A 57671-nucleotide genomic window follows, 5' to 3' on the forward strand; every position below is an offset into this window, starting at 1 on the left:
GTTCAGGCGATTCGGGCAGCATGCCATTATATGAACGACTTCCAACTGACCGAATGTGAGCTATATACAAGCTGCGAGCCTTGCCCAATGTGCTTGGGAGCCATCTTTTGGGCTAGACTCCAAAAGGTGTACTATGCCTGCACCAAGGAAGATGCCGCCAAAATAGGCTTCGACGACCAATTCATCTACAGCCAATTAGATCTGCCCCCGGACAAAAGAAACATCCCCATGTTCCGAATTCTTCCAGACAACACCTACCTCCCATTCAACGCATGGATTCAGAAGCCGCACAAAAATTATTAATAATGGTGTCAGGCACCACTCGTGGACATTTGTCCACCGTGGAAGGACAGTGCTCAAAAACAAAACAAGCACGACCCGTTTGCTAAATATGGTTGTGCCTGTTTGTCTGTGTGGCCGCCGCTCTTCCTAGATAGTTGGGTAGACTTTGTCTGGGTCTGGCCCAGTCCGGTGGTCTTTATTTAATGCATCAATTTTCGCCATTTCTGCGGCGGAAAGCTCGAAATCGTAAATATCGGCATTTTCTTCAATTCGGCTTGGCGTGCTCGATTTCGGGATGAAAATGGAGCCATGCTGCAAGTGCCAGCGGAGAACAATTTGCGCCGGAGTTTTTTGATAAAACCTTGCCAATTCCTCCAGTACCGCTTCTTTTAAAACCTTTCCTCTTGCAAGGGGCCCCCAAGCTTCAACGGCGATCTTCTGCTCTTTTAAATATTCTCTTAATGGAAACTGTGTCATGTATGGGTGAATCTCAATTTGATTCACCATCGGCATCACATTGGCCTTCGTTTTTAATTTTTCCAAATGGTGCATTTGATAATTACAAACACCAATTGCCAGTACCATTTTTTCCTCATACAATCGCTCAAAAGCACGCCAGGTTTCAAAAAAATGCTTTTCACTTGGCCAGTGGACAAGCAGCAGGTCCAGATGACTAAGCTGCAGGTCAGCCAGCGATTCCTCAAACGTAAACAGCGATTGATCATATCCTTGGTGGCCGTTATTTATTTTTGTAGTTATAAACAAGTCCTTTCGTGAAATTGGGCAATTGTATAAAATCTCTCCAAGCATGGCTTCGTTTTGGTACATCTGCGCCGTATCAAAAGAGCGATATCCCACCTCCAGCGCTTTATGGACAGCTGTTTCCAATTCAGCATGATCTGTAAGTTTATACACCCCAAAGCCATGCTGCGGCATAGTGACACCATTATGTAAAGTAATCTGGTCCGCAAAAGTGCTCTTCAAACTCGCTCCTCCTTAAAAAAGTTTCTTGCCATTAAGTATAGCGATAGTAAAGATCTAATGAAAGTGATTTAGCTGCAGGATTCCATATGGGAAAGTAATCAAACGTACGATTAAAAAGATCTCATGCCTTGATAAAAAGGGATTTAATAAAAATAAAAATACTACTCAAACGTTTGTTTAAATAAAAATTTTCAAACACCTATTGCATTTATTTTCCATATATTATATAGTACATTACATCAGTAATGCACTATACCAGAGAGAAAGGAGACACGAAATGGCTCTTAATCTGGACGGAACGAAGCCTATTTATATACAGATTTCGGAATGGCTGGAGAATGAGATTCTCGATGGGAATTTCGAAAGTGATCAGAAGATTTATTCTCAATATCAGCTGGCGGAAATTTTTAATATCAACCCGGCAACTGCGGCAAAGGGGCTGAACATTTTGGCGGAGGAACAAATTCTTTATAAAAAGCGCGGGCTCGGCATGTTCGTAGCCAATAATGCAAAGGACATGATTTTAAGCAAGCGGAAAAATCAAACCTTAAAACGACTGGTTCAGGAAATCGTCATGGAAGCACAGCGATTGAATGTAAGTAAGCAGGAGCTGATTGAAATGATCAACACAATAAATTTGGGGGAGGAAAGGGAATGACCATTATTGAGTGCAGCGGTGTGACAAAGGTTTTTGGGAGCGCAAAGGCGCTAAACAACTTCTCGTGCGAAATCAAAGAAAACACCATTACCGGTTTGATTGGCCGCAATGGAGCAGGAAAAACCACCTTATTAAAAATCATCGCGGGGTACCATGAGCAAACGTCCGGTGAAATAAAAGTCTTTTCCGAAGAACCATTTAATAATCTAACCGTTTCAGCAAACACCATTTTTGTTCATGACCAACTGAACCTTCCTACAGCTTTAACACTTCAAGAAATACTAGATGTAATGGGGAATTTTTATAAAAATTGGGACCGTGAACTTGGCCAGCGGCTGTTTGATTATTTTTCCTTTCACCCATTGCAGTATCATAACGGGCTTTCAAAAGGGATGAAAAGTACCTTCAATATGATATTGGGGCTGGCCGCCCGAACACCGTTAACTATTTTTGACGAGCCGACAACTGGCATGGATGCTGCGGTCAGGAAAGATTTTTACCGTGCCTTGCTTAAAGACTATATTGCCTATCCACGGACGATTATTCTTTCAAGTCATCACTTAGATGAAATTGAGGATTTACTTGAAGATATATTGGTTGTCAAGCAGGGACGGGAGCTTCTTCATATGCCGATGGCGGATTTGCGGGAATATGCTATAGGATTCGAGGGGAAGGCCGCATTGATGAAGGAATGGATGAAGGATCGGGAAATTATTTTTTCAAAAACTGGTGCATTCGATCAAATCTATGCGGTGGTTAGCAATGATTTTACCGAAACGGAGCTGCAGCAGGTAAAGTTAGCTGGCATCAATATATTGCCAGTGAGTTCTAGTGATCTCTGCGTCTATTTAACTAGCAAAATGAAGGGCGGGATTGATGATGTCTTTAACAAAGGTTAGTTTGCGGGAAATTATAAAGCAGCAATATGCATACAAACTTAAGGCATATAGTCAGGTGTTTATGTCACTTGTGATTATACAGGTTTTCGCCATTTTGTTTTCGCAAGGCGGGTCCGCTATGATGGGGAGCAGCGGCGGATTGATTGATTTGGAACTGCGCTACTATTCATCAGATGTAGTCATCGCGTTCACACTGCTTTGGGGATTTATCACGGCCATTTTAATTACGACAAAGGCGTATCGAAATGACGATTTTATATTTGTTACGAATCGTTTAACCAGTAATCTATCAAATATGCTGTTTCTTTTGACGGCAAGTGTGATTGGCGCAATAACTGCGCTGATGTCCTCCTTTATAGTGAAAATCATCATTGTTTTGTTTAAAAGTGAAGTTTTTATAAACGGTACGGCGTCTGCGGCCGGTGGGTTTGATTTGATTATTGGTTTCTTTGCTACGCTCCTCTATATCTTCCTTGTTTCTGCGTTAGGATATTTCGTGGGAACGCTGATCCAATTGAGTCGGGTGTTCGCATTTGTGCTGCCGGTACTGTTTGTTGGCGGATTAATTCTTGACGGGATGATAGGGCAGGCAGGAATTGTTGCGGGGATGTTTACATTTTTCTTTTTGGAAGAGGTATTTATTTTCTTTATCGTGAAGTCCTTAATAACTGCCGGTCTGTTATTTACTGGGGCGTTTATCTTATCTAACAGAATGGAGGTAAAATCGTGACGCTGATCTTGCCTATTCTTATCCTGCTATTAATATTAGGAAGTTTTGTTGGTTTGACCTCTAGAATGGGGAAAAAGGTTCACAGAAGGGGGAACATTTCTTATAGCTCTCGAGTACGGTTGATTTTCAGCGGGTACTTAGCCGTTCTCATCATTTGTATGGTAATAAGCATTGTGCTGCCGATTAAAGGGATGACTACTTTGCAAAAGGTCAACAGCGATGAGCTGGTTCAGGAGGGCACGAGCTTTCATGATGCAGCAAAGGCTGGAGATACTGCCAAGTTTGAAAGTAAATATTTATCAAAAGAATGGAAATTTGATTTTCAAGGGCGGCAGCTTAAAATGACGTCATACGGTGATAATTTTTATAATATTACAGTTATCGTTGAAAGAAAGGATCAAAAAGACGGCGTAATCGAGGCTAGCTTCTATAAGACTGGGGCCGATCTGAATGGATTAGATATATCAAAGTTCGTCCACCCGCCACAACTGAGATTAATGGATGGAGAACTGATCATTTCAAATTCACCCAAAAACAAGTTGAAATTTGCCCAATTTGAAAATCCATTTCCATCAAAACAATTCACAGGAGGTAGCGTCTTTGGACACAAATCCAATTCCAGCGAAGGCACAAGCATCCTCTATATGAAAATCCCCAAAAACCTTACATTAAATGAAACCGACAACATTAACTTGGAATACGTCGGTGAGGGGATAGGGGATTAGTGGTGTGCCTTTTAGTGGTCATTCGAGTGGTGCCTGACACCACTCGTGGACATTTGTACGCCTGGGGTGGACACTCGCTCGGCAAAGGAACCTAAAAAAGAAGTTAACCGCATGCATGATAAGGCGAGCTAACTTCTTTTTTTAAGTAACAGTAAAATCCTAGATTTTGCTGCCGAGCTTGTTGGAAATCCGCAAGCCGTATTCGATTACCTTTTCGATTAAGTAGTTTTGTCTGTCTTCTGTGATATTGAAGTTGACATAGCCGATGCTGATGGCGCCAAGCAGTTCATTGGCGTGATTGAAAATAGGGGCAGCGACGGACGAGGTTCCTAGCGTTTTTTCGCCGTGGCTTGCTCCGTACCCTTGGCGTCTGATCCTGCTCAATAATTGTAAAAATGAATCCTTTTCCTCAGCTTGGACTAAGGAGTTAACCATTTTAATAGTTTCAGAGGAAGGTATATTCGCGAGCATTACTTTATTGGCCGCCCCAATATGCAAAGGAATGCGAATCCCCAGCTGGTCATAGATGCGAATAGGATTGTTGAGACAGTCAATTCTCTCGACTACCATTGATTCTAAGCCTATTGGCTTGCTGAAATACACACTTTCCTCCACCTCATACATTAATTTCTCCATTTCAGGACGGATCAGTCCGACAAAATCAAAAGTATCATACATTTGCAGACCATACTCCAGCCAGGTGTTACCCATGGAATATAACTTCAAATCGGGGTCCTGCTGGATTAGTCCGTGTTCCTTCATAGATTGCAAAAGACGATGAAGTGTACTCACAGGTAAATCACATTCCTTAGACAATTCAGTAATGGAAATCCATTTTTTTGTATCATTTTTCGCCAAAACCTTGATTACTTGCATGGCACGATCTATTGTTTGCATCTCCTATTCCTTCCATTTCCTTTAGACTCTTATAATTGGTAGAAAAAAACATTATTCAGTCAATTCAAAAAATATTGACATGTAAGCACTGTCACTATAATATCATATTATAAATTTTCCTGTCAGGGGAAAAGTATTCCACTATGCGGAAAATAGGAGGTTGTTTTAGTTGCTGACATCTATGTATAAAAAGCTAAACACTGTAATAGTAAAACATCCAAAAGATGCCTTTATCAGCCAAGATCATCTAAGGAGTGAGTGGAAAAAATTTAACTATATCAACGAGCCGGATTATATGAAGGCCGAGCAAGAATATGAACAGTTTCTTTCCATTATAAGGGAGCATGTCGGCCAGATTGAATTTTTACCGGTTTCGGAAAAGGTGGGGCTTGATTCGCTTTACGCCCATGACCCTGTTAAATTTACAAAAAAAGGCGCCATTATTTTAAAATCAGGGAAAAAATTACGTCAGCCTGAGGCCGAAATTTATAAGGAATTTTTACAAGAAAAAAATATTCCGATAATAGGAGAATTAACCGGAGATGCTGTGGCCGATGGGGGAGACCTTGTTTGGCTGGATGATCGTACATTGTTAGTAGGCCGCGGTTATCGAACAAACGATGAGGCGATCCGCCAAATCAAGGAGATGACAAAGGACTTAGTTGATGAATGTATTGTTGTTCAATTGCCGCATGACCAAGGGGAAGCAGAATGTCTGCACCTTATGTCTTTTATAAGCATCGTCGATGAGGATCTTGCTGTCGTCCATTCACGTCTTATGCCAGTATTTCTTAGACAAATGCTTCTTGCGCGCGGCTTTCAATTAATTGAGGTACCGGATGATGAGTATCATCGGCTCGGCTGCAATGTGCTGGCCTTGGAACCGCGCGTTTGTGTCATCGTTTCCGGAAATCCGCAAACCAAACAGGGACTGCTGGATGCAGGGGCGACCGTCTATGAATATGAAGGAAATGAAATTTCTTATTTGGGGACGGGCGGACCGACATGCCTGACATGCCCGGTAGAACGAATTTAAACAAAACAAAACGGGATAATCCCGATAAATTTGAGGAGGAAAAAATCATGTTAAAAGAATCTGCTGTAAAATCCGCTCAAGGAACAAAAATGTTTCAGAACACAATTGTAAAAAGACCAGGAGCAACCTATGTTAATGGCTTAACAACATCGGATCTTGGAACACCTATTTTAGAAAAAACATTAGAGCAGCACGATGCCTATATTGAAGCACTTAAAACATGTGGTACAGAAGTGACAGTTCTTCCAAGCAATGATCAATTTCCGGATTCTACCTTCGTTGAGGATACAGCTGTTTTAACACCCGAGTTTGCTGTAATTTCAAACCCTGGTGCGGAAACAAGAAATGGCGAGATCCACGAAATGGAACCGGCAATCAAATCTTTTTACGATAAAATCTACTATATTAAAGCACCTGGCACACTTGACGGCGGAGATATTTTACAAATCGAAGATCATTTTTACATCGGTATCTCTGCTCGTACGAACCAGGAAGGCGCTGAGCAGCTTCAACAAATTTTAGAATCTGAAAACTATAAAGCAACAATCGTTCCGCTGCAAAAATTCTTCCACCTGAAAACAGGAATCGCTTATCTGGGTAATCAAACGATTGTCGTTGCCGGAGAATTTGTTGACCATCCAGATTTTAATTCTTATCAAAAAATTGTGGTGCCGCCGGAAGAGGAATATGCAGCAAACTGTATTCGCGTAAATGACTATGTCATTATTCCATCAGGCTATCCGCAAACAAAGCAAAAACTAAATGAGGCTGGCTACCAAACAATTGAACTGGATACATCAGAGTTTCGCAAACTTGATGGCGGCTTAAGCTGTTTGTCGCTGCGTTTTTAAAAAGGTCCAACAAAATCAGATATGTGAGGATGCGATTAGTTATGACACAGCTAAGGTGGGGATCCCCTGAAGCATTGCGCAGGTTATTATGCGAAGTAGTAAGCTGGAAAAGTATGACCCTTACAGACGGAGAGCGTGAGTTTTCTTCTAAAGTGGCAGGGAAGCTCAAGGAATTGGCATATTTTCAAGAGCATCCTGATCACTTGGGTCTTCATGATGCCGATTTAGGCCGCCAGTTTGTAACCGCTTTATATAAACACTCTGAGGCTAAGGAAACCATTGTGCTAATCAGCCATTTTGATACGGTGAATACAGAAGAATATGGCGATCTTCAGGAATATGCGTACCTGCCAGAGGAATTGACCAAGCTGCTTCATTCTAGAGTGGATGAACTGCCGGAAGAAGCCAGGCAGGATCTTCTCTCCGGGGAGTACCTATTTGGCCGGGGCACGATGGATATGAAAATGGGACTGGTTATGCATATGGGATTGATTGAAAAAGCAACGGTCGAACACTGGCCAATAAATCTCATCCTTTTGACGGTTCCGGACGAGGAAGTAAATTCTTCCGGCATGCGGGCAGCTGTTCCGAAGCTATTAGAATTGAAGGAACAACATCAGCTGGAGTTTAAGCTATTTCTAAACGGCGAACCGGTATTTACGCAGGCACCGGGCGATCGGAACTATTATGTGTATTCAGGTTCAATTGGGAAAATCATGCCTTCCGCCCTTTTTTACGGAAAAGAGACGCATGTGGGTGAACCGCTTAGCGGCATAACAGCACCTTATATCGCTTCATTTTTAACACAGCGGATGGAATGGAATTTAACCCTGCAGGAAACGGAGATGGGAGAGGAAACGCCGCTTCCGGTGACACTGCAGCAAAAGGACCTCCGACTAGAGTACTCCGTGCAAACGCCGTACCGTTCATCAGCTTTGTACAATGTGTTTTTAATGAAACGGAATGCGGAAGAAATCATGGATATATTCGAAAAGGTAGCACTGAATGCAGCTCACGCATGCAACGAGGCTTATCAGGAAATTTGCAAGGAGCGGAATGCATCTCCCGTTGGCGAAGTGCGGGTACTGCGGTATGAAGAGCTAGAAAAGTATGCAGTACGGAAATTTGGGGCAGATTTTGTTGCCGGAGTCAAAGCTACGGTTCAGAAAAGGGCGAATTGGGATGACCGAGAGAAATCGATTCGCATTGCTGATACGCTGATTATTGAGTGTCAGGAACTGGCACCGGCCATCGTCCTGATGTATGCGCCGCCTTATTATCCGGCTGTCAATTCTTCTAATAATGAGCTGGTTGTGGAATGTATCGAGTACGTGAAGCAGCAGGGCTTTGAAAAGTTCAGTCTGCCTGTTAACCAAGTGCACTATTTTAATGGAATCAGTGACCTCAGCTATGTAAATTACCAGGATGCTGGCGAAGGATGGACGGTATTCAAAGAAAACACACCGGTCTGGGGCAGCAGCTACAGCATCCCATTCGATGAAATGACCCAGCTCCAAGCACCGGTACTCAACGTAGGCCCGTTCGGTAAAGACGCTCACAAACGAACCGAACGCCTCCACATCAAAAACGCCTTCGAAGAAGTACCAGCCCTCGTCGAAGGGATGGTCAAAATGCTGGCAAAAAAGAACCGTAACGGTGTCAGCCACCACTCATGGACAAATTAGTCATTGTGTCCACGTCAGGTGGACAGTTCGTGCGAATTCCAGTTGGGGGGCAGCTACACGGTGATTAGTGTGGGTGCCTCGCAGCGTGGTACCTGACACCAAAAATATTAAGGGATGTGATTAAGTTGGTCGAACAAGAGGGTCAGAAGAATCAATTAAATCGGTCGATGAAACGGCGTCATTTGTTTATGCTTTCCTTAGGGGGAGTAATTGGAACTGGATTGTTTTTAAATGCGGGCTACACAATTAATCAGGCAGGGGCAGGCGGGGCATTAATCGGTTATTTATTTGGCGGGCTGATTTTGTACCTTGTTATGGTTTGCTTAGGAGAGCTTGCAGTGTACATGCCTGTTACTGGATCATTCCAGACTTACGCTAGCAAATTCATAAGTCCTTCGGCTGGTTTTTCGCTGGGCTGGATGTATTTTATAGGATCAGCTGCAACAGCAGGAGTAGAATTTACGGCTGCAGGAATTTTGATGCAACGCTGGTTTCCGGATATCTCCGTTTGGATTTGGTGTGCTATTTTTATTCTTCTATTGTTTCTGCTAAATGCGTTAACAACTAGGGGCTTTGCTGAGGCGGAATATTGGTTTTCCGGGATTAAAGTATTGGCTGTTATCTTCTTTATTATTATTGGTTTCGGGGCCATCTTTGGCATCATTCCATTGGCTGACAGGCCGGCGCCGTTTATGGAACATTTAGCTCCTAAAGGACTTTTTCCTGCCGGAATTGCTATTGTATTTGTGACAATGATGAATGTTATCTTTTCCTATCAGGGATCAGAACTAATCGGGATTGCGGCTGGTGAAAGCGAGGATCCTCAAAAGAATATCCCACGTGCCATTCGAAATGTGCTTTTTAGAATCATCATTTTTTATATTGCTTCTATTATTATATTGTCCGCCATTTTCCCAACAAAAGAACTTGGGTTATTAGAAAGCCCATTTGTGACCTTGATGGACATGGCAGGAATTCCATTTGCACCTGACATTATGAACTTTGTTATCCTAACCGCAATTTTATCTGTAGGAAACTCTTGTATTTATGCTTCGACCCGTTTGCTTTGGGCGATGGCTCATGATGGAATGGCGCCAAAAGTTTTTGGAAAACTCTCAAAACGGAAGGTGCCGTTTACTGCTCTTGTATTCACCATGATTTTTTCACTCTTATCGTTACTTACAAGCGTTGTTGCTGCTGATACTGTATTCGTGTTGTTAATGTCAATCGCGGGTATTTCCGTCACCATCTCTTGGATGGGAATAGCCCTTTCCCAATTCATGTTCCGACGTAAATATATCCAAGCCGGAGGAAAGGTAGAGGACCTAAAGTACAAAGTACCATTCTATCCTCTTATTCCACTGATTTGTATCATATTCTGTGTCTCGATTCTAGTATTCCTAGCCTTTGACCCAACCCAGCTCACAGGACTGCTCATCGGACTAGGATTCTTGCTTACTACCTATATCTTCTATTACTTCAAAAATAGAAAATCAGATAAAGCTAGTACAAATAATGAAATTGGTGCCTGACACCACTCGTGGACATTTGTACGCCTGGGGTAGACACTAGGGCGTGTCCATATGCCTTTGCTATGCCGGATAACCGTGATGGTTGTCCGGTTCTTTAGTGGTTTAAATGTTTGATGGATTAAAATATTTATAAACTCATAATTCCTACTTGATTTATTGGAATTGATGTATTAAAATCATTTCATAAATATAGAGGGGAAGGAATATCATGAATTCCATTTTTATTATCATAAATATAGCCGTGTTGCTTTTGTTAATGGCTGGTCTGTTTTTCATGCAAAAGAAACACGTTTCTTTTTCAAAGCGAGTATTTACCGCGTTAGGTTTAGGTCTTGTCTTTGGTTTTGTCCTGCATCTGATTTACGGTACAACATCTGAGATTACAGCGGGTACCATTGATTGGTTTAACATTGTCGGGAACGGCTATGTGAAACTATTACAAATGGTTGTTATGCCGTTAGTATTCATTTCTATTGTTGGTGCTTTTACAAAATTAAAGCTGACCAAAAATATCGGAAAAATTAGTTTCCTAGTTATTGGTATCCTGCTTGGAACAACAGCAATCTCAGCAGCGATCGGTATCGGTTCTGCTTTAGGCTTTGGCCTTGACGGCATTCACCTTACCGCTGGCGATGCTGAAAACGCCCGTAATGCTTTGCTTGAAGAAAAAGTAACTGGCGTTAAAGATATGACGATTCCACAGCAAATTCTTGAATTATTGCCAAGCAATCCGTTTCAAGATTTAACCGGAGCCCGTCCAACTTCAACGATTGCAGTAGTAATTTTTGCAGCATTTATTGGGATGGCTTATCTTGGGGTGAAACGTAAGGACCCTGAGCATGCAGACTTTTTTGCAAAAATAATCGACACCTTGTACTCCATCATCATGCGTGTTGTTACCTTGATTCTTCGTTTAACTCCATACGGGATTTTAGCGATTATCACAAGGGTTACAGCAACAAGTGATTATGAGGCGATCCTCAAGTTAGGAAAGTTTGTCGTTGCATCTTATGTAGCCTTGATTCTTATGTTTATTGTCCATTTACTGCTGTTAACATTTGCAAAACTAAGCCCTGTAAACTACGTGAAAAAGGCGCTTCCAACGCTGACATTTGCCTTTACTTCACGTACTAGCGCAGGTACATTACCATTAAATATTAAAACGCAGACAAAGGATTTTGGGGTATCTGAAGGGATTGCGAACTTCGCTGCCTCCTTTGGACTTTCAATCGGCCAAAATGGATGTGCGGGGATTTACCCAGCGATGTTAGCCGTAATGGTGGCACCGGCTGCAGGTATTAATCCTACAAGCCCATCATTCATTGTATCTCTTATTCTAGTTGTCGCAATCAGTTCATTCGGTGTCGCAGGTGTCGGCGGCGGTGCAACATTTGCAGCCCTGATCGTCTTATCCGTGATGAACCTGCCAATCGCAATTGTCGGACTGCTCATTTCCGTTGAGCCGCTTATCGATATGGGCCGTACAGCCCTCAACGTCAGCGGAAGCATGACAGCCGGAGTCCTAACAGGCAAAGTCACAGGCGAACTCGAAAAAGACGTATACCAACGACCAAATGTAGTAGAAGCTTAAAGATATCATTGGGTGTCAGGCACCATGTGAATTTTTCACATGGTGCCTGACACCTTTTTCTAAATTTTTGAAGTTAATTGTTTTATAGTTTGGAATTATATTATAAAATTAGTGGTAGACTTTGATAATTTTGACAGGAGGGTTACGATGCACCAGGTTCGGTTAATAGAGGGGACATTTCAGCCGTCTGCACATTTTATAGGGCTTAAGGAAACAGAGCAGGTAAAAGGGATATCTTTGAAGATAGCTGTTATCATCGGTTCAAGCATGTTGGTTTCCGCAGTGGGTGCTTATTTAGGTGCCGGAACAGAAGAAATCATGAAATTAATGGATACGGTTGGTAGAGAGAAGCTGGAATTTGCCAAATTAATTTTTGGAATCGGAGAAGTTTTGTCAGGCCTACTTTCACCGTTATTTATCATGTTTTTTTTCGCTCTCTTTTTCTGGCCATTTTTTAGCCAAATGAATTTCGGTAAAATCTTATCCATTCAACTATTCCCGGCTTTCTTATATACAGTTGAAAAATTGCTAAATGTTCCACTTTTTCTCCTGCTTGGAATTAGTAAAGAATCGTCTCCATTTGGGTTGGGAGTTCTTACGCAGCTTATTACCAATCAAACCTATCTGGTGAATCTTTTCAGTCAGATAACAATTTTTCAAATATGGTCTGCATGCTTACAGGTTATAGCTTTTCGGAAAATGTCAGATAAACCAATGAGTTTAATCGTTCTGATCGTTATTTTTACACACATTATTTACATGTTGCTCGTTACCACCTCTATTACTTTGATACAGGACCTAGTAATTTCACTATAGGAGTATATGATGAAAAAGCCAGCGTTTATATGTTCAATAATCACAAGTCTAGCTCTAGTTATATCAAGTGTAATCATTATCGTGAAAACAGATTACATAAAGCGTTCCAAAGCAATGCCGGTATATATGGTAACTGAATTAGGGGATTTAAGAGAAACACTGCCGACTAAGGGCGTTGTCATTCCGGCGGGCCATTATTCTATTCATTATGATAGAACACTTGGGTCGGTAAAAGAAGTTAAAGTAGAAGAAGGAGCCGCTGTATCAAGCGGTGATGCCCTTATTGAGTATAATACTACCCACATTGACAATGAAATTTCGTCACTCGAACAGCAGCTTGGCAGGTTATCAAGTCTGTCCAGTAAGCTGGAAAGCGATATTGCGGATTTAGAACAAGAACAATTAGACCAGTCTGTCGATTTAGATGACCAAACTATTGCTCAAAATGACAAAATCATTAACAGCCAAATAAGTGATAAAGAGTATCAGGTTCAAGATATAGAAATGCAGAGTGACCAGATCAATGAAAAGATTAAACAGCTTAAGTCAGATAAAGAAAATTATGTGATTAAAAGCAAGATGGATGGAATCGTGACTAAGGTCAATTCATTTTCACAAAGTGAGAAGGATCCAATTGTCTCAATTGAATCAAATCAGCCTTTTCTAATCGAAGGGAAACTATCCGAAAATGAAATCATAAAAGTACAAGAGGGGCAAAAAGCTATCGTATCCGCAGCGGTTTTACCGAAACAAAAAAATGAGGGAACTGTCAAAGAGCTGAAAATGACCCCCATTGGAAAGCCATCTGTTGAAGAAAAGGAAAGTTTTTATCCATTTATATTAGAAATGGCTAAAGCAGTAGACAATTGGCATCACGGTTACCATGTAAATGTTGATATTGTTCTTAAAGAACGAAATGGGGTTGTCGTCGTCCCTGACAAAGTCATTCAGAAAAAAGACGCTAAATCCTATGCATATGTCCTTCAAAATGGAATGTTGGAAAAAAGAAAAATCCAACTAGGAATGGAAATAAATCACCGACAGGAAGTGGTAGAAGGATTAAAAGAAGGCGAGAGAATTATTAGCAAACCTTCTGAAGAATTGCGGGATAAAATGGGCATCACCATGCCGATTAACGAGCTTTATCTAAAAAAACAAACAATGAAGACATTTACAAATGAGCAAACCATTCGTTTGGTGTTAAAAGGGTTATTTAACTAAAATCATTATAAGATATAATAAATAAAATCCTCGGTTGAATCAGTGAATCCGGGGATTTTTTGTTTTTTAAGAGAAACTATATTTTCTGTTTGGTCATTTTATTGTAAAATAAATAGGAACAAATGTTCCTATCGGGGTTGTGTCTTGTGCCCTTTGATCCCTTCTTATATATAAAAGCGAAAGAAAGGGGTGGTTAAATGGATAAATTCCCCTTCCCATATGAAAGGACACATCCTCACCTAAAAAAGAAATTTGAGCGCACAATTTTGGCTTATCAGTCTGAGTTATTAAATCCGATGATCCAAGATTTTTTAAGTAACAAAACAAATTACGATCTATTTGTAAAGTCAATTTGCTTTCCTACAAACGAAAACCATATAAAGCTGGATCGGGCATTCCAACAATTTTATGGAGAAATTAGGCTAATTCATTACATTTCAAAGCATCTTACCCATTATTCGTGGCATTTTTATCAAAAAGAGAAAAAAGAGTATGAGTACCATTTATATACGTTCGATCAACCAATTAAAGAGGAATCAAATATGTATTCACTTGGTAGTCTTATAAGTGATGGTAATAGTGAAATGATTGATTCTATCTTAATCCAATCAAAATCTTTAATGGATCACGTTCAAGACCCTAAATTATATCTTGCCCTGCAACGACTAACGATAAAGCAAAAAAAGGTTTTAGAACTTTATTATTTGTACAACCTATCCCATACCGAAATCGGTAAGATATTACAAGTGTCGCAGCAAGCTGTTTCAAAAACGATTAAAAATGCACTAAGGAAACTTAGAATTTATTACATGGGTGGGAACAGTTAATGGAACAGATGGAATGGGTAAATAGCATTGGAAATGTAGGTTTTCCTATTGTATTGGTATTTTACCTGTTAGCCCGTTTAGAAAAGGGATTTACACGATTAGAGCTAGTAATAAAGGAACTAGTTGATGAAGTTAAAAGGGGGAAAAAAATATGGTAAATTTATACGACTTAACTCAAAAAGCAAAAGCTGGAAGTAAAGAAGCTGTTGCTAAAATTGTAGAAATGTTTGAACCAAAGGTAAAAAAATCTAGTCGTTTCATTGCTGCTGATAATAGGGAAGATTTAGAACAAGAACTGAGGATGGAGATTGTGAAAGCTGTTAATCGTTTTGAAACATCTTCCACACCCACTTTCTGGGGGTTCATTAAAACACTCAAATAATTGTTAGTATCATTTCAAGTGACTGGGATGTCTTCCTGGTCGCTTTTCAAAAAATGATTTCCCTTCTTCTTTTATAACCTTATTCCTGGTACGGAATAAAATCTATTACTTTTATCCTGCGAATTATTTGGTAGTTAATACCCGTTCTTTCCAAGACTGCCAATTGTATAATAAATTTGTAAAATTTTATTGAAATATAAGGAAATAGGGGGAATTTTATGGTGAAAGGGTTAATTTTGTCGATAACCAGTATCATAGTTTTCATTTCTAGCTTCTTAGATTGGGGGTTGTTCAGTCAGACTGTCCGGGCAGCGAATGCTGCTTCTTACACCCAAGTTAGTACTCCAGGAGCACTAGAAGACACGTTCATAAGTAGTCAAAGCCCATCAACCACTTATTCTAAAAGTCAGTATTTAGTAACAGGAAATCATAGTACGTTTGGTACTACTCGTAGTTTTTTGAAGTTTCAGTTACCTAACATTCCTAAAAATGCTGTTATTAGTTCGGCAAAACTAAGTTTATACCAATATTACAACACTACGAACCAAGCAATCATTGATATAAGACCAGTAAACAGTCCATGGAATGCTGCAACCCTTACATGGAGCAATAAACCTCTGGTAGGCAGCAGTGTTTCCAATCAAACGGTTCAAAAGCCCGGATGGTATGACTTTTATATTACGAAACTAGTAAAAAGCTGGTATAACGGTTCAGAAAATAATGGAGTGGCCATTCAATTTCGGGATGAGACACAGGCAACGAAGATCTTTTATTCGAATGATCATCTTACATATGAAGATTTGAAACCAAGTTTAACGGTTACCTATGATGTTCCGGAAGAAGCGTCGAAAGAATACCGAGCATACTGGGTTGATATGTTTCATGATGGCGCGAAGTCACCGGCTCAAGTCGATCAGTTGATCAAAGATGTTCAAACCAGTAACGCGAACACCATTTTTCTTCAGGTAAGGAGGCGAGGAGATGCATTTTATTCTAATTCTATTGAACCGAAATCAGAGGACCCATACCTTCAAAGTGGATACGATCCACTTAAAGATTTAATTCAAAAAGCACATGTGGCTAATCCAAAAATTCAAGTTCATGCCTGGTTTGCGATGATGCCAATCTGGAATAAAACAACGCCGCCCAAAGATCCTAATCACATTTTTAATGCACACGGTATGACACAGCCGAGTGAAGCTAACTGGTTAAGTAAGACCTATACAGGAAGTTATGTGAGTGGTTCGGATTATGTTATTGATCCTGGCCATCCAGATGCTGTGAATTATACAAGGGATATCATTATGCATGTTGTCCGTAATTATGATGTGGACGGTGTCCATATGGATCTTGTTCGTTATATGGGAGAGGATTGGGGCTATAACGATGTCAGTGTACAACGTTATAACCGAGCTTATGACAAAACTGGATTACCTCAACCTTCGGATCCAAATTGGAAACAGTGGAGAAGAGACCAAGTCAGTAACATGGTCCGGAAAATCTATACAGCGGTTCAAACCGTTAGCCCGTCCATTACGGTTTCTGCCGCAACAATTGCCTGGGGAGATGGTCCGATAACGGAGGACGATTGGAATCAATCTTCAACAATGAACAGTGCCTTACAGGATTGGAAGAGCTGGTTAGAAGAAGGTTCAATCGATTTGGCTGTCCCCATGAATTATTTCAGAGAATATGAAGTTAATCAAAAAAGCTTTTATGAAAATTGGCTTGAATGGCAGAAAAATAACCAAGGAAAAAGAATGACGCTTTCTGGGGTAGGTGTTTATTTAAACTCTATCCAAGATAGTATGTCTCAAATTCGAAAGGCCCAGGAAATTTCATCGACTGGAAAGAAGCTGGGCGGTATCAGCATTTACAGCTACGCAATGACCAACAAGGATAATGCGTCCAACAACGAGTTTTATCAAGCTTTAAGTTCTGCTTCTTCACACAGTCAAACCCCTGTCTTTCCATCATATGTACCGGTGTCGGAACTACCGTGGAAAACAGCACCGGCTAAGGGGCATTTATCTGTAACTTCAAATGCAGGGGATCATCAACTTGTTGAAGTCAGCGGACCGGAAGCTCGGACGGTTTATACGGATGGCAGAGGGGATTTTCAATTAATTGATCTCACACCAGGAAGCTATAACGTCAAGATCCATAACAAATCTTATAGCTTCACTATTGAAGCCGGAAAAGTCAGTACCATCATTCTTGATTAATCGGGGGAAAATTGGAAATGAAGAAAAAACGAAAAGGCCTGTTTGTTAAAACAATTACCTGGTCCATAATTTTTACGTTAATTTTGACGCTGATTCCACCTTTACAGGGAAACACAGCCTTTGCCGAGAAAAAACAGGAACCGAAAAATGTAAAAGAACTAAAAGAATTGACGGACTTAAGGACGGAAAAGTCAAAAACGTATCTTGATACGAAGACACGTGAATATGTATTAGAGGAATACACAGAACCGATTCACTTTAAGAAAAACAAAAAGTGGGAAAACATTGACAATACGATTGTAAACGGAAAGGCAGGAAGCGATGATCCGGATCTTTCGCTCGAGAATAAAGCAAATAAATTCAAGGTGAAATTTTCAAAGAAAAGTAAGAACAACCGGACCATCCGGTTCAAGTGGAAGGAAAAGCAGCTTGATTTAGGACTAGTTGGAGCAAACAAGGTAGCTGGTACTATTGAAAAGAATCGTGTTGCCTATCCAGGGGTCTTCCCGAATACCGACTTGGTTTTTTATGCCGACAATAATGCTGTAAAAGAAGAACTTATTTTCCATGAACAGCCGGAACAAAGCCAGTTTTCATATCAAATAGAGACAAAAGGACTTAAGGCAAAGGAAACAAAAAACAGTGAAATCATCTTTGAGGACGAAAAAGGAAAACCATTTTTCATTCTGTCAAAACCCTTCTTGTATGATGCGTCTGAAGCTGTATCTCATGATGTAACAATGAAGCTTCGCGAAGAAAAAGGGAAAACGTTCGTGGATGTTGAAGTAGATGAAGAATGGCTGAAGTCAGCTGACCGTAAATATCCGGTTGTCCTGGACCCTAGCGTTGTTATTCATGATGCCACCACCGAAGACAATATGATTTCTTCTGCTTATCCAACTTCAAATTATTGGCTGGATCCTTCCCTATACACAGGGAAACAGGTGTACTATGGAACGACTCGTACACTCATGAAGTTTAATTTGAAGAATCTGTTAAGCGGAGCCAAAATTACCTCTGCCAATTTTAGATTAAGTTCACATTCCAATACAAATGGGTATGATCATTCTGCCGGTGTCGGAGTTTACCCAATATCAAAGGTTTGGAATACCAAAACGGTGAATTGGAGCAATCAGCCGGCCATCGAATCGCAGATTTCAAGTCTAAATGTAACAAATGACGGTGACTATACGTTCTTTATTACCAATCTCGTTAAAGATTGGTACAGCGGCAAAAAGGCCAATTATGGTTTCATGCTAAAACATACGGACGAAACCGTGAACCGGAAAATGTTCTGGTCTAGTGATTATTCCGCTGACCCGTTAAAAAAGCCAAGATTTACCGTTGTCTACACGATTGAACCGATTGGGGTTGAAAGTTTCTGGACCTCTGCTGGTTCTAACGTCAATACGTATAATGGAAACTTCTATACTCAGGAATCGGATTTTACGATTAACGGAAGAGGCTTGCCGATCACGGTTAATCGGACGTACAACAGCCGTTCAGTTGATTCAGGGATCTTTGGATACGGTTGGAGTTCCAATCTCGATGAAAAACTGACATTTGCTACGGATGAACTAGTCGTTTACCGTGATGCAGATGGTACAGAGCATTATTTCTCTAAAAATACATCAGGGGGATATGACTCTCCTGGCGGATTGTATTTAGAGCTAGAGAAAAATCCAGATGGAACGTTTAAATTAATTGATAAGGATCAGTCGTTTACTACTTTTGATACCGCTGGGAAAGTGGTTTCGGAAACCGATTCAAATAATAATAAAACTGTCTACACCTACACAGGAGGTAAGCTCACCTCTGTAGCGGATCCATCCGGACGAAAAATGACGATTAGCTACGGTACAAATGGGAAGGTAAGCTCCATTGTAGACCCTGCAAACCGGGAATATAAGTATTCTTATGATTCAAACGAAAACTTGACGAGCCTTGCCGAAACAGACAAAAACCGTGTCGTAATCCAAAACACAGCCTATGGCTATGATACCAAACATCAAATGACATCTTATACCGACGAAAAAGGGAAAAAGATGTTTATGAATTATAGCATGGATAATCGATTAATCAAGTACGAACAGCCGGTTACATTGCAGGGAACGGTCCAAACTGACTACTATACAATGGCTTACAATACGACCACGGGCGTTACTACAGTGACTGATTCAAGGGGTGTAAAAAACGAATACAACCATAATTCCTATGGAAATGTCACCAAGCTAGTATCTGATGTAGGTGGGCTCAATTATACGAGGACTTTTAACTATGATGATCAAAACAACATCATTCAGGAAAAAGATGAAAATGCCAACAAAAGCGGAAGTACGGCCACCTATGATTATGCTTATGATGAGAATGGGAACTTAACAAACTTTACAAACACACTAAACGAACAGGAAAAAATCGCCTATGACGAAAACAACAATCCTATTCAGTTTACAGATGCGAAAGGGAATGTCTCCACTGAGGAATATGACAGTAAAAACAATAATGTCGCATCTACCGATGCAGCGACCAAATCATCCGCTGCCAAATATGATGCGAATGGAAATGTAACCGAAGAAACATCCTCCGTCAGTATCGGGGAGAACTTGTTATTAAACGGAAGTTTTGAAAATGATGCAAATAATGACAATTGGCCTGATAACTGGAAAAAGATCGGTACAGCTTCTTTCACATATGACAACAGTGGGGCTGTCGTACAAAAGGCTAAATTAGGTTCAAGACAAATCAAAATTTCGAACCCGTCCACAGCCGCTGCTTTTGAAAGCGATCGGGTTAACTATGATCCGAAAAAGAAATATGTAGTCAGTGGTTACATCAAAACCACCAATGCCAATTCAAATGCCAAGCTTGTCATTACTGGCGGTAATGCAAACGGCCAGATGACTCAAACAGTCAGCAGCGCGATGCTCAAAGGGACAACGGGTGTAGAAAGAATGCACTTTGTCATCAACCCCGGAGACCTACCTGCCGACACCACGTTCATGACGTTAAAAGCGTACGTCAATGCTGGTACTGGTGATTATTTCTTTGATGGCTTGCAAATTGAAGAAGAATACTACGGTGCTTTTAATTTAATTGAAAACAGTAAATTCGAATTGGATGCAGATAAAAATGGGGTGCCTGATGGGTGGTATTTCCCTGGAACCCTCACTACTTCTGATGGTGTCGATACTAAAACAGCTTATACTGGCAGCAAATCGATCAAATTAACCGGCCAGCGTGGAGTCGATAAGTTTGTCCGTCAGGAAGTAAAAGTGAATGGCACATCCGGACAGGAAATTACCATATCCGGTTTTTCTAAAGTTGATTCCCCGACACCTTCTGCTGGTCCTTATCAGATGAATGTAGCCATCAACCATACCGATGGAACGGTCCAGTGGGTGAATGGTGATTTTGATAAAACGAAATCCCATGACTGGCAACACGTTTCGTTACGGTTTGCAGCAACAAAGGACTTTAAGTCTTTAACGGTTTATTATCAGTATAAAGATCAAACAGGTACAGCCTGGTTCGATGCAGCCAAAGCTCAAGTCGGTTCAATTCGGACAAAGTCTGCTTATGATTCACTTGGGAACTATGTAATCAATAGTACCGACCCCAATGGAAATAATGTATGGAAGAATTATGATTTAATTGGCAATGTCACAGGAGAAACCGTTGGTGGCGACACTCGTCAATATGAGTATAATGCCAATGACAACCTGACAAAAGTAATCGACGAAAATGGTCGTACAACAACATACGAGTACGATAAGTCCGGAAACCATACAGGAACCACAAATGCGAATGGTCATAAAACAACTTCTTTATATAACGAAAGAGATGATATTATATCTTTAACGGATGCCCTAGACCGTTCCATTTCTTATGAGTACGACCTTGTCGGAAATGAAACGAAAACCATTTCTCCAAACGGAAGTGTGATAGAACATACGTATAACAACGTCAATCGCAAAATAGCCACTTTCCATAACGGAGTAAAGCGTTTCGAGTTTTCGTATGATGCCAACGGCAATCTGTTAACGGAAAAGGATCTTTTCACTGGTGTAACGACGACATTTGTGTATGACGTTGATGACAAATTAAAAGAAAAAAGTGATTCAACAGGCAAGAAAAATACTTACACGTATGACAAGAACGGTAATCTGCTTACGAGTACGTTTGTATCGGGAACAGCAAATCTTACTGTGAACCGAGCCGTCGATAAAAACGACCAGACGACCAGCATAACAAGTGGGAACACCGATGTCACGTATACATTTACCGAGAATGACCAGCTTGCAGGACTGAAAAATAAAAACGGTACCTTCTCGTTCTACAATTACGATGGAGCCGGACAGCTAATCCGTCTATTAACATCTAATTCACAAGGGGCAACAATCGAATCCTTTGATTACACCTACGATGCGAAAGGGAACCGGGTATCGGAAAAAACGATCAGCGGAATGACCCATTTCACCTACGACAAAAGCGGCCAATTAATCAAGGAAGTACGTCCTAACGGGGACATTTTGGAATATACGTATGATGCTGTCGGCAACCGCCTGACAAAAAAAGTGACAAAAGGAACCACTGTCACCACGGATACCTATACGTATGATGCTGCAAACCAGCTTTCTACCATTAACGGCAAGGCTGTGACTCATGATAAGTCTGGCAACATGACGAACGATGGAAAGAAAACTTTCATCTATGATGCAGATGACCGTTTGGTTGAAGTAAAAGAAGGAACGACTTCACTAGGAAAATATCAGTATAATTCCGAGGGTCTCCGGGTCAGCAAAACAACGGGAGCTGCCACTGTTTATTATACGTACGATGAAAATGATAATGTGGTATTAGAAACCGACTCTGCAGGCAGCGTTCTTGCGTCTTACGTCTATGACAATGCCAATCGTCCTCTTACGATGACAAAAGGCGGAAAGACATATACGTTCCATGTGAATGCAAGGGGAGATATTACATCTGTAACAGATGAGGCCGGTGCAGTTGTTGCCAGCTTTGAATATGATTCATGGGGCAACATTGTAAAAGAATCTGGTACGTTTGTTTCCAGCGTTCCGTTCAGGTATGCAGGGTATCGTTATGATCTAGAGACAAAGCTTTATTACCTACAGCAGCGTTACTATAATCCTGAAATCGGAAGATTTCTCTCTTTAGATCCAGTACTGGGCGATAAGGAAAATCCAATCACTCAGAATGGATATGCCTATGCTGATAATACGCCTGTTAATTTGGTGGACCATAATGGGGAATGGGCCCATTTGGTTGTTTATGGTGGTATTGCTGCATATAGAGGATATAAAGCTTATAAAACTTATAAAAAAGTATCCAAAGTAGTAAAAACTACAAAAAAAGTTCATGGCAATAGCAAAAAAAGTAAAAAAATTCAACATGGTTATGAAATATATGAGAAAAAAACTGGGAAAATAGTAAAGGTTGGTATTAGTGGTGGCAAGTTAAATAAAAATGGAACATCAAGGAGAGCAAATTCTCAAGTTAATAAATGGAACCAAAGTGCAAAATATGAACGTTACGCAGCACGAGTCGTCAAAAGAAATATTTACGGAAGACAAAAAGCTTTGAACTGGGAAAAAGGAAGAGCTAACGCCGTTAGAAATGCCGGAGGAAATATGTATCGCCATAGTAGACCATAATATAATTAAGGATAAGAGGGTTTTAAATGATATTAAAAAAATTTTTAATATTTGGTGAAGAAGGGGTCTCTGATGTTAAGAAGAGCTTGTCTTTTCAAACAAGATGTATAACTAATTTATTTGAAAAACAATTTGAGAAATATAAAACTTCTGATTGTAAACAGCTAAATATGCATTGTGGAAACTATTCCACATTAAGGATACAAGAATGTGTTGATGGATATTGCGAAGTTATTGTTCCATTCGATATCAAAACATTTTTAGAGTATCCAGATAATAATAAAAAAGAAAAGATTTTAGAACTTCTTGATACAATACTTTCTTATGTAATTAAAGAAAAAGATTGGGATCCTATTCCATTTCAAAAAGCATCTCAAAGAGTAAAGGAATTAAACTATATTAATGAATTTATATGGAAAAAACCAAAATTGAATCCAAACAAAAAATATAATGCAGAGGTGCAATGTAAACACGATTTATATGAATTTATAATAAATATAGTAATAAAGGATTTGAAAAATAGGATTATAAAAAAAGAAAAATTAATATCCACTAAACCAGATGAGCTTATATATGAAAGATTTTTGGGAGATTTAGAATGGTTAAATGATAATGAAGTTGCACTTTATGAAAAACACTCGAAACGATTTACTTCTGTAAAATTACTATAAGAAAGTAAATAATGGAGATTACCAGTCGAATTTTAAATAAAACTTGTTTAAGTTCGGCTAAATTAATATTAATCTGTATTGCGTTGAAGTCATGGTTTTTGAATGACTCGGAATATAACTTTAAAAAGATCGCCATCCCTAAGCTATTCTAGCTAGATATGGGGCGATCTTTTTCATAGTTATCTTTAAACATATTGCAGGTGTGGAGTTATAAACCACCTTCCAAATCTCTGGTGGAACTAGCTAAAGTTGGAAAATCTTCAGGAGTTAATATTAACCCAATCTTCAATTGAATCGTTAGATGGTATTGGAAGAATGAACATTTGCGAAGTTTGGAATTAAACTAAATACGGGAACCGCTACGAATCAAGAATTGTACGAGTCAATCTAAGAGGACGGGCTAATGCCGAGAGATGGGAAACCCGACATATTGACTATATCCAAATGAAACAAAGGAAGAAATCTGAACTGGTCGTTCTTCCATGAGACTAGGTGCATTACTTTTTTCTATAGTCGTCTTCTGCCAAAATTACAGGCAAAAGGCGATAAAGGAATACAGATCTATTGTATAGAGGAGATAGAACAGAGAGAGCAAATTTATAAATCCGCTCACATCATCTTTAACTACTATCCAGTATACGTAGAAGCAGATGCTGAAGGTATTTTATCTTTATCCTCCGATCGGGAAAAGAAGGAGAAGATTCTTGAAATCGTACACGAAGGAATGAAACGTGCTGCTGATGAATTAAAATGGGACAAGACACTACTTGAAGATGTTTATAAAAGTATTAAACAATCAGATTATGAGAATGTTTATATGTTAATGAAAAAGAGTAGTCCGAACAAGAAGTACGTATGCAGCATTATCTGTCATCATGAGGTAAATACCATTGATGTATACATTGAAATCAAAAAGAGAAACAGCGTTATCGTCAATAAAGAACTGCTATTCTCAATTGAAGATACCGATGAACAGAATTTATTTAATAATTATGGTGATTTAAAATGGGTACTTAATCACAAGGTAATGTTTTCAGATAAAGACTATAAACAAGTCTATAGTTGAAAAGGACAATCCTGAAAATTTAGTGTGGAAGATTGAAAAAAACTAACCGTTTTAATGGTGATCCTCTAGGGGGTCACTTTTCTTGTAATTTAGTCTGTTCAATACGGACAAAGTCTGCTTACGATTCACTCGGGAACTACGTGATCAATAACAGATCCAAATGGAAACAATGTATGGAAGACGTATGATTCGATTGGCAATGTCACGGGAGAAACCGTTGGCGGCGATACCCGTCAATATGAGTATGATGCCAATGACTACCTAACAAAAGTAATCGATGAAAATGGCCGTACGACAGACCAAAACTATTTCTCCTATTCTGGGGAGTGTAAAGATAATCCTATTTCAAAATAAAGTCAAAAAATACAATTAAAATGTGCTTCTACCGTTTCAATTTTTTTGTATTTGAATTTTATAAATATATACCTGCCTCAACCTTTTTGTAACGTACGGATAATAGGCAAATATATTTTAGTGAGGATTCCGATTGGAAAATTGATAATGGTTGCGTTTGTCAGTTTTTGCACTCCATATGGATCCTTGGGAATGGCATAGGCCTCCTTTACACATCTATTATTAAACTATTAAGAAAATGTGGTGTTTTTTTAATGAAAAAAAGTGTTTACAGGGATAAAGTATTGGTCAAAAATAAAGTCATTTTAATACATGTCCCAAAAGTTGCTGGCACTGCCATATTTAAATCATTAAATATTAAAAGAACTGTCCATTTTCATTTAACCGATTATGAGCGGGAAGATCCAGCAAAATTTCAGGAATTTTTTAAGATTGGGTTTGTAAGAAATCCTTGGGATCGCTTGGTTTCTGCCTTCTTTTATTTAAAAAAGGGCGGAATGAAAAATAAATATGATCGATATATGCAAAATAAGCTTTCTCCATTCAATAGTTTTCACGACTTTGTATATGCTTTAGACAGGAACAATCATTTCAAAAATAAAATTATGAATGAAATTCATTTTAAGCCACAATATTTGTATTTGATAAACACAAATGGTGAATTAGATATGGATTATATAGGGTCTTATGAAAATTTGGAGGAAGGATTTAAAATTTTAAAAGCAAGATTAAACAAGCCTGAAGCAGTATTAAATAAATTTAACTTAAGTAACCATAAACCATATTGGAAATATTATGATGAAAAAATGATAAAAATAGTAGGAGACATGTATCAAAAAGACATTGAATTATTTAACTATGAATTCCCCTTTAATCGTTTACTTTAATTTATACACATACTAAGGGAGTTGGAGAATAAAGTATGTTTTGTTTCTCAACTCCCTTAGCTATTGGCGCTTACTTTTATCTAAGCAGATTTAGAAATGAAACTAATTTAATGAACAATAGCTGGGTTGTCTAAGTTATACCTTTTCATTACACCCTTTGTGTAATTCCATTTTGGTTCTAATTTCAGGCACTTATCATATAAAACAGCATTTAATGCATCCTGATCCATTAGTTTAATGAGTTTAGGATGCTCTTTAATATATTGGATAACCTGTGAAGATATTTTATTTTCCCGCCATTTTTGTAAATTCATTAACAAGACGCCAGCATTAAAATAAGTATACTCAGCTGGTATTGACAGGGGTGCCTTTTTCCACTGTTTATTAATTAATGGCTCTTCGGACCGCTGCTAAAAAATAGTCGTCAATATTAGTATTCCACAGCTTTGATATGTCCGCCCTTATGATCATATCACAGTCGAGATACAGTGCTTTTTTAATATCAACGTCTAATAGGCCAGGAATAATAATCCTATAATAGGTTTCTTTACTAATATGCTTGAGTTTAAGTTTAAAAGAGTTAAAAAGATTATCGTCAATGGTTATAAATTTTATCTTTTGAGAAAACCTTTCGACAACTCTTTGAAGTTTTAATTTATTTTTATGTGAATTATTTGACTCAATAATATAGATAGCTGCATCGGTCTTTTTATCTAAGTTTTGTAATAATGAATGCAGCATTACTCCAAGGTGTTTAGCGTAATGATTATTCGATGCAGTAACAATATACATTTTGAATCACCTCATCATATTGTTATATTAATATAATATGTAGTTGCCGATAGTGTGATTGTGTGTTCCCCCTTAAAGAAGGAAATAAAGGCCATTAGGGATAAATTTAATGAAAAAAAATAAAGGAACCCAGGTTTTAAAACAAGGGTCCCTTTAAATATTGCGGATCAATTTTAAATCTTTAATACTATTTCAGGTTAATTAAATTTGTTGTTCCCATAGAGAAGAATTTAGGTATTTTAAATATTCTATCTTAAATGGAACATCTGAATTCCATGGTTTTTTTCGGCCGGTGAAATGAACAATAGCCGGGTTATAAATGCGAATCCTTTTCTGAGTACGGGTTGTGTAATTCCATTCATGATCTAGTTTGAGGCACTTATCATATAGAATAGCATTTAATCCATCTTGATCCGGTAATTTAACTTTTGCAGGATTATCTTTTATATATTGGATAACTTGTGTTGATATATTATTTTCCCGCCACTTTTGTAAATTAATTAATAAGACTCCAGAATTAAAATAAATAGAGTTTGCAGGGATTGATAAAGGTTTTTTCATCTTTTTAGCTTCTAACACCTCTGCTGCTGCTAAGAAGTAGTCATCAATATTAATAGTCCATAACCTTGATATGTCTTTTCTTACTATTAGATCACAATCAAGATAAATTGCTTTAGTTATATCTCTGCCTAACAACTCCGGAATAAGAATTCGATAATATGCTTCTTTGGTAAAACGCCCAACTTTACGAAACAAGCTGTAATCATTATCGTTGATTGTGATAAATTCAACCTGTAAATTATGCCTTTCTACAATTCTTTGTAGTTTCATTTTATTTATTCTAGAGATATTTGCCTCAATTATAAAGATATTAGTATTGGTTTTGTCGATTAGATTTTCCAATAATGAATGTAACATTACTCCTAAGTGTTTCGCATAACTATCATTTGTTGCAGTTACGATATACATATGGATTCCCCTAAATAATTAATTACAGTTAAATATAATATGTAGGTTAACAAAAATTTGATTGGACATTACACATATGGGGAAAGAGGAAAGAATAGTGGCGCAATTATGCAACTTAAAATGAAATTTTAAAAGGGTGTCAGGCATCATGTGAAAAATTCACATGGTGCCTGACACCCTGATTTATGTGGTCCCCATAACTTTTTGCCCCTGTGGCTGGGTATTATTTGGATTTGGTTCGAGTGTGATGCCGATGTCGTCGAAGCTGTGGTTTTTAGGCAGGCGGTAGGTAATAAGACCGTTGCCGCTTGAGTCGGGTTTTAGCGTACCGGCGCTCTGACGCTTTCCGTTCTTCAACAGCCACACTTGATATACTTCTTCATTTTTTGTGTCCGGCATATTATTTAGCTCGATGACAAGGACAGTGCTGCTGCCTTCTTTGACAAGATAGGCATTTCCGTTTGCGGACAAGGCAGTATTTTGCCCTGATAAATGAAAAGTCCTGACAATTTCCGTTGTGGTTGTGGATCCGACTTTGTTTTCTAATGCAGCAATATTATTCCTCAATTGAAGATTGCTCCATAACAACCCGATGGCCCCTATTAGTAAAACAGCAGCTATTCCAGCCGATAACGGGGAAAACTGTTTTGCAAAGAACAATTTTATGTCATGCCTTTTTGGCTCTTCATCGCACGTCTTAACGACGGCCTCTGCCTCCTGTTCTTGAAAAATAAAATCCATAACCTCATCTTTTAGTGAGGCTGGTACGTCCTTTTCCTCAAAATCAAAAGAAAGCATCTCCCATGTCTCCTTTAAGGAATGAATTTCCTTCTGACAGTGAATACATGTTTTTAAATGGTGTTCAAATTGTGCTCTTTCATGCTCTGACAGTTCATCTATGATATATAAAGACAGGTTTTCGCATTTATTTTCCATGCCGAACACCCCCTACTAATTCTTCACTCATATAATTTCGCAGTTTTTTTAACGATTGATGCAGCCGGTTTTTAATCGTGCCTAACGGTGTTCGCTCCATTTCCGCTATCTCGCTTAAGGTATAGCCTTCCCAATATAATAAATGAATAAGGCGCTGCTGTGGGTCAGAAAGCTGCTGTTTTGCTTCTTGAATTTGCTTTTTTAATAGATTTCTAGAAACCTGCTCTGGAACATCTTCCGTCTTCTGATCTTGCATTTGATGCCATTCCTGAGGGTCTAGCTGAACCGTGACGTGCTCTTTTTGTTCCTTGCGAATGATATCAATAGCGATGTTTCGGGTAATGGTCAGGAGCCAGTTCACAAATTTTCCTTGTGATGGATTGTAGGTTCGCTTTGTTGTCCAAAGCCGTAGGAAAACCTGTTGGACAATTTCCTTCGTTTTCTCGCTATCACCATTGGCCATCTTAAAGGAAAAACTATAAACCAGCTTTACATAGCGATCATATAGCTCCTCAAGTGCAGGCCGATGATTCTGTACAATTAATGAAACCAGTTCCTCGTCTGTTTTTGATTTCACTGCCAACGTCTCTCCTTACTGACATGTTTTTAGTTAAGTATAAATGAGAGTAAAGCGAAAAAAGAACTGCCAAATAGGACAGTTCTTAAGTGGTATATCAGGTTACGGGGCAAATGTAGTATCGCTATTAACAATATACCAAACATCTTTCACACCTTGGCCGTTCACATCCCCGGCAGCTTGATCTTTCACAAAGTAGTAGAGCGGGTAACCTTTATAAGTAGTTTGTTTTTCACCAGTGTCTTCGCGGGTGATCACAGCGAAATCGTCTTTATTATAGCCCTCCGGGACTTCAAAGGTTTCTGCATAAAATGCTGGCCATTTTTGCAGGCATTCGCCGCTGCAGTTGGAAGTATTGGGCTTGTCATTTTTAAAATAGTAAAGCGTCTTGCCGTCAGCATCAGCTAAGTATTGGCCTGTTTTTTCATTTTCCATTACCTTTAAAGCTGCTGTTGGTTTAGACGCGGTTTCTTGGGCTTGTTCTTTTGATTCACCTGACGATTCTTCAGCCTTCGCCGGGTCTTTCTTAGTTGCATCCTCAGCCTTTTCTTTATCACTGCAGCCAGCTAAAAGTACTCCTGCTAACACAAATAAAAACAACCATTTCCACTTTTTCAAGAAAAACTCCTCCTCGTAACCATTTTTGTCATTAAAGGAAACGAAGGAGGAGGCAAATCGGTTTGATGAAAAATAAAACTTTTTTAAACGTCTTTACGCATGCTTTAAATAATGAATTTTTGGGCTTATTAGCGATTTGAAAGCTTTTATTAGCGGATTTAGGTCTTTTATTAGCGAATTTACAAGTTTTATTAGCGTATTTAAGAGTTCTATTAGCTAATCTGCAGTAAAACTAAAAAACCCCCAAAATGATGGGGGTTAATCTATCCCTGCAGTACCATTTTCCGCGATTCAACGAATCTTTGCATCCGTTTCAACGCTTCTTGAAGCTGCTGCATCGAGGTGGCGTAGGAGCAGCGGACATAGCCTTCGCCGCTTTCGCCAAAGACATTGCCTGGTACTACAGCCACTTTTTCCGCCATCAATAGTTCTTCGGCAAATTGTTCTGAGCTTAAGCCTGTTGAACGAATCGACGGAAAGACGTAAAAGGCGCCTCCTGGTGTATGGCAATCCAGCCCGATTTCGTTTAGGGTCTGCACCATATAATTCCGTCTTCTTTGGTAGCTCTTCCGCATTTCCTCAACTTCATGATAGGTGTTCCTTAGTGCTTCTACCGCACCAATTTGCAGCATATGCGGGGCACACATTGTCGTATATTGGAAAATTTTCAACATTGCCTCAACAAACTCCACTGGGGCAGCAATATATCCTAAACGCCAGCCTGTCATCGCAAAGCCTTTAGAAAATCCGTTGATCAAAATTGTCCGTTCATACATGCCATCGATGGCGGCAAAGCTGGTAAAAGTCTCATCATAGCTTAATTCAGCGTAAATTTCATCGGATACGACAATTAGGTCGTGTTTTTCCATAACTTTTGCAAGTTCTATAAGCTCATCCTTTGTCAGCATGCTTCCTGTCGGATTGTTAGGCGAGCAAATCAAAAGCGCCTTTGTTTTTTCCGTAATGGCCGCTTCAATTTGTTCCGGTGTTACTTTAAAACCGTTCTCTGGTGAAGTAGAAACCGGAACCGGTTTGCCGCCTGCTAATGCAACTAATGGGGCGTAGGCGACAAAGGCAGGCTCAACAATCAGGACTTCCTCTCCTGGGTTTATAATCGCACGGAATGCGAGGTCAATGGCTTGGCTTGCCCCGACCGTGACAATCACCTGGTTCCCAGGATTATATTGAACGGAAAAACGATTATATAGGTATTTACAGATTTCTTGTCTTAATTCAAGCAAGCCGGGATTGGCCGTATAGGAGGTATATCCCTGCTCAAGCGATAAAATTGTTGCCTCGCGAATATTCCAAGGAGTGATGAAGTCTGGTTCACCAACTCCAAGTGAAATGACGCCTTCCATACTGGCTGCCAAATCGAAAAATTTACGAATCCCCGACGGCTGAATTTCTTTAGCTGTTTGCGAAAGATAGGAAGAATACTCGTTTTTCATGGTGTAACCACCATTCTGCGATCTTTTTCATCGCCGCCTTCAAAAATAACCCCATCATGCTTGTATTTTTTTAACATGAAATGGGTGGTGGTTGAGATGACATGTTCAATCGTCGATAGTTTTTCAGAAACAAAGTTGGCAATTTGGTTCATCGTTTTGCCTTCGATAGTAATCGATAAATCATAGGCACCTGACATCAGGTATAGGGAAGAAACCTCCGGAAAACGGGCAATTCTTTCTGCCACTTCATCAAAACCGACACCGCGCTTGGGGGTTACCTTTACCTCAATCATGGCAATAATGTTTGCTTGGCCATCTACTTTACTCCAGTTGATTAACGTAGGGTAGCTCATAATAATTTTTTGATCTTCTAATTTTTTAATCGTATTTTTGACGGTTTCTTCATCGCTCATCACCATGGATGCGATTATCGCCGCCGATAATTTGTGGTCCTCTTCAAGGATTTTTAAAATTTCAATTTCCTCACTGCTCAGTTTCATCATGGAGCCTCCTCAATTACTAAAATCTCCAGCATATGGGAGATTAGCGAATATTATCGAAAATAGTCGACAATATATTCTATAATATGCGATTTTGAAAAATCACTCAATTCTTAAAGCTACATTTTTTAAATAAAAATAATGGAAAAATGATTGTGAAAATTTCACATGGTGTCAGGCACCAAAAAAGGACAGCCCCCAAATTAAGGACTGTCCTCCTGAGGTGGACAAATGGGTCATTTGTCCACGAGCGGTGCCTGACACCATTTTCCTTTTTTTACACAGCCTACACCATTTACAACAGCAACGGCGATTAAGCGTTCAACGCTAATTGAATCATCAATTCGATTCCGGCTGGGATGGCGGTTTCGTCGATGTCGAATTTTGGGTGGTGGTGCGGGTATTGGCTTTTGTCGCTTTGCATGCCGACATTGATAAAGCAGCCAAGCTTTTCTTTTAGATAGAAGGAGTAGTCTTCTGCACCTAGGACAGGTTCCAGTTCGGCAAATACACCCTCGCCGAAAGTTTGCTCGATGATTCCTTTTGCTACTTCACATGCTTCCGGATGGTTGTATAATGGCGGTGTGCCCTCGATAAAATGATAATGTCCTTTTGCTCCAAAGCTTGCACAAATAGATTCCGTTAACTGTGCCGTTTTTTCGTGCATTAATTCAGCGCCTTCAAAGGTTAAAGCGCGAATTGTTCCTTGCATTGTCACTTTATCCGGAATGACATTGTAGGAATTACCGGCTTGCAATCCGCCAAAGGAAATAACACCCGCATGGAGCGGATTTAAGTTCCTGCTGATTATGGATTGGAACGCTTGAATCAAATGAGTTGCGATGTAGATTGGATCAACCGTTTCGTGCGGATTTCCACCGTGTCCGCCTTTTCCTTCAATCGTGATATCAAAGTCATCGCTAGAGGCCATCCCATAGCCAGTCGCAAAACCAATTTGTCCAAGAGGTACGCTAGACATATAGTGAATACCATAGATGGCGTCAACTCCGTCCAAAACGCCTTCTTTGACAAGCTGTTTCGCACCGCTTGGAGACGCTTCTTCAGAGCTTTGAAATATCAGCACGATATTATTTTTCACTAACTGAGGATTAGCGCTCATCCATTTAGCTGCCCCGAGCAATGTAGCAGTATGCCCATCGTGTCCGCAGCCGTGCATAACGCCAGGAACGGTGGAGATATAAGGCTTGTCTCCTTCTTCATGGAGAGGAAGTGCATCCATATCCGCTCGAAGTGCGATGGTCTTTTTCCCTTCCGTTCCTTTAAAATAAGCAACCACATTTGGGGCAGAAAAACGGGGATTAACAGGGATACCGAATTCTGCTAATTTCTCTTTCACATAAGCAGCAGTGTTATATTCTTGTCCTGACAGCTCAGGATGCATATGAAAATGTCTTCGTTGTGCAATCGTCCATTCAATTAACTCTGAATCAATTAATTTTGTCTGAAACATGATGTGAAAACCTCCGTTTTATTAAAATCCAAAAGGAAATCGGCTAGGACGCCGACTTCCTTAAACACTATCAAAAATTATACCTTAGAATGGGCCGTAATGTATGGCTTGAGCAATCAGCAGGAAAATAATCGCAATGCTGATTTCGATCAAAAGAAATGGAAACACCCATTTAACCCATTTCGTATAAGGGATACCAGCAATGGCTAGTCCTGCAATCAATACACCCGATGTTGGAAAAATTGAATTGGAAATACCGTCCCCAAGCTGGAACGCTAAAACAGCCGTTTGCCTTGTCACACCAACCAAATCTGCTAAAGGTGCCATGATTGGCATCGTCAGCGCTGCCTGTCCGCTTCCTGATGGAACAAGGAAATTTAGGAATAGCTGAACAAAGAACATACCAACTGCGTTTAAAGAAGGTGACAACTCACCCAGGAAAGAGGATGCATAATATAAAATAGAATCCATCAATTTTCCGTCCTGGAATACAACCAAAATAGCCTGTGCGAATCCGATAATTAACGCACCGCTGATCACTTCCTTAGCTCCATCCATAAAGCTGTCGGCCATTTGGTTCGGACCTAATTTGCCGATAATGCCAACAATAATCCCAAACATTAGAAATAGTCCGCCAATTTCAGGAATATACCAGCCGAATTTTAATACACCGAAAATCAGGGTAATAAAATTAAGAAGGAACACAACTAAAATCCATTTATGTCTTGTTTCAAGCTTCATATCTGGTGCAGCTTTTGGTTTGCCGCCTGTTTGGTAGCTTCCTAGAATTCTAAGCGCAGGCTGCTGTTTCACTTTTTTTGCATAACGGTAGATGTAGATAACTCCTGCAATGTAAAAGGCAGCAAGAAGTGCAAGTCTTAAGCCAATCCCGGAAAATGTCGGCAGTTCAGCAATACTTTGCGCGACCCCGACATTGAATGGGTTTAGCACGGCGCTCATAAAGCCGATATTTGCTGCCAATGCGACGATTGCATAACCGACCATTGCATCAAAGCCTAAGGCAATTGCCAGCGGGGTAATGATCCCGATATAAATCAGTGTTTCTTCAGCCATTCCCATTAAGGTACCGCCGGCCGAAAAAAACAGCATAATAACTGGAATGAGCAGCAGTTCTCGATTTGCAAGTTTTCGTGTAATTGCAACGATCAAGGCGTCAAGTGCACCTGTTGCCTTCAAAATCCCAAAGGCACCGCCGACTAGCAATACGAAAAAGATAATTCCTGCGGCATTCACCAAGCCAGCATGTATGCTGGTGAAAATATGGAAAAATTCAACTGGAGAAGATGCAGTATGGTGAAAGGAGCCAGGAACAACAACCGTTCTGCCGGCTTTTTCCACGCGGTCATATTCACCGGCGGGTAAAATATAAGTTAATATGGTAGAAATGACAATGACCCCAAAAATTAGGACAAAGGCATTTAAATTTTTCATACTTTCGCCAAACCCCTTTTTGGGTGGCTGATGAGGCTGGAACTCTTGCTGTAATGAATTCTTCATCTAGTAAACTCCTTTTTTGTTTAGTACATTTGTTGGATTTTTATGCGATTAATTGTATGATACATTCATCTAATATGCAACCTGGTTTTCGATATTTTTTTAATTTGGGTAAAATTACTACGATTATAATAGTTAAGAAGGTGATGAATTTGGAAATTGAAAAAGTCTATTTAAAAAGCGACAAAAAAACTGTTTGTGAAGATTATTTTGTGTTGGATGAACAAAAAGGATTGTTTGCTGTATTGGATGGTGCCACACCGTTAACAGACTTTGTGAACGAGCAAGGAGTAAATGGAGCAGTTTTAGCCTCAAGAATTGTGGGGGAAGCCATTCACAATGCTGAAGATGAAAATATTCAAGCGCTAATGTCAAATGCCAATGAGCTGCTTTTAGAAGAAATGAAGAAATATAAGATTGATTTATTCAAAAAACATGAGCTGTGGAGCACTTGTTTAGCGATGATTAAAATGAACGGACAGCAGATTGATTTCGGCCAAATCGGCGATAGTATGATTTTTGCCGTCACTAAAAGCGGTAATTTAGAGGTTTTATCAATAGATACAGTAGCGGGAATTTCAGAGAGAGCAAAGAGGCAGAGAGAGGAAGAGCGGCGGAAAGGTAGAAATTTACCGGATGAAGCTTATTTTCAAAACAAGCGGAACTCATTAATTTATAACAGATCATTAGCTAATAAACCAAACGGTTATGGTGTGTTAAATGGGGATTCAGCTGCGGAGGGTTATTTTCATATTGGCTCAATAAAAACCGAAAATTATAGGGGATTATTGCTTATTTCCGATGGACTTTTCCCAAAGGATCTAAATTGGAATAACATGATAAATACTATCTGGAAAGACGGACTGCAAAAATATGCACTGGATTTAGTAGAATGCGAGAAAAGCACCAATTCGTATCAAGATGACAAGACGGGGATTTTTATCAGGCTTTAATTTTTTTTAAAAAAATAAGTGACTCAAAACCAAAAATCGCATGCCTCAATTTATTAGCGACAAAAGCCGGAGCAAAAGAGAGTAAAGTGAGTCCAATGAAGAATATTGGCGACAAAAGCCGAAGCAAAAAAGAGTAAAGTGAGTCCAATGAAGGCTATTGGCGACAAAAGTCGGAGCAAAGGAGAGCAAAGTGAATCCAATGAAGGCTATTGGCGACAAAAGCCGGAGCAAAGGAGAGGAAAGTGAATCCAATGAAGGCTATTGGCGACAAAAGCCGAAGCAAAAAAGACCAAAATGAGTCCAATAAAGGCTTTTGGCGACAAAGCTTCAATCAAAAGAGAGCAAAATGATTCCAATCTAGCTTTTGTGACAAAAAACCTTTACGAAAAGGGCATGGAACCCAAAATTCCATGCCCATAAGTCTATTAAGCTATAAAATAAGCAACAACAGAAAGTACAACAGATGTAATCAACATTGCAATCAATGGACGCAATGCCTTTGTGCGCAGGTCGCGCAGGCTTACGTTTAGGCCGAGACCAACCATGGCTGTTGTTAGAATAAAGGTGGTTGCGGTGGAAATCCCGTCCATAACTGCTTTTGATACAGGGATTGATTTACCAAGCACATAGCTTCCGAACAGGCTCATTAAAATAAAGCCAATCAAAAACCATGGGAATTCGATTTTTGTATCGCCAGTATTTCCGGTGTTTTTTCGTTTCACCCAATACATGAGAATGAAACATAATGGAATAAGCAGCAGCACTCGGCCTAATTTAGCCAATAATGCAATCGCTAATCCATCCGGACCCGCAGGAGCACCGGCCAAGGCAACGTGGGCAATCTCATGAAGACTGATTCCGCTCCAGATGCCATAATCAATCGCAGATAATGGAAGGATCGGCCGTAGAATCGTATAAACAATCGAAAATATAGTTCCAACTAGGGCAATAATCCCAACGCCAATCGCGGTATCGTCGTCTTTTGCCTTAATGATTGGCGAAACAGCGGCGATCGCTGCTGCACCACACACACCGGTACCTACTCCGACAAGCATCGTTAGGGAGGATTCTGCTTTCAGCAGTTTCCCCAGCCACATGGTAAACAGAATCGCAAAGGCAATCACCCCAATATCTCGGGCAATCAGGCCCAGCCCTTGATGAAGCACCACATCAATATTTAGCTTCAACCCGTATAAAATAATCGCAAATCGTAAAAAGCGTTTTGACGAAAATTGGATTCCCGCCCGAAATTTTTCCGGATAACCGAAAAATTGCCGATACATCACTGCTATTACAATAGCACAGGCAAGGGGCCCAACTCGATCAAAACCAGGGACCTTTGCCAACGCAAAGCCTAGCAACGCAATGATTACCGTAAAGCCGATTCCGCCAAGCCATAATCCGCTTCCGGAAGGCTTTGGCTCAGGTTTTTTCTGCTGCTGTCCGCCCTGGTCGTTCAAAGGTAAAGCTCTAGCACTTTGACTTGCCATTCCAATCACCTCAATTTGTATTTTTCTTAATTCCAGCATACTCCTGATTGGTGTATAAGGAAAATAAAGATATATAATGAGTATAATAAGTAAATCAATATACATCAGAAGATTCCCGAAAAAGGAGTAAAAGCATGGACCAGCATTTAGAAGTGTTTGTAAAGGTTGTAGAAAAAGAAAATTTTTCCAAAGCGGCGGAGGAGCTGCATATGACCCAGCCAGCGGTTAGCCAGTACATCAGAACGTTGGAAGAATCCGTTGGTACAAGGCTATTAGAACGGAGTAATAAATACGTCCGCTTGAATAAGGCTGGGGAAATAGTTTACCATCATGCAAAGGAAATCATCGCCCTCTATACAAAAATGCAATCATTAGTGGATGATTTGACAAAAAGGGCGAGCGGACCGATTGCGATTGGTGCGAGCTATACATTCGGTGAGTATATTCTGCCCCATATTATTGCTAAAATGCAGGAGCAATTCCCTCTCATTAATCCATCAATCCGGATTCAAAATACAAAGGAAATCATTGAACTGGTCAAAAAACATCAATTGGATATAGGTATCATTGAAGGATTGTATAAGCAAGATATTCTCAATTCTGAAGTGGTTTCGAAAGATCGGATGGTCATTGTTGCTGGGCCGCGTCATCCTTTATTAAGTCAAACAGAGGAAATAAAAATCTCGGATTTAGAGGAAGAAACGTGGATCTTAAGGGAGGAGGGATCCGGTACAAGGGAGGCGGCTGAAAATCTGTTTGAGATGTACGAATTCACACCCAAAAAAATTATGGTATTCGGCAGCACCCAGCTGATCAAGGAATCGGTTGAAGCGGGGCTTGGCATTAGTCTGCTCTCAAGCTGGGCAATCAAGAAGGAGCTCACCAACGGCTACATCGGAATCATCAATGCCAAAGGACTCCCATTCAAGCGGAACTTTTCCATCCTAACCCATACCAGCTATCAAACAAAAGCATTAAAGACATTCATCGAAACACTGCGGGATTACCTCGCAGACCCGAGTAAGCATACATTTTAATTGTTAATACCTTTTTTGGGAGTTTGGTGCCTGACACCCTTCGTGGACATTTGTTCGCCTGGGGTGGACACTTCAGCTTTGTTCTATATAATGGAGGAAACTGAATATTTTTGCTAAAACTTTAATAAAATTTATGTAGGACTAGGCCGCCGCTGCTTATAACAAAATAGCCTCAGGCACATGGAAAAAACTCATCATTGCATAATACTCCATAAGATTTAGGAAGCCTGTCAAAACAAATCTAGGGGGTTAACGTAATCATGCAAAAACAAAAGTTGTTAATTAATGGGGAAAGACTAAAGCAGGAGCTGGAGCGGTTTGCAAACTTTGGCCGGACTGAAAATAATGGTGTGACCCGCTTGTCGTTATCAAAGGAGGATATTCAAGCAAGGGATTATTTTTGTTCCTGCTGTGAGGAGCTTGGGATGACCGTCAAAGTAGATGATATGGGCTGTATGTATGCCACACTTGCCGGCACTGAAGATCAACCTCCGCTTGTCATTGGCTCCCATATGGATTCAGTCAAAAAAGGAGGACGGTTTGACGGAATTCTAGGCGTGGTAACCGGATTAGAAGTAGTGAGAACACTCATAGAAAATCAAATAAAACCGAACATACCAATCACAATTGTAAACTTTACAAATGAAGAAGGCGCCCGATTTGAACCTTCAATGATGGTATCGGGTGTCCTTTCCGGAAAATTTGACAAGGCAGTCATGCTGCAGAAGCGGGATCCAGAGGGAATTACATTCGAGGAAGCCTTAAAAGAGAGCGGTTATGAAGGTGACCCCCAAAACCGGTTGAAAGAAGCCACTGCCTTTTTAGAGCTCCATATCGAACAAGGGCCGATTTTAGAAAAAGAATCCATTACAATTGGTGTGGTGGAATGCGTTGTCGGTATGGCCTGCTATGAAATTGAAGTAACCGGAGATTCGAATCACGCCGGAACTACCCCAATGAGTATGAGAAGGGATGCCCTGTTTACAGCCAATAATCTAATCAATGAAATCCGCAAACGCCTGAGCGCCTTAGACCATGAGTTAGTATTTACAGTTGGCAGGCTCAACGTATACCCATGCATTCACACCGTTATCCCAAATAAGGTTGTGTTTACATTGGAAGCACGTCATAAGGACATGGGGATTGTAAATACCGTAAAGGATATCATTCAAGGTCTTCCTGACTTAGGCGTTAACGAGGGCTGTGAAATCAAAACAACCAAATTATGGGATCGGGATACCGTATGGTTTACGCCTGAGCTATGCGACCAACTAGAACAATCCGCTGTCTCGCTTGGCTACACACATAGAAGGATGGTCAGCGGTGCTGGCCACGACGCTCAATTCATCGCCAGCTACGTTCCAACTGCAATGCTGTTTGTGCCGAGCATTAATGGAAAAAGCCATAGTGAAGACGAACTGACGACTTGGGAGGATTGTGAAAAAGGGGTTAATGTTATTTTGGATACGGTTTTAAAGCTTTTAACAAAATATTAATAAATCATTCAAGCGAGGAGTAAACTTTTGTACCCCTCGCTTTTTTTTGGCAAGTATATTGAAAAACTCCCCTTTAATTCCTTAAAAAAATGTACGAAATTCTCTGTATATTTGTCCATATCCATAAAATTTATTTGTCATAAATTAATATTGACTTAAAAGAAGAAAGTGTTTTTATGACTTCAACTACTGCTGAAGTTATGTTTCATGCAGTAGGTCTAGATACTAGAGCAACATTCACTTTCACGGCACCTATTACTCAAGAAACATTTATCGGAGTTTGTAATGAAAAACTTAGTAAACCAAAGGATTCAGGTTATTAAAATAGGGGAAAGATTCCCTTTAGTCAAAGCCTCCTATTTTGAATTTTTAAAATAGGAGGCTTTGACTTTTATAAAAAGCCAAGGAAAGGAATAAAACAATGAGAGTTTCATATGGAAAATGGACAAAACACAGATTAATGTCTCAGGATGAAAGGCTTAAAGATTATCTTCCTGAAACAAAATATTTTAGTCAAGAGTCATTGTGGACCATGGTGGAGAAACACGGCCAGGTGATGATAAAGCCATGTCTTGGTCATAAAGGATATGGAGTAGTCCAAATATCAGCTTTAGAAGATGATCAATATGAACTTCATAAGGAATTTAAAAAAGTTATTTTAACTGGAAAAGAAGAAACATATGAGTATTTAAAAAAGAATTGCATTAAAAGGCAGCGCCACTTTATTGTTCAACAAAAAATCGCTCTCGCTGCAATCAATAATGATCCATTTGATATTCGGGTAATGATACAGCGGAAAAGGAAATCGAGGGATTGGGTCATAACTGGGAAGCTGGCCAAAGTTGCCGCCAGAAATTATGTTATAACGAATGTGGCAAAGGCGGTATTACCCGTTGAAGAGGCAATAAGCAAATCAAATATAGATAATGAGCAGAAACAAAAAACCATAGCAATGCTTGATGAAGTTTCATTGTTAGTTGTCCAGCATTTAGCAAGTTCCTATCCAAGAACACGTGCATTCGGATTGGACGTAGGAATTGACTCTAAAGGTGATATTTGGATTATCGAAGCTAACATATCGCCCTCATCATCTATGTTTAAGTTTTTAAAGGACGGCTCTTACAAAACAATTATAGCCTACAAAAGGGGTTAATTTTTATTAAAGACCAAGTATGTTGGTGTACGCCTATACCGATTATGTAATATTGAATATAAAGTATGGAAAAGGTTAGAAGGACGGTTGTTAGGAGGGCGAAATAATAAAGATGGACACCATTGGAGTTTTACTTTCCAGGAGGGAATGGAATAATTTAAGAAGAAATAAAAATATAAAGGATGGGTTTCGGCACTTTTTTACTAAAAAAGCGAATGAGCTGAAGCTAAAAGTTGTCTTTGTTACTCTTGACCATATGGATATCCCCGATTTCAAAACAGAAGCACTTGAAATTGGGGAAAACGCAGAAATAAAAAAAATGAGAATCGATATCCCATCCATTATTTATAATCCAACGAAATTTTATTTAAAAAAATATATAAAAAAATTAAGGGAGTTATCTAATCATTCTCGAATTCAAGTGATGAATGAACATCATATTATCAAGAGGAAAAACCTAGTTGAATTAATTCAGTCAAAACCAGAATTAAACATCAAGCTTGAAAAGGAAAATGACTCAGATCAAGTACCTTTAAACTTCTATGTATTAGGTCAAAAAAATACCAATATGGAATGGGAAACACCCATTATCTATGTAAAGGACGTTAATGGGGAAAAGTTCTTTTTGGAAAGTGCCTCGCCAATTTTAAAAGAGCAGCAGCAAACCTTTCAAGAAATTGAGGAATTATTGACAGAGCATAGCAATAAGCTATTGAAAATGATTCATTATTATTATCCAGGAATTTACGAGATTGGCATCCTATTTTCAATTAATAAAAGTGGAGACATTTATCTAAGTTCAACTTGTTCCTTTAATATTATCATGAAGGACTTATTTGATTGGAATTTTGAACTCTGTGTCCCGCTTTTTGAAACTGCCTTATCGGTCGCCAAGAAACTGATCCAACAAAATATTACTTCAATTGAAGTAAATAATTTAACCCAACCGCTGAAACTAGCAAGCAGGAATGAATATTTCTCTGGTTGGGTTAAGGAAAGTAAACAACTGAGGCAATATATGAAAAATCGATCTTCAATTTGGATTAAACTAAGACCTTATGAAGATGATAAACTAACACTCCAATTACCTTCAGAGCTCATTCATTATTCTAACAGACAGCTTACCACTATCCAGTTCGGTATTAAAGAACAGACCTGTTATATTATGAAAGCAGGAGCTGTGCTGTTAAACAACAACACTTATCATGCTCCAATTGAAATATTGATTTCAAACACCTTGTTAAATAAAATGCATTTGCAGCCAGATTTAGTTTATCAGCTAAAGATTTTGGGCGACAAAGTCATTATTGGACCCTCCATTGGTTTATTGTTAGGCGAGAAAAATCAGCTTTATAATCCGGCCTATATGGAAAAATTCACGGATAGACTTGGGATATACGAGAAATTCGGCGGCGTAGTCATTGCCTTTTCGACCCGCTCTATTGATTGGGAGGAAAAGATTGCCTACGGATTAATTTATAATCCTTTAATGAAAAAATGGGAATTTGGATCTGCCCCCATTCCTGCAGCCATTTATCGCAGGAACTTTCATCAAAGGAATGGCAGAGTAAAAAAATTAATTAAATTAACGGATAATAAGTTATTCAACTCTTATCATTATAAAAAATCAGATTTGCTGAAGCTCCAGGAAGAAAAGAAAATCAATAAATATTTGCCCAAGACCCACCTGTTAAAAAACATGCCGGATTTGATTCAATTTGTTAATGTAGAACAAAAGGTTATTTTAAAGCCTGTAAGCCTGTCTCGGGGACGTGGCATTTTTGTCATTGAAAAGAATGTTGTTGATGACAGTAATGGTTATATCCTTTATGATCACCGGAAGGAGTTCCGGCTGCAGCACTTCATTCCGGATGAAGTAGGGTTAGAGGAAATGCTAAGAAAATTAGTGATGAATGAAAAGTATTTATATCAAACTTATATTCCACTGTTAAAGGTTAACAATCGCCCTTTTGATGTTAGGGTAGTGATGCAAAAGTTTCATAAGGAACAATGGATCTGTTCGGGGATTGAATGCAGGGTAGCAGGTGAAAAAGAAGTATTAACGAATATTGCCAGAGGCGGCGAGGCCATGACTCTAGAGGAAGTGGTTAGGAAAGCCGGGGATCATTTGAGCTTTGAAAAGGTGCAAAAGGACATCTTAACTTTATGTCAAAATTTCTGCCGCTTAATGGATGAAACGGATGAACATTATGGAGAGTTCGGTTTAGACATCGGTCTGGATCAAGACGGATATCCTTGGATGATTGAGGCGAATATTTTCCCCAGCTTCAAAGGATTTAAAGCAATGGATAATGACACATATCTAAAAATCCGCTACCAGCCGCTTTATTACGCTGTTCATCTTCAGGATTTTTCCATCTTTGAATCAGAGGAGGAAATGAAAGATGAAATTTTTCATCCAAGCTATTCCAACTCCTAACTCAACCATTTCACTTCCGTTAATTGCAATGGAAAAATTATCATTGAAGGGAAAGCAGAACATTACCCTAAGTATTGGAGCTATTCAGCAAAACGCTGCACTTTCTTATCATGAAGATCAAGATAATTGTATCTACATTTCTACTGATTTGATAAATGGGATGACACTGCCTGAATTTATCGAATACGAAATAATTATTTACGATGACATTCTTTTAGTTGGGCCTGTTATAGGGATGTTTATACGCGGGAAACTTGGTGAAATGGACCATCAAAGAATTAAAATTTATAAAAATTATTTAATCGATTACAAACATATAAACGGACTTGTTGTTCTTTTTACGTCTGATGGAATTGATGTAAAGAATAAAGTGGTGAAAGGATTTGTCTTTAATCCGAAAGAAAATGGATGGGAAATGGGCGTGTTTCCGTTTCCTTCCGCAGTCTTTTTGCGAAGAACGATTAAAGAATCTATTAGGAAAAAACTAGATAAATTAATTCAAAATCATTATTTTAACTCCCATGTTTTTAATAAATGGGAAATGTGGGAGTGGTTTTCGGAGGATGAACAAATAAGAAAACACCTTCCAGAGACAGTAATGGCAGAAAATATGGAAGATGTTAAGCAATTAATGAGTGTATATCAAAAAACATTTATTAAACCGCGAGCGGGAATGCAAGGCACGGGAATTTATCAGCTTTCTAAGGAAGGTCAAGAGTATAAATTGAGCTATCGCGTAAAGGGTAAGAATATTACGACCATCTTAGAGAATTGGGAAGCAGCTCAAAAATATTTGCAATCAGACCTAAATCTGGAAAAGTGTATTGTGCAACAGAAAATTCCTTTGCTGCGAGATCATAACCGTGTGATGGATATTCGCGTACTGGCAGCAAAAAATCAACATGGCGTGTGGACCGTTCCGGGGATGGTCACAAAGTTTGGTGAAGTAGACAGTATTGTCAGCAATATTTCGAGCGGCGGCTCGGCGGAAAAAGGCTGGGAATCCCTTTTAGAATTATATCGGGATAACCCAAAACAGGCCTTTAAAAAATATAAGGAAATAGAAAAGCTCGCCCTTACCTGTTGTGAAGCACTAGAAAGAAAAGGGCTTCACTTAGGCTATATTGGTATTGACATCGGGATTGATGAAGACCATCATCTGTGGGTGATTGAAATTAATAATCGCAGTCCAGACATGACCATTGCCTTAGACGCTGATGATTTCCAGCTTTATTATCAAGTTAAATCAGCTCCCATCTATTATGCTAAATGGCTGTCTGGTTTTGGAGGTGAATAAAGTTTGCTTTATGAAATATACTCGGATGGTTTAGCAAGTAATACGATTTTCTTACACGACACAACTGCAGCTTCTCTCGGGATTGAAAACAAGCAAACGATTATCGTTCATTTCGGAAAAAGGAAAATTCCAGCAGCGGTAAACACCTTCCAATCTAATAACGAAAACAGGATTGCAATTAGTGAAAACATAAAAAGCGAACTCTTGATTGACCTCAATGTAAAATATGAATTGGCGTATTCCAATAATGAACTAATTATAGGTCCGGTTATCGGATTATTGCTGGCAAAATCAGAAGCAAGGCTGACAAGGTATTTTGATAATTTTTTAATTTATACCATGTTGTATGAACAAATAAATGGAATTCTATTTGTGTTTTGTGAGCAGCAAATTGATTTTGCCAAAGAACAAATTACCGGGTACGTGTTTGACCCATCTTCACCGGAGAACTGGCGAAAAGCGGAATTGCCGTTTCCAAATGCTATTTTTAGAAGAGTGGAGCTGGCGCAGCAGACGTTGAAAGGTCTGCAGGAAAAAATGGGCTCGGGCTTTTTTAACGCCCAATATTTTGATAAATGGCAATTTTGGAAGTGGCTTTCGCCATATTCGGAACTAAGGGCACATCTTGCGGAAACGACAAATCAAGTGAATTTGACCAGCTTGAACGCCTTTATTGAAAAATATAACGGTGTATACCTTAAGGCTAGAAATGGTTCCCGCGGCAAAGGGATTTATTATATTGAAAAGCATGAAGATCAATATATTGTTATAGAAAACTATAAAGATGATATTAAAACGTTATCAAACAAACAAATGGCTAAATTTCTTTTAAGGCATTCATACTACTTACTTCAGCAGCCCATTCGTCTTCATACCTTTGAGGAACGAAAGGTCGATTACCGGGTTATTTTACAAAAGGATGGAACGGGTAATTGGCAATGTACGGGTATGATTGCAAGGTTTGGAAAGACCAACGCGATTTCCTCTAATTTTAAAGCCAGCGGATTTGCGATGGAAGGAACAAGGGCATTAATGATCCAATTTGGCTATGACGAATTAGCTGCCTTTAAGAAGTACCAGGAGATTGTGACTATTTGTACAAAAATGGCTAATAAAGTAGACGAAACCGTGGGTGCCTACGCTGATTTTGGCATTGATGTGGGGATTGATGAGGATGATAAGATTTGGGTAATTGAAATGAACAAGCGCCCGGATCACGACTTTCCGTTGATGATAAAAGACCGTAGAATGTATTATTCTGTTAAATCCAATCCGGTCTTATATGCGAAGCATATTGCGATGGAAGGGCACAAATGAATAATTTAAAAAGGTGAGGGATGGCTTAGAAACCATCTATCACCTTTTTAAATTATTCATTCATATTGTTTAATTATTCCAATAGTGGGATTTGTTAGAATTTTAACTTTCAGGATACTAGTATTCTATATGTTCTCACTTATCCCAGATTTTAAAACCCCGGTAAAACCAATCATCAAGCACTTCTCCAACACCGTTATGATGTTCTGCAGATGTCCGATTATCTCTTATCCCTTGAATAACGCTAAGATTTTCTCCATGCGCGAGGACATAGGTAACGAACGGATAGTCAATCATTGTATGATTTTTCACATATTGTGGAACTTTAACATGGTTTTTCATAACCCATTTAAAATCCGTTTTATTTATATGTGACTTTTTCGTTGACTTTGGAAAATCTCTATTAGAAAAATAAAATAATGAACTACTTCCACAATATATATAAAATTGATTTTGTGTCCAAACCTCATTTTTAATTACATTTACCATAAATCCTTTATTTAGAATAATTGTATTAGAAATAGGAAGTAAACGTATATATTCTACGAATCGATAGTGTATCCAGTCATCTGCATCTAAAGGCATGAAATAGCCAGAAAATCCATTTCTTCTTAAAAATGCACCAATCACCATACGTTTGCGACGTTTATCAACAGTAGCTTTTCTAGGATTTGATGGAGGTGGGAATGTTACAGATAACCATGTAACCCTTTTATCATTTAGTTCCTCAATATTTGGCTTTTCATGGCCGGCAATAATAATTATAAAATTTGGGTCAGTATTGTTTAATATTGACTTTAAGGTCAAGCTTAAGTTGTTCTGAACTTTTTCCCAATCACGGGAAACCCTCTTACTTTTAAGAGAAATAGCAAATGCAATTTCTGGTTTTTGTTTTTCTATTTCCTTTACGGTGGATTCATGGCAAGATCCATTAACTAATTTTTCAACTTGGTTTAACTGTTGTTTTATATTCATTTTTGTTAACTCACCTTCGATCCAAAGTTTTAATTTAAAGTATGGTCTTTTCATACAGGACAAAACTTATTTCCCCAATGAAGTTTTGCTCGTTTTAGATCATCTGAAATTTTGAAATATTAAAAAGTAATTCGCTGGGCTTGGTCCAAGATTAAGGAGCTTTGGAAACATGGAGTATATAATTATCCGTTATCCTTTTATTAAAACACATTCTTCTAAGTCTTCTTCGTGATATTTTCCATGTATGATGGTTAGAGGCCTTTCGTATATAGACATAGTTAAATGGATTTGTTGTACAGAGTTTAAAACCTCTTAATCTTGCATTTTTTAAAAAGGTACCGTCTTCTCCCGTGTTTTTTGCTGGAAACTGAACTTTTTCAAAGACTCTTTTTCGGAACATAATAGTCCCCCCTCCTATGCGATTGATAGCTTTTCGAATACACAGAAGTTTATACATTTGAAAGTAAGTGAACAGATGTGATTTTCCTACAATATCTGCCTGTTTTTCCTCAAACACTTGCAAAGCCTGAGCTATATAGTGCGGAGAATAATAATCATCGTCATCAAATTTTGCTATGATATCATATTTTGCTTTGCTGACAGCAAAATTCAAACATTGTCCTAAAGTAACTTTCGCAGGAAGTTGAAAAACAGAAACATTAGAATACTGTTCAGCTTTCTTTTTCCAGGTGCTGATTTCCATATCATTTCGGTTTAGGATAATAATTAGTTCCTTGTTTTCCCAATCCTGTTGTAAATAATTTTTAAATATATTTTCCATTTGGATTGGTTTATTAGTGCAGGTAACAATAGAAACCAAACTGCATTTCTCCTTTCTGCTCTTTATTTTTACATCATTTTTTCTAATGCAAATTATACTTACATATTATGAAGAAATTTCATGACGGCTTGGACATAAGCACTCCATAAAGCCTTTTTGAGAAGTATATATACAGCTCTTTTTTTTGCGTTCCTATCCAAATTCTCTAACTGATGACAAGAGAACGTGAAATGTATTATTCTGTTAAATCCAATCAGGTGTTGTAAGGAAAATTTATCGAGCTGGGTTATAAATATATTTGAATCGCCGCTAAAAAAATAGAAAATGACTCTGGAGATAATCCCGGAGTCATTGTAGTAAAGTTATTTACGCCTCAATGGAATAGTTTAATTGTTCCATGATATTCTTACACATATTTTCAATTTGTTGTAAATCGCTAGGGTTATTCGGTCCCTTTTTTATACCACTTATCTTAACATTCAGTACACTGTTCAATTCTTCTATCGTGATATTCGCTGCATCTAATAGCATATTAATTGTTTCAGGTTTTCTTTCAATGATATCTTCATATTTTAGAAAATATGTTTTCGGATCCTTTTTTGCAAAATCCATATAATATGATACATGATTCTTCCATTTCTGTATAAACTTAATTAGGGAATTATTGTAAGCTTCGATTCTTAAATTAAATGAATGGCTTTTCCATACATCTCTTGGATCACGAACAAGTAGTATAATCTTAGCTTTGGGGTAGCATTTCCTGAATAATTCCAGTTCATCTTGACCGTATCTAACTTCTTTAAATCCAATAATATCATGGGTTTCACGATGCTGTGCGTATAGATTATCTAAAAAAGCTTTTACAGATTGATGAACGGCATTATTAATAAATTCATTGGATGGATTCATGGTGGCAATCCAATTGGATGGATTCTCATTTGTATTAAAATAACTTATCCGTTGTTTTTTAAATCTGCTTGAGTAATTATTAAGTTTTTTTTGCAGATTACAAAAGTCCGTTAAAACTCCTTTATGCTCTCCCCAAATCAATGTATTTTCTCTGGCATTAAAAATTCGCTGTAACATTGTAGAACCCGAGCGATGAGTAGCTGAGGAAATTAGAATATCCATGTTTTGCTCCTTTCGAAGATTTAATACTAAATAGAAGCTAATTAATTTTTTTAATAAAGAAGTAGCAGGTTATAATATCTACTAATTTAAATTAGGGGGCCTTGATTACATGGGGAATATAATTATCCGTAACCATAATTTCAGAAGATACTTTTTGAAGTTGTTGTTCAGATATCTTCCATGTATGGTCGGTTATGTCACTTCTAATACATACATAATTATAAGGATTTGTTGATTGGATATTAAACCCACTTTTTGCTGCCTTTTTTAGAAAGATTAAGTCTTCCCCCGTGTTCTTGGCTGGAAACTGAACTCTTTGAAAGACTCTTTTATGAAACATGATAGTTGCCCCGCATATTGGATTATAAGCTTTTCGGATAAACAGCCTTTTACTCTTTAAAAAGTACATATAAATTAGTGATTTTCCAACGATATTGGCTTGTGTATTATTAAATATTTTCATTGCTTGAGTAATATAGTAAGGAGAATAATAATCATCATCATCAAATTTTGCGATAATTTCATACTTTGTTTTGCTAACTGCAAAATTCAAACATTCTCCCAGTGTAACTTTCTCAGAAAGTTGAAATACAGAAACATTAGAATAATCTTTAGCTTTCTGTTCCCATGTTTCAATTTCCGTATCATCACGGTTTAGAATTATGATTAGTTCTTTATTCATCCAATCCTGATGTGAATAATTTTTAAATATGTTTTCTATTTGTGAAGGTCTTTTCGTACAGGTAACAATAGAAACCAAATTGTGTGTCTCCTTTCACAAAATATTTTTATCTCATTTTAACAAAATGTTTATACTCATTTATTATATCTATGCAAATAATTAGTAATGGCTTGGACAAAAGTACTTCTTTACACGTTTTTTTGAGACGGATATTTACCGTTAGAGTTCGAAACCAAACTCCCCAATCGTATGCTCTTCATTATGAAAGTCTGAGCCGCCTGTCATCAGGAGGTTATACTTTTTGGCTAGATTTTTATATCGAATACCGTCTTCCTTCCTATGTTTACGATGCCAAACTTCGATTCCATCAAAGGGAAGCCGTAATAATTCCTTGACTAATGCATCATCCTGAATAAGTAAAGGGTGGGCTAAAACCGCTATCCCTCCAGCGTTATGAATCAAGTTAATTCCCTCATTAGGTGAGAGAACCATCTTATCAACTGCACATGGTTTTCCATCACCTAAATAAAGATCAAATACTTCCTGGATATTTTTCGCATACCCTTTAGCAACCACTGCTTTGGCTATATGAGGGCGGCCAATTACCTCTCCATTACTATACTTTTGAACATCATTAGAAGTGATCCTCATTCCCAACTTACAAAACTTATTGACAATTAGCTGAGCGCGGTTATGGCGATGTTCCTTCATTTTCTGCAAAACACCTAATAGCTCTTTTGATTCGTGGATGTGATAACCTAAGATATCAATATTTTTTCCTTTATAATTTGTGCTTAATTCGATACCTTGAATAACCGTTACATTTAATGTTCTTGCTGTTTGTAATGCTTCTTGAATTCCATCTATAGTATCGTGATCCGTTATGGCAATCGTCACTAATCCTTTTTGTGCTGCCATTTTTACAACTTCACTTGAGGAATAACTTCCATCGGAAGCGGTGGTATGCAAATGCAGATCAAAACAGCCTTTCTCGAGGATTTTCTTAAATTCCAATCAAATTCAACTCCTTTCTACTTTATTGAATGAGCATTTGTCATTTTAGCAGGACAAGAAAAATAGTGGAGCAACTCCTTTTAGGAAAATTAGATTTTAAGCTGAATTTTAAAGGGGATTGTGAAATTATGTAATAATAGATGAATGAGTTTAAAGAAATAGAACGAAGAAAGAAGCGTACGTTAGAAATGCCCTTCGGCCCTGACAAACCTTATTTCACGTATACGGACTCCATCTCAATAGATTTGATCCTATTGAGATGGAAGCTATACCCTTTGAAATACTAGGGGCGTTTCCTTTATCGTTGTAAAATGTCAATCCTGAAGCTGCCCCAATATTGAAAGGCTAATAAAAAGTTCAAAACGCCTAAGGACTAAACCTTGTTTCGTTTTCGTCCATCATTGGCAAATAATCCCCTTGGTCCTTTCTCTTTTATCAAGTATTGCAGCGCTACCAAATAGTCTTTCATGTGTAAATCAATATCTTTGTCGTCCTTCCCATTGGAAACACATTTTGAGGATGTCACGATGGATAGTCCATTCAATATGCCCTTTAATTGGGCCAAGGGGGGACAATGTAAGCTTTCCCAGCCAATAATGTTTAATCCCTTCCGACTCATCGCAGTATGTTTAGATAATAGGGAACTTGCTCCAAGATCTTTTCGATCTACAGCTAGATTAAAAGCATATTGGAGCGCCAGTAACAAGGATATGGAGCGCTTTAAATTATTTTTGGTGAGGACCAAATCGGCGCCATTTGCAATTCTCTCAATATAATCACAAATTTCCTTGTATTTAAATGAACTCGTACCATTAATGGTCAATATAATATCACCTTGTGCTGCTTTTGCCCCAATGGCTTGGTACGCCTCATAGACTAATGGATCATTCACCGTAATAATTTTAGCGCCATATTCCTTTGCGATCCTTTTTTCTTCTGCAAGGTCAGAATTCATGACAACAATCAATTCATGGGCTGGTAATTTTGCTAGGCATTTAAACTTCGAATGAAGTCTGAACACCTTTTGTTGAAGCGTCATTACAACGGACAATGTTTTTTCATCATAATTCGCAATTGGAGTAATTTGATTGAGTTGGGGTGTGAGCGTCTCTCCAATAGCATTATTAAGCATCTCGATTTTTTTCGGCCCAGAATGATCATCTAAATTTGGCAGTTGTAAAAGTGATAATCCCTCTACATAATCACCGATAATTACTTTTTGCATAAAGGATAAATTTGTGCCTGTTTTTTGGTGCCCTATTCTACTTTTGTTTTTAGATAGATCAATTTGATAACTATTGGAAATTGGCAGATTACTTTTAAATGTTTTTAGTGTTGCGATTCCAGGATTCATCATAGATTCGATGCCGATTTGATTTAATGCATACCGAGTTAAGGCGATAGGGACCGCTGTTAATGTATCTAAGCCAAAATGTTGTTCCCCCATCAATGCATTGAATACCCGTTTCCATATTACCACAGGGTGCACGCTGTTTGGTTTAAGCGGTATATGATTCAAAACGACTTCTGCTTGGTTGGTATATATCGGTTCAAGAAATTTTTGTAATTGTTGGCTGGGAATAGAGATATCAGCATCTAAAAACAATAGGACATCCCCAGATGCATTGGCAGCCCCGACAGCACGCCCCACATCATGTCCTAAAGGTTCTGGATCACTAATTAACTTACAATGATAGTTTAATGCAATCTGTTCTGTATTATCTGTACAACCGTTGGCAACAATAATAATTTCATATGGACATAATGCCTGGCATTGCGAAATAACAGATGGCAAGGTATCTCCATCGTTATAGGCAGGAATAATAATAGAAAGCCTGTTTGTCATACACATATCACCTCACATTATTCTATGTTATAAATTCATTATATTGTGGGGTACAACCAATTTTTTGACGTAAAACCCATGCTAATAGCACTACAGACACACATTACCAATTATTGTCTTTTTCAAATCCGTATGTGATTAATAATTGCCCAGCTTGTTTCTTAAAGATTTGCTTCATTTCATCATCAAATTCGTCCTTCCAGTTCCCAATTTTCCCTTTTCGAAATGTATATGAAGATTTTGGGTCAATGTTTTGCTCCATTTTATTTATGATGTCATTTAAAGGGATTGGCGGGCTATCTTCCCATAAATAGTTAACCAACTCTCGTAATTTCTGTTCTCTTGATTCTTTCGATATCATTAAGTCCTCATAGGATAAGGAAAAGGTATTTTTATGATTGCTCCATCTATAATAAGGTTCATAGCCTCGATAAAAAGGGAGTTTTCCTTTTCTGAGCAGTACCAGCATACGTGATTTTGTTGTCAAATATTTGGTGTTAAATGCAAAATGTAAAGGGTGGTCGACCCATAGATCTTTAATAAAGTAAGAGAGGGAAACAAGAACGTCACGCGGGTCACGATAAATAAAAACATGTTTCATGTTTAATTCTTGTAACAAAGCTGCATATTGATTCGAGAAAACGACATGTCCAAACCCGAATTCATTAGCAGATAATTTTTTTAGTCTATTGCGATGATCTATGAGCTTTTTTCGTTGATTCATACCTATGCTTAAAAAGAATTTTTTCGATTCATCATTAATATCCATAAAAACATCGGGCATTCCAATTAATAGCTGATGTAATAAATGAGTGCCGCTTTTTGGAACGGATGATAATAAAAAGGGAGATAGACTTTGTGATTGACTGATGTTTAGCCCCACCTTTCTTTATAGTCTTAGTTATAGTATTCAAATACAGTATCTCTCTCCTGAGCGTTTGTCTTGTTTTGAAAAAGAAAACGCCATTTTTTAACTAAATAATGAGGAGTGTCCCATTCCAATGTTTTCTGCAGCATTTCGTTAACAAACGGATTCAATTAAAAGACATGTTAGCTTTTATTAATAAATAGGGCGTATTAACCCAAGCCTTTTTTAAGGAAATTGAATATCTTTTTAATATGAGATTGTCCGTTGTCCCAAGTTGTTGTTGAGCAATGGAAACAAGTTAGTTTTTTACCAGTGAGGTGAATAAATATTGACCGAAGTAAATAAAGGTGTTTCGATTGTTGTTTCAACAAATAAAGAAGGTTTCTTAGAAAATATTTTCCTGAATTTTGAGAATCAGAATTGGGATACGAAAGAATTAATTATCATATTAAATAATGATTCTTTAATACTTGAAGAATGGGTAAATAAGGTAGAACAAACTAATCATGTAACTGTATATCAACTTTCTCAAAGCGTTTCCTTAGGTGAATGCCTGAACTTTGGAGTAGATAAAGCGAAGTATGAATATATTGCGAAATTTGATGATGACGATTATTATGGCCCATCTTATTTAGCGGAGGCGATGGACGCTTTTGACAAAAAGAATGCAGATGTCGTGGGAAAACGTACTTATTTTATGTATAATTCCTTAAAGAAAGACCTGAGACTCCGTTTTCCTAGAAGGGAACACAAGTTTTTTTCGAAAGTTCATGGTGGAACGATTATAGCAACGAAAGAAGTGTTCCAAAAAGTTAGATTTGCAAATATTTCAATAGGGGAGGATGTTGATTTTTTATATCACTGCAGACAACAAGGTTTTAAAATTTATTCAACAAGCCGATATAATTATACCTATATTAGAAGAGGGGATGGAAGCCATACTTGGAAACCAAAATTACAGTATTTACTGGCGACATCTTTAAGGATTATAAAAACAAATGACTTTAAATCGTATGTAAATAATTATTCTGATGATAAGCATGGACGACACTTTTCATAATTGGATATTGACAATTATATTATTAAAATTTCGCAAACATTCAATCCGATCTTAATGGAGGAAAAAGGAATAGTTAAACCAAACATTTTATACAGCTTAGTAAGGAATTGGAGGATTATTTTGGAGTTAAATTTAATTGGGATAGCTATATAACATAATAGTAACCGTTCCTTTGTATAGAAGGCGGTTATTCTTTGTTTCTGAGAAAAACTAGTGATAAAAAAGAGGCATTTAAGCCTCTTCTTACTTGTTTTATAGAGGGGGGAACCGCAAGTGTTAATTAGAATATAATCTTTATTCCACTCATGCATAAAATCAATGCCAAAATAAATCTTAGTGGTTTTGCCGGTACTTTTGTAGAAAGTTTGCTGCCTAATATAACCCCAGGTATTGATCCTATTAACAGGTTAAACGCCAAGTGAAAATTCACATTTCCAAGCCCTGCATGTAGAATTCCAGCCACAGTAACTAAACCAAAGGCATGTGCAATATCGGTACCAACGACGCTTGATGTTCTAATACGATAAATGTACAACAATGCAAGGGCAAATAAAGACCCTGACCCAATGGATGTTAAACCAACAATAAAACCTAGAAAGAATCCAATTAGAATCGTAAGCACTTTTTTTCCTTCAACGGGGTTTTTCGTCACTATGCCGGTTTCGAAGTGGTCACCGAAAAAGTTCTGAAAGACCATTGCCGCGGCTACGAAAATGAGAACATAGCCAATGGAATGCTTAATCATCAGTTCTAGATTTTCAAAATAAACACCAAAAACTTTGAGTAAAACGATGGCAATTACTGCACCTGGAATACTTCCCAACGAAAAGTACAACACTAACTTTCCGTTAATCGTTTTCTGTCTCCAATGCTGGATTGTTCCAAATAGTTTTGTTATAGAATTATAGAATAAATCGGTTCCAACTGCTACGACTGGGTTTATCCCTATTAACAGTAATACTGGAGTTAAAAGTGACGCACCTCCTACTCCAGTCAAACCAACAAGAAAACCAACAAACACCCCCATAAAAATAATCCCTATTTCCATTTTCACTTCTCCTATCAAATCTAAAGATTCAACATGCCTCCAAACTGTTGATCATTTCTTACTTCCTGTTATTTTATGTAAACACCTCTTAAATTGGACTAGTAATATTGCTGAAAAAATCATGTGATAATTATCTAAAAATAGTAATGTCCCCCATTTTTAAATTCTTGGGCTTGTGTTTGTTTTCTGCACCTGCCGTTTCCATTGTCTTAAGCAAGTCATAAGCTGTATTACGAACATGAATCAGGGCGTAGTTATTTGAATGGATGGAATAAATTCGAAAGGAGAGTATTATATTGGAAAATAAAAATAACCCTATGAATAATGTTTTCTGGCATCAATCGGCAATAAAAAAAGAAGATCGAGAAAAACAAAATGGTCATAGAAGTATAATGATTTGGTTTACAGGGTTATCGGGGTCAGGAAAATCTACAATAGCCAATGCACTTCAACATAAATTATTTGAAAAAAACATCAGTGTTTATTTATTAGATGGAGATAATCTCCGGCATGGCATAAATAAGAATCTCTCATTTTCTGCTGAAGATCGACAAGAAAATATTAGGAGGACAGCCGAAATCGGAAAGCTGTTTGTGGATGCTGGAACCGTGGTACTTGCAGCACTCATATCTCCATTTGAAAAAGAGAGGTTAAATGCACGAGCGATTTTTAAGCAGGGTGAATTTATTGAAGTATATATCAAGTGTCCAATTGAGGAATGTGAAAATAGAGACCCAAAAGGACTTTATAAAAAGGCTAGAAAAGGAGAAATAACACATTTTACGGGAATTGATCAGCCTTATGAAGAGCCAAAAAATCCTGAAATCGTTATTGATACAAATAAATTATCAATTGATCAATCAGTTGAAATTCTTATTTCATATCTTTTCGATAAAGTCGGCCTCTTACTAAATTCGAAGGAGTGATTTAATTTGACATTAAGTATTCCTCATGGCGGTAAATTAATAAATCGCGTAGACTTAAATTATAATTATTCGGATCTTACATCTGAGATTGAATTGGACACAATGTCACTATCTGATTTAGAGTTAATCGCAAATGGAGCATACAGCCCGTTAGTTGGTTTTCTAGGGAAAAAAGATTATGAATCGGTCTTACAGAATATGAGACTGGAAAATGGAATTGTTTGGAGTATCCCGATTACCCTTCCCGTTACAGAGAACGTTGCTCGGAAGCTAAAGATTGGAGAAAAGGTCAGACTTACGTATGAAAATGAAACCTACGGTGTACTAAATCTTCAAGAACTATATACACCAAATAAAAATGAAGAAGCAGAAAAGGTATATCAAACAACAGACTCTTATCATCCAGGTGTCAAAAAGCTTTTGGAACGCCCCAGTATGTATGCCGCAGGGCCCATTATTTTAACCAAAGTTCCACCCAAGCATCCTGATTTTAAACGCTATTATAAAACGCCTATAGAAGTGAGAAAGGAATTTCAACAAAGGAATTGGAAAACAGTGGTTGGATTCCAAACAAGAAATCCTGTTCACAGAGCACATGAATATATCCAAAAGACAGCACTAGAAATGGTTGACGGCTTGTTTCTAAATCCTTTAGTGGGCGAAACAAAATCCGATGATATTCCAGCAGCTATTCGATTGAAAAGTTATGAAGTATTACTAAAAAACTATTATCCTGCAGATCGTGTATATTTAGGTGTCTTTCTTGCAGCCATGAGATATGCCGGCCCAAAAGAAGCAATTTTCCATGCTCTTGTTCGTAAGAATTATGGCTGTACACATTTTATTGTTGGACGAGACCATGCAGGTGTAGGTAATTATTATGGAACCTATGATGCACAAAAAATTTTTAAACAATTTAGCGCAGAAGAGCTGGGAATAACTATTCTTTCCTTTGAACATAGCTTTTATTGTAAAAAATGCAAAAGCATGGCTTCAAGTAAAACGTGTCCGCATGACAAAAGTGACCATTTACACCTATCGGGTACAAAAGTTCGGCAAATGCTTCGTAATGGGGAAATGCCGCCTCCAGAGTTTAGCCGCCCCGAGGTCATTGAAGTCTTAATCAAGGGGTTAGAGGATTCATGAAGTTATTTGTAACAGGAATTGATGGCAGATTCAAATAAAATTAGGCCAGCAAATGATATTCATTTGCGGGCCTTTTGCTTGGTATAGAGATAGCTGTCTCTCATACATAAAAACTCTCTATTCTTTGTTACGCTCATTAATCAGTTTCTTCATTTCTTCCACATTTCCTCTGTTTTTAACATAGCGCT

52 protein-coding genes (2 of these 52 running past the window's edge) are annotated in these 57671 nt (G+C 38.4%); 30 read left to right on the top strand and 22 right to left on the bottom strand.

The window, feature by feature from the left end:
• On the top strand, nt 1–303 hold the 3' portion of the coding sequence (locus tag A6749_RS15545; protein ID WP_066391317.1) for a nucleoside deaminase. Its footprint begins 165 nt before the window's first position; the window shows 303 of its 468 coding nt (coding positions 166–468); the start codon falls outside the window, past its left edge; it ends in the stop codon at nt 301–303.
• 126 nt (nt 304–429) lie between these two features.
• On the opposite strand, the gene A6749_RS15550 is transcribed toward A6749_RS15545, so the two are convergent.
• Nucleotides 430–1266: an aldo/keto reductase gene (locus A6749_RS15550; RefSeq protein WP_153043029.1), complete on the bottom strand. Its 837-nt coding sequence runs from the start codon at nt 1264–1266 to the stop codon at nt 430–432.
• A gap of 277 nt (nt 1267–1543) precedes the next feature.
• Between A6749_RS15550 and A6749_RS15555 the strand changes: the two genes are divergently transcribed.
• The 4 genes from A6749_RS15555 to A6749_RS15570 are packed head-to-tail and all read left to right on the top strand — an operon-like array spanning nt 1544 to nt 4278.
• A complete protein-coding gene (locus tag A6749_RS15555) occupies nt 1544–1924 on the top strand; it encodes a GntR family transcriptional regulator (RefSeq protein WP_066391319.1) in 381 nt (126 codons plus the stop codon).
• Nucleotides 1921–2823 carry an ABC transporter ATP-binding protein gene (locus A6749_RS15560; protein ID WP_066391321.1) on the top strand — a complete coding sequence of 301 codons (903 nt, stop codon included), beginning with the start codon at nt 1921–1923 and terminating at the stop codon, nt 2821–2823. Before A6749_RS15555 ends, A6749_RS15560 begins: the two co-directional genes overlap by 4 nt.
• The gene (locus A6749_RS15565; protein WP_127484977.1) at nt 2801–3553 is read left to right on the top strand and encodes a hypothetical protein; all 753 of its coding nucleotides are present in this window, start codon (nt 2801–2803) and stop codon (nt 3551–3553) included. The genes A6749_RS15560 and A6749_RS15565 overlap by 23 nt, the downstream gene beginning before the upstream one ends.
• On the top strand, nt 3550–4278 hold the full coding sequence (locus A6749_RS15570; protein WP_066391328.1) for a hypothetical protein: 729 nt from the start codon (nt 3550–3552) through the stop codon (nt 4276–4278). Before A6749_RS15565 ends, A6749_RS15570 begins: the two co-directional genes overlap by 4 nt.
• Before the next feature lie 159 nt (nt 4279–4437).
• Here A6749_RS15570 and A6749_RS15575 read toward each other — a convergent pair whose 3' ends face one another.
• Complete coding sequence (locus A6749_RS15575) at nt 4438–5175, bottom strand: IclR family transcriptional regulator (protein WP_066391330.1); 738 nt, start codon at nt 5173–5175, stop codon at nt 4438–4440.
• A gap of 181 nt (nt 5176–5356) precedes the next feature.
• On the opposite strand from A6749_RS15575, the gene A6749_RS15580 reads away from it, so the two are divergent.
• From A6749_RS15580 to A6749_RS15645, 15 genes are all read left to right on the top strand, one after another.
• Nucleotides 5357–6211 carry a dimethylarginine dimethylaminohydrolase family protein gene (locus A6749_RS15580; RefSeq protein ID WP_066400994.1) on the top strand — a complete coding sequence of 285 codons (855 nt, stop codon included), beginning with the start codon at nt 5357–5359 and terminating at the stop codon, nt 6209–6211.
• 47 nt (nt 6212–6258) lie between these two features.
• On the top strand, nt 6259–7062 hold the full coding sequence (locus tag A6749_RS15585; protein WP_066391331.1) for a dimethylarginine dimethylaminohydrolase family protein: 804 nt from the start codon (nt 6259–6261) through the stop codon (nt 7060–7062).
• Between the two features lie 41 nt (nt 7063–7103).
• Nucleotides 7104–8747 carry a M20/M25/M40 family metallo-hydrolase gene (locus A6749_RS15590; protein ID WP_066391332.1) on the top strand — a complete coding sequence of 548 codons (1644 nt, stop codon included), beginning with the start codon at nt 7104–7106 and terminating at the stop codon, nt 8745–8747.
• 167 nt (nt 8748–8914) lie between these two features.
• Nucleotides 8915–10279 carry an amino acid permease gene (locus A6749_RS15595; protein WP_180321162.1) on the top strand — a complete coding sequence of 455 codons (1365 nt, stop codon included), beginning with the start codon at nt 8915–8917 and terminating at the stop codon, nt 10277–10279.
• A 208-nt stretch (nt 10280–10487) separates the two neighbouring features.
• Complete coding sequence (locus A6749_RS15600; RefSeq protein WP_066391345.1) at nt 10488–11870, top strand: L-cystine transporter; 1383 nt, start codon at nt 10488–10490, stop codon at nt 11868–11870.
• 147 nt (nt 11871–12017) lie between these two features.
• Nucleotides 12018–12686 (top strand): hypothetical protein, encoded by a 669-nt coding sequence (locus A6749_RS15605; RefSeq protein ID WP_066391347.1) that lies wholly within the window; start codon nt 12018–12020, stop codon nt 12684–12686.
• Nucleotides 12687–12695: 9 nt separating this feature from the next.
• Nucleotides 12696–13907, top strand: a complete 1212-nt coding sequence (locus tag A6749_RS15610; protein ID WP_066391348.1) for an efflux RND transporter periplasmic adaptor subunit — start codon at nt 12696–12698, stop codon at nt 13905–13907.
• Nucleotides 13908–14104: 197 nt separating this feature from the next.
• Nucleotides 14105–14734, top strand: a complete 630-nt coding sequence (locus tag A6749_RS15615) for a sigma-70 family RNA polymerase sigma factor (RefSeq protein ID WP_066391349.1) — start codon at nt 14105–14107, stop codon at nt 14732–14734.
• Nucleotides 14734–14892: a YvrJ family protein gene (locus A6749_RS27715; protein WP_084797855.1), complete on the top strand. Its 159-nt coding sequence runs from the start codon at nt 14734–14736 to the stop codon at nt 14890–14892. Before A6749_RS15615 ends, A6749_RS27715 begins: the two co-directional genes overlap by 1 nt.
• Nucleotides 14886–15116, top strand: a complete 231-nt coding sequence (locus A6749_RS15620) for a helix-turn-helix domain-containing protein (protein WP_066391350.1) — start codon at nt 14886–14888, stop codon at nt 15114–15116. Before A6749_RS27715 ends, A6749_RS15620 begins: the two co-directional genes overlap by 7 nt.
• A 218-nt stretch (nt 15117–15334) precedes the next feature.
• Nucleotides 15335–17341: a family 10 glycosylhydrolase gene (locus A6749_RS15625; RefSeq protein ID WP_066391351.1), complete on the top strand. Its 2007-nt coding sequence runs from the start codon at nt 15335–15337 to the stop codon at nt 17339–17341.
• A gap of 17 nt (nt 17342–17358) precedes the next feature.
• Nucleotides 17359–23016 (top strand): DNRLRE domain-containing protein, encoded by a 5658-nt coding sequence (locus tag A6749_RS15630; protein WP_066391357.1) that lies wholly within the window; start codon nt 17359–17361, stop codon nt 23014–23016.
• A 26-nt stretch (nt 23017–23042) separates the two neighbouring features.
• Nucleotides 23043–23687 (top strand): hypothetical protein, encoded by a 645-nt coding sequence (locus A6749_RS15635; RefSeq protein WP_066391359.1) that lies wholly within the window; start codon nt 23043–23045, stop codon nt 23685–23687.
• Between the two features lie 823 nt (nt 23688–24510).
• The gene (locus A6749_RS27720) at nt 24511–24753 is read left to right on the top strand and encodes a hypothetical protein (RefSeq protein WP_127484997.1); all 243 of its coding nucleotides are present in this window, start codon (nt 24511–24513) and stop codon (nt 24751–24753) included.
• Nucleotides 24754–25361: 608 nt separating this feature from the next.
• Nucleotides 25362–25994 (top strand): sulfotransferase family 2 domain-containing protein, encoded by a 633-nt coding sequence (locus tag A6749_RS15645; RefSeq protein WP_066391361.1) that lies wholly within the window; start codon nt 25362–25364, stop codon nt 25992–25994.
• Nucleotides 25995–26101: 107 nt separating this feature from the next.
• Here A6749_RS15645 and A6749_RS29150 read toward each other — a convergent pair whose 3' ends face one another.
• The 10 genes from A6749_RS29150 to A6749_RS15695 all read right to left on the bottom strand — a co-directional run bounded on the left by A6749_RS29150 (nt 26102) and on the right by A6749_RS15695 (nt 34826).
• Entirely contained in the window at nt 26102–26383 is a 282-nt protein-coding gene (locus A6749_RS29150) for a glycosyltransferase family 8 protein (RefSeq protein ID WP_084797857.1), read from the bottom strand.
• Complete coding sequence (locus A6749_RS29155) at nt 26379–26786, bottom strand: glycosyltransferase family 8 protein (protein ID WP_066391365.1); 408 nt, start codon at nt 26784–26786, stop codon at nt 26379–26381. Before A6749_RS29155 ends, A6749_RS29150 begins: the two co-directional genes overlap by 5 nt.
• Nucleotides 26787–26987: 201 nt before the next feature.
• Complete coding sequence (locus tag A6749_RS15660) at nt 26988–27755, bottom strand: glycosyltransferase family 8 protein (protein ID WP_066391366.1); 768 nt, start codon at nt 27753–27755, stop codon at nt 26988–26990.
• Between the two features lie 183 nt (nt 27756–27938).
• The gene (locus A6749_RS15665; protein WP_066391367.1) at nt 27939–28691 is read right to left on the bottom strand and encodes an anti-sigma factor; all 753 of its coding nucleotides are present in this window, start codon (nt 28689–28691) and stop codon (nt 27939–27941) included.
• Nucleotides 28681–29268, bottom strand: a complete 588-nt coding sequence (locus tag A6749_RS15670; protein ID WP_066391368.1) for an RNA polymerase sigma factor — start codon at nt 29266–29268, stop codon at nt 28681–28683. Before A6749_RS15670 ends, A6749_RS15665 begins: the two co-directional genes overlap by 11 nt.
• Before the next feature lie 102 nt (nt 29269–29370).
• Complete coding sequence (locus A6749_RS28955) at nt 29371–29886, bottom strand: COG4315 family predicted lipoprotein (protein WP_066391369.1); 516 nt, start codon at nt 29884–29886, stop codon at nt 29371–29373.
• A 263-nt stretch (nt 29887–30149) separates the two neighbouring features.
• Nucleotides 30150–31337 (bottom strand): aminotransferase, encoded by a 1188-nt coding sequence (locus tag A6749_RS15680; protein ID WP_066391371.1) that lies wholly within the window; start codon nt 31335–31337, stop codon nt 30150–30152.
• Complete coding sequence (locus A6749_RS15685; RefSeq protein WP_066391373.1) at nt 31334–31837, bottom strand: Lrp/AsnC family transcriptional regulator; 504 nt, start codon at nt 31835–31837, stop codon at nt 31334–31336. The genes A6749_RS15680 and A6749_RS15685 overlap by 4 nt, the downstream gene beginning before the upstream one ends.
• A gap of 313 nt (nt 31838–32150) precedes the next feature.
• Complete coding sequence (locus A6749_RS15690) at nt 32151–33308, bottom strand: M20 metallopeptidase family protein (protein WP_066391376.1); 1158 nt, start codon at nt 33306–33308, stop codon at nt 32151–32153.
• Nucleotides 33309–33392: 84 nt separating this feature from the next.
• A complete protein-coding gene (locus tag A6749_RS15695; protein WP_084797858.1) occupies nt 33393–34826 on the bottom strand; it encodes a YfcC family protein in 1434 nt (477 codons plus the stop codon).
• Between the two features lie 149 nt (nt 34827–34975).
• Here A6749_RS15695 and A6749_RS15700 point away from each other — a divergent pair, with 149 nt between their 5' ends.
• Complete coding sequence (locus tag A6749_RS15700) at nt 34976–35776, top strand: protein phosphatase 2C domain-containing protein (protein WP_066391380.1); 801 nt, start codon at nt 34976–34978, stop codon at nt 35774–35776.
• Between the two features lie 425 nt (nt 35777–36201).
• Here the strand turns inward: A6749_RS15700 and A6749_RS15705 are convergent, their stop codons facing one another.
• Entirely contained in the window at nt 36202–37266 is a 1065-nt protein-coding gene (locus A6749_RS15705) for a YeiH family protein (protein WP_066400996.1), read from the bottom strand.
• A gap of 134 nt (nt 37267–37400) precedes the next feature.
• Between A6749_RS15705 and A6749_RS15710 the strand changes: the two genes are divergently transcribed.
• The 6 genes from A6749_RS15710 (at nt 37401) to A6749_RS15735 (ending at nt 46006) form a co-directional block, all read left to right on the top strand.
• Nucleotides 37401–38303, top strand: coding sequence for a LysR family transcriptional regulator (locus tag A6749_RS15710; RefSeq protein ID WP_066391384.1), 903 nt, complete (start codon nt 37401–37403; stop codon nt 38301–38303).
• A 260-nt stretch (nt 38304–38563) separates the two neighbouring features.
• Nucleotides 38564–39799: a Zn-dependent hydrolase gene (locus A6749_RS15715; protein ID WP_066391385.1), complete on the top strand. Its 1236-nt coding sequence runs from the start codon at nt 38564–38566 to the stop codon at nt 39797–39799.
• A gap of 421 nt (nt 39800–40220) precedes the next feature.
• Nucleotides 40221–40952 (top strand): YheC/YheD family protein, encoded by a 732-nt coding sequence (locus A6749_RS15720; protein WP_066391387.1) that lies wholly within the window; start codon nt 40221–40223, stop codon nt 40950–40952.
• A 112-nt stretch (nt 40953–41064) separates the two neighbouring features.
• Complete coding sequence (locus A6749_RS15725) at nt 41065–43392, top strand: YheC/YheD family endospore coat-associated protein (RefSeq protein WP_066391389.1); 2328 nt, start codon at nt 41065–41067, stop codon at nt 43390–43392.
• Nucleotides 43358–44689, top strand: coding sequence for a YheC/YheD family endospore coat-associated protein (locus A6749_RS15730; RefSeq protein WP_066391395.1), 1332 nt, complete (start codon nt 43358–43360; stop codon nt 44687–44689). Before A6749_RS15725 ends, A6749_RS15730 begins: the two co-directional genes overlap by 35 nt.
• A 3-nt stretch (nt 44690–44692) precedes the next feature.
• A complete protein-coding gene (locus A6749_RS15735; RefSeq protein ID WP_066391398.1) occupies nt 44693–46006 on the top strand; it encodes a YheC/YheD family endospore coat-associated protein in 1314 nt (437 codons plus the stop codon).
• A 135-nt stretch (nt 46007–46141) separates the two neighbouring features.
• On the opposite strand, the gene A6749_RS15740 is transcribed toward A6749_RS15735, so the two are convergent.
• The 7 genes from A6749_RS15740 to A6749_RS15770 form a co-directional block, all read right to left on the bottom strand.
• Nucleotides 46142–46981 (bottom strand): hypothetical protein, encoded by an 840-nt coding sequence (locus tag A6749_RS15740; RefSeq protein ID WP_127485015.1) that lies wholly within the window; start codon nt 46979–46981, stop codon nt 46142–46144.
• 151 nt (nt 46982–47132) lie between these two features.
• Nucleotides 47133–47801 carry a glycosyltransferase family 2 protein gene (locus A6749_RS15745; RefSeq protein ID WP_066391401.1) on the bottom strand — a complete coding sequence of 223 codons (669 nt, stop codon included), beginning with the start codon at nt 47799–47801 and terminating at the stop codon, nt 47133–47135.
• Nucleotides 47802–48128: 327 nt separating this feature from the next.
• Nucleotides 48129–48893 carry a sulfotransferase gene (locus tag A6749_RS15750; protein ID WP_066391402.1) on the bottom strand — a complete coding sequence of 255 codons (765 nt, stop codon included), beginning with the start codon at nt 48891–48893 and terminating at the stop codon, nt 48129–48131.
• Between the two features lie 91 nt (nt 48894–48984).
• Nucleotides 48985–49653 carry a glycosyltransferase family 2 protein gene (locus tag A6749_RS15755; RefSeq protein WP_066391403.1) on the bottom strand — a complete coding sequence of 223 codons (669 nt, stop codon included), beginning with the start codon at nt 49651–49653 and terminating at the stop codon, nt 48985–48987.
• A 141-nt stretch (nt 49654–49794) separates the two neighbouring features.
• Entirely contained in the window at nt 49795–50589 is a 795-nt protein-coding gene (locus tag A6749_RS15760; protein ID WP_084797860.1) for a PHP domain-containing protein, read from the bottom strand.
• Between the two features lie 373 nt (nt 50590–50962).
• A complete protein-coding gene (locus tag A6749_RS15765) occupies nt 50963–52435 on the bottom strand; it encodes a glycosyltransferase family 2 protein (RefSeq protein ID WP_066391404.1) in 1473 nt (490 codons plus the stop codon).
• 103 nt (nt 52436–52538) lie between these two features.
• Nucleotides 52539–53318, bottom strand: a complete 780-nt coding sequence (locus A6749_RS15770) for a sulfotransferase domain-containing protein (RefSeq protein ID WP_084797862.1) — start codon at nt 53316–53318, stop codon at nt 52539–52541.
• A gap of 313 nt (nt 53319–53631) precedes the next feature.
• Between A6749_RS15770 and A6749_RS15775 the strand changes: the two genes are divergently transcribed.
• Nucleotides 53632–54363 carry a glycosyltransferase family 2 protein gene (locus A6749_RS15775; RefSeq protein WP_161487150.1) on the top strand — a complete coding sequence of 244 codons (732 nt, stop codon included), beginning with the start codon at nt 53632–53634 and terminating at the stop codon, nt 54361–54363.
• A 280-nt stretch (nt 54364–54643) separates the two neighbouring features.
• Here the strand turns inward: A6749_RS15775 and A6749_RS15780 are convergent, their stop codons facing one another.
• Nucleotides 54644–55411, bottom strand: coding sequence for a sulfite exporter TauE/SafE family protein (locus A6749_RS15780; RefSeq protein WP_066391407.1), 768 nt, complete (start codon nt 55409–55411; stop codon nt 54644–54646).
• Nucleotides 55412–55728: 317 nt separating this feature from the next.
• On the opposite strand from A6749_RS15780, the gene cysC reads away from it, so the two are divergent.
• Complete coding sequence (gene cysC / locus A6749_RS15785; protein ID WP_066400998.1) at nt 55729–56337, top strand: adenylyl-sulfate kinase; 609 nt, start codon at nt 55729–55731, stop codon at nt 56335–56337.
• A gap of 6 nt (nt 56338–56343) precedes the next feature.
• Nucleotides 56344–57483, top strand: coding sequence for a sulfate adenylyltransferase (gene sat, locus A6749_RS15790; protein ID WP_066391408.1), 1140 nt, complete (start codon nt 56344–56346; stop codon nt 57481–57483).
• Between the two features lie 117 nt (nt 57484–57600).
• On the opposite strand, the gene A6749_RS15795 is transcribed toward sat, so the two are convergent.
• Nucleotides 57601–57671, bottom strand: the 3' end of a protein-coding gene (locus A6749_RS15795) for a galactosyltransferase-related protein (RefSeq protein WP_066391410.1). It continues 628 nt past the right edge of the window; the window shows 71 of its 699 coding nt (coding positions 629–699); its start codon lies off the right edge, out of view — the gene reads right to left on this strand; its stop codon occupies nt 57601–57603.

Origin of the sequence: Neobacillus mesonae, assembly GCF_001636315.1 — a bacterium.
Taxonomy (GTDB): Bacteria; Bacillota; Bacilli; order Bacillales; family Cytobacillaceae; genus Neobacillus; species Neobacillus mesonae.

What these genes read in the sequence shown, in the direction of transcription:
- A6749_RS15555 (WP_066391319.1), top strand. Translation starts at nt 1,544, where the DNA reads ATGGCTCTTAATCTGGACGGAACGAAGCCTATTTATATACAGATTTCG.
- A6749_RS15560 (WP_066391321.1), top strand. Translation starts at nt 1,921, where the DNA reads ATGACCATTATTGAGTGCAGCGGTGTGACAAAGGTTTTTGGGAGCGCA.
- A6749_RS15565 (WP_127484977.1), top strand. Translation starts at nt 2,801, where the DNA reads ATGATGTCTTTAACAAAGGTTAGTTTGCGGGAAATTATAAAGCAGCAA.
- A6749_RS15575 (WP_066391330.1), bottom strand. Translation starts at nt 5,175, where the DNA reads ATGCAAACAATAGATCGTGCCATGCAAGTAATCAAGGTTTTGGCGAAA.
- A6749_RS15580 (WP_066400994.1), top strand. Translation starts at nt 5,357, where the DNA reads ATGTATAAAAAGCTAAACACTGTAATAGTAAAACATCCAAAAGATGCC.
- A6749_RS15585 (WP_066391331.1), top strand. Translation starts at nt 6,259, where the DNA reads ATGTTAAAAGAATCTGCTGTAAAATCCGCTCAAGGAACAAAAATGTTT.
- A6749_RS15590 (WP_066391332.1), top strand. Translation starts at nt 7,104, where the DNA reads ATGACACAGCTAAGGTGGGGATCCCCTGAAGCATTGCGCAGGTTATTA.
- A6749_RS15595 (WP_180321162.1), top strand. Translation starts at nt 8,915, where the DNA reads ATGAAACGGCGTCATTTGTTTATGCTTTCCTTAGGGGGAGTAATTGGA.
- A6749_RS15600 (WP_066391345.1), top strand. Translation starts at nt 10,488, where the DNA reads ATGAATTCCATTTTTATTATCATAAATATAGCCGTGTTGCTTTTGTTA.
- A6749_RS15605 (WP_066391347.1), top strand. Translation starts at nt 12,018, where the DNA reads ATGCACCAGGTTCGGTTAATAGAGGGGACATTTCAGCCGTCTGCACAT.
- A6749_RS15610 (WP_066391348.1), top strand. Translation starts at nt 12,696, where the DNA reads ATGAAAAAGCCAGCGTTTATATGTTCAATAATCACAAGTCTAGCTCTA.
- A6749_RS15615 (WP_066391349.1), top strand. Translation starts at nt 14,105, where the DNA reads ATGGATAAATTCCCCTTCCCATATGAAAGGACACATCCTCACCTAAAA.
- A6749_RS27715 (WP_084797855.1), top strand. Translation starts at nt 14,734, where the DNA reads ATGGAACAGATGGAATGGGTAAATAGCATTGGAAATGTAGGTTTTCCT.
- A6749_RS15620 (WP_066391350.1), top strand. Translation starts at nt 14,886, where the DNA reads ATGGTAAATTTATACGACTTAACTCAAAAAGCAAAAGCTGGAAGTAAA.
- A6749_RS15625 (WP_066391351.1), top strand. Translation starts at nt 15,335, where the DNA reads ATGGTGAAAGGGTTAATTTTGTCGATAACCAGTATCATAGTTTTCATT.
- A6749_RS15630 (WP_066391357.1), top strand. Translation starts at nt 17,359, where the DNA reads ATGAAGAAAAAACGAAAAGGCCTGTTTGTTAAAACAATTACCTGGTCC.
- A6749_RS15635 (WP_066391359.1), top strand. Translation starts at nt 23,043, where the DNA reads ATGATATTAAAAAAATTTTTAATATTTGGTGAAGAAGGGGTCTCTGAT.
- A6749_RS27720 (WP_127484997.1), top strand. Translation starts at nt 24,511, where the DNA reads ATGAAAAAGAGTAGTCCGAACAAGAAGTACGTATGCAGCATTATCTGT.
- A6749_RS15645 (WP_066391361.1), top strand. Translation starts at nt 25,362, where the DNA reads ATGAAAAAAAGTGTTTACAGGGATAAAGTATTGGTCAAAAATAAAGTC.
- A6749_RS29155 (WP_066391365.1), bottom strand. Translation starts at nt 26,786, where the DNA reads ATGTATATTGTTACTGCATCGAATAATCATTACGCTAAACACCTTGGA.
- A6749_RS15660 (WP_066391366.1), bottom strand. Translation starts at nt 27,755, where the DNA reads ATGTATATCGTAACTGCAACAAATGATAGTTATGCGAAACACTTAGGA.
- A6749_RS15665 (WP_066391367.1), bottom strand. Translation starts at nt 28,691, where the DNA reads ATGGAAAATAAATGCGAAAACCTGTCTTTATATATCATAGATGAACTG.
- A6749_RS15680 (WP_066391371.1), bottom strand. Translation starts at nt 31,337, where the DNA reads ATGAAAAACGAGTATTCTTCCTATCTTTCGCAAACAGCTAAAGAAATT.
- A6749_RS15685 (WP_066391373.1), bottom strand. Translation starts at nt 31,837, where the DNA reads ATGAAACTGAGCAGTGAGGAAATTGAAATTTTAAAAATCCTTGAAGAG.
- A6749_RS15690 (WP_066391376.1), bottom strand. Translation starts at nt 33,308, where the DNA reads ATGTTTCAGACAAAATTAATTGATTCAGAGTTAATTGAATGGACGATT.
- A6749_RS15695 (WP_084797858.1), bottom strand. Translation starts at nt 34,826, where the DNA reads ATGAAGAATTCATTACAGCAAGAGTTCCAGCCTCATCAGCCACCCAAA.
- A6749_RS15705 (WP_066400996.1), bottom strand. Translation starts at nt 37,266, where the DNA reads ATGGCAAGTCAAAGTGCTAGAGCTTTACCTTTGAACGACCAGGGCGGA.
- A6749_RS15710 (WP_066391384.1), top strand. Translation starts at nt 37,401, where the DNA reads ATGGACCAGCATTTAGAAGTGTTTGTAAAGGTTGTAGAAAAAGAAAAT.
- A6749_RS15715 (WP_066391385.1), top strand. Translation starts at nt 38,564, where the DNA reads ATGCAAAAACAAAAGTTGTTAATTAATGGGGAAAGACTAAAGCAGGAG.
- A6749_RS15720 (WP_066391387.1), top strand. Translation starts at nt 40,221, where the DNA reads ATGAGAGTTTCATATGGAAAATGGACAAAACACAGATTAATGTCTCAG.
- A6749_RS15725 (WP_066391389.1), top strand. Translation starts at nt 41,065, where the DNA reads ATGGACACCATTGGAGTTTTACTTTCCAGGAGGGAATGGAATAATTTA.
- A6749_RS15730 (WP_066391395.1), top strand. Translation starts at nt 43,358, where the DNA reads ATGAAATTTTTCATCCAAGCTATTCCAACTCCTAACTCAACCATTTCA.
- A6749_RS15740 (WP_127485015.1), bottom strand. Translation starts at nt 46,981, where the DNA reads ATGAATATAAAACAACAGTTAAACCAAGTTGAAAAATTAGTTAATGGA.
- A6749_RS15750 (WP_066391402.1), bottom strand. Translation starts at nt 48,893, where the DNA reads ATGGATATTCTAATTTCCTCAGCTACTCATCGCTCGGGTTCTACAATG.
- A6749_RS15765 (WP_066391404.1), bottom strand. Translation starts at nt 52,435, where the DNA reads ATGACAAACAGGCTTTCTATTATTATTCCTGCCTATAACGATGGAGAT.
- A6749_RS15780 (WP_066391407.1), bottom strand. Translation starts at nt 55,411, where the DNA reads ATGGAAATAGGGATTATTTTTATGGGGGTGTTTGTTGGTTTTCTTGTT.
- cysC (WP_066400998.1), top strand. Translation starts at nt 55,729, where the DNA reads ATGAATAATGTTTTCTGGCATCAATCGGCAATAAAAAAAGAAGATCGA.